Below are 57,671 nucleotides of genomic sequence, written 5' to 3'. Positions count from 1 at the left end.
GATATTGCGCGGAAAAATATTCACACAGCAGGCCAAAAACCATCTCTTCGTCGGTCATTACCAGCCTGATAACCAGTGACTCACTGTTATAGAGCTGGCGGAAAAATGCGCCATAGCGCCGCTTGTCCAGCTGTTCAGGCTCGTCTTCCTGGAGAAAACGCAGGGTGTCCGCTGCGTGGTAAAAACGATGTTCTTCCGTGCTCCAGTGCGCCTGTTCATTCTCGATAACCTGGCGGATGCGATTTTGCAGACGTAAGCAGAAAGAGGGGCCGGAGAAAGCCGCCAGCGCCCACGGGCTGGACAGGCGGAGCTTAGCCCAGGCGGCAAACTCGCCGATGGTTTGCGGTTGAGAACTGATGCCCGCCAGACGCGGCGGCTGTTCCGGTTGCCGTGCTGGTCCCACCGGCGTCAGCAACAGATCTTCCTGTTGCTCGACGGTGATTCTGCGGGCAGGTGCGATACCCGCGGCGTGACTGCTGGCGGGATCGCCGATTCCGGCGGCAAGGATCAGACGCACCGGCCAGTGGTGCAGCATTGGCATCAGTTCCGCGGTGGCTGCCGTTGTTTGCGGACGCAGCATAATCAGCTGTTCGGCGCGGTGGGTGGTTTGCCAGTAGCGCAACGCCCCCTCACAAATCTGCCGCCATATTGTGGCGCGCTGCACGATCTCCGCGGTTTGTCATTGCTGCGCCGACAGAGTCAGCAACCGGTTTAACACTTTTTCATCCGCCGGCAGTGCTGTCGCCAGGTTCTGCAGCTGATCCAGCGCGGGCTGCCAGGCGAGGCGTGACGCGGCTGGCCAGCTGTCATTGCGCAGGCAAGGCCAGGGCTGCGCGAACAGCTCGGGAGTGATATGGAGTTGCTGCTGGTAGTAACTGAAGAAGTTATTCTGTGCAAAATAGTGTCGCTGCAGGAGAAACGCGGCATTGTCGTCAGGCGGCAGGTCAGACTGCTGTTTGATAAATTCAATGGCGCTTTTTGCCTGTTTCTGCAAAATGATCGCCTGGTTAATCTGGTTCTGCAACGCCGTGGAGAGATTGTCCAGGATCGGGTCTTTCTTCAGCAGCCTCAGCGCCTTTTGCAGCATGGCGCTTCTCAGGGTTAAAAATCTTTCCGCTGCCCGGCGCTCATCTTCACGATAAAGATCATATTCGCGCCAGCTGAGTGGATTCGACAGCAATGAGGAGAGGGTGATATCCGTATCCTGCAGCGATGTGTCCTGCTTTAGCTCGTTATCGAAATGTCTGCCAGACGAGCGTAAATAGATGAAGACATCCATTAATTCTGACATGTCCTGCTGCTGACTGACGCTGCGAAACGGTAACGACCCGATCGCCTTTGCTGCGGTGGTAAAGGCTGAGTAGCGGCTTTGCTGCAGCGCGGCGAGCTCACGCCTGAGGCGATCCCGCTCTTCTTCCTGCAACAATGGCCAGTAATCAGGTTCCAGTTGTGCAATAAAAGTTTCCAGCTGTGCGTGAAACTGCTGCGCACTGGCTGCGGTACTGTGCTGTGGCCAGCTTGCCGGGATCTGCGGGGATTTGCACAGCGTGCCCTGTGGATCAAGCACGCGGTAACTGATCCGCCGGTAATGATCCTCGCTAAAAATAAACACCATACTACCGTCACTGCCCTGTAAAACCGGAGATGCGAGCGTCATGGCAGCGCAGTTCTGCGCGCCATCGCCCCATTGCAGATAGGCCGTCGGCGAAAAATTGCCTGCACGGATTAAGCGGCTGGCGTTTTGAGCGGGCTGCAACTGCCAGCGTGACGACGCGGTCAGTGACCACGTGTGTTGCCAGTCAGTGTCAAACGGCTGTGTTTCCAGGCTAAAGCCGAGGTCGGGAGAGTCCCGGTCAGCGGACGGGGTGAAGGCGAGCCGCCAGCCGCCGTGGGAAAAAGCGGTGGCGTTTACCGGTAGTGCGGCGCTGCCGGCATCGGGGGAAAAATAGTATTGCAGTTCTGACCCACTGCCGCAGGTAAACAGCCTGGCAACGCCGGAAAACAGGGTAGGGATGGCGTCAGTCGGCAGCGGCGGCGCACTGCTGACGGCACTTTGCAACTGCCAGGCCAGTGGAACGGAGTCATCAAAAAACGTCAGCGCAGATATTTCACCATGGCGCAGCGCCTGCAGAGAATAGCTCAGCAGATCTGACGGGTTTAATGCCGACCAGATGGCAGCGCTGGCGCTGTCATCCGGCAATGGGTAGATGGCCTGGCGGTTTTCCGCCAGACTGACATAAAGCATGCGCTCTGCCCCTTGCTTCCAGCCCAGATAACAGACGCGGCTTACCGGGTCCCACCAGAACCCGGCGAAGCCGTCGGTGGGCAGAGCAGATAATGGTGTGGGGCTATAGCGTTGCCCACGCTCTTTTAATCCTGTGGTCAGGAAAGGCCAGCGGGTTTCGCAACCCATCACGCTGGTGACCGCCTGAATGAAGTCGGCGGCAGGTGGTAAGTCAGGCGCTCTGAGATGATGGGGTTGTTGCCACCTTGCCATATCAACATGGCTGGCAATGGTCACCAGCTGGTGGGTTTGTTGCTGAATAAAGCGGTAATCATGGCTGTCATCACGATCATAGAAAAACAGATGCTGGCTTAACCAGTGTTCCAGCTGCTGCTTCTGTTGAACAAAAGTCGATTCGTTCTCTGTCTGCATTAGCAAGGAACCGAGTTTGTCCATCTCCTGCTGCATCCACAGCGATATTGCGCTGGCCGGATCGGTAACCGACTGGTTGCCAGCCAGGGTGATCTGCAAGCGAGGCGCCAGAGTCACATTGTGCGGCGTCTGCGCATCGGCAAAACAGAGGCTGATAAGTTCATGCTCTGTTGGGGATCGTGACAGCTGGCGAAATATCAACGGAATATAGTGTGGATCGCCGAGCGGCAGCACGATGCCTTGCTGCTGCTGACTGTGGAAACCCAGCCCGGCGACCCTGACGCTTTGCTGGTTATTGCGCCACTCTGTATACCAGCTAACCTGCAGATCCGCTTTTTGCAGGGCGTCAGCCAGCTGTATGCTGTCATCAGCAGGGAGCTGCTGCAGCGCCAGCTGTAACAGGTGATGCTGCTGCTGCACGCTGGTTTTTATCATGGTGCTCAACTGCTGTTGCTGCTGAGCGGAAAAGCCGGAAAACGTCAACAGGTGCAGAAAACCGGCCAGCCATTGATTGTGTCGCAGGCAGTTTTGCAGACGTTGCTGCAGCTGTACCGCTGTTTGCACACTGGCGGCGATCAGGTGCAGGGCATCGGTTGCCTGCTGCTGGTTCGCAACAGGTTGCTGTCCGCTGATTAACGCCATCTGCTGGATGGCGGTATCGCGTAGCGAAAGCAGGCCGGCGTCATGCAGGGCTTCCCAGGTCAGGTGCAAAAAGTCAGCTTCGGCAGTGGCGCTTAACCGCAGCTGCCGGGCAATAATGGCGCCGATGCAGAGCAAGCGGGAGGAAAAATGTTGTAATGGCGCCGCCGCCAGCCGGGATTCGATATGGTGCAGCCCGCGGCTAAAGGAGAGCAGGTGTTGCAGGGTGGCGGTAATATAGTGGCGTAACGCCTGTTCGTCTGGTTTATCAATGTCCGGAAGTTGTGCGGCAAACAGGTGATAAATCACCTGGCTCTCACTGGCGACGAACCCCTTTGCCAGCAACAACGATAATCTGTTGTTTCCGCCGGCGAGTTTGCGCTGCAGATGATGAAAGATAAATTGATATAACCCCGGTGCGCGTGGTGTGGTGAGCTGAAAAATATCACTCAGCAACTGCAGTGGCGGATAATCATCCGCAACGTTCAGTGAGGGAAAATAACGGGACAATATCATCACCTGGTAATCTCGCAGCTTGCCCTGCCCGTCTATCAGGTGATTGATTAAAGCCACTGCATCACGCCGGGTCAGCGCCTTTAGCGCTAAAGCATCCTGGCGGTAAATATTTAAACGCAGATGGAAGGGTTGAGAGGCAAAATGCAGAAAGCTTTCCAGCGCCCACAACTGAGGTTTATCCAGTGGCAAAGCCACCGTTTCATTCAGCGCCTGATAATCCGGCTGAGCAAGCGGATAGGAGGAGTGAATACTGTCAGCCTGCCGCCGGGCGCGGACAGTATGGCTGTCAGGCATATATTCGTTGGTCAGAAAGGTAAACCAGCGCCCATTGTCGGTCAGCCAGACCTGGCAAAAGTAGAGCCGGGGATAGTGGCGGCAACTCTCGGTCAGCGCCCGGCTGACATCATTGATAAACAGCGGGTTAACCTCGCCATTATCGATAATCGCCAGTTTGTCGCCTGCTGCCGTTTGTCGTTGCCGCCAGTATTGCGCCAGGTTTTTGCCCGCATCACACAGCGCAGGCTGGAAATTTTCATAATGCATTTCCTCAAGCAGCCAGGGTTGCATGGCATCCAGCCAGGCGCTTTGCGCAGCGGCTCCCTCCCACTGCTCGGGGGAATAATGAGCCAGCACTTTTGCGCTGTATTCAAGGCGCGCGAAGGATTGATACAACGCAGAGAGATCGCGGGCTATTTGCAGCCAGTTGTGGGTGAAATCGTCAGCTGAAGGGAGAGTGGCGGTCGGGTGGTCGAGCCGGTATTGTTCCCGGCGCGCCAGGAAAATATCCATATTGTGGCTGAACAGAATGATCGCAGGCGGATGTCTGCTAACCACTTGTTGACAGTACTGGGCGAATTGCCCGACGGCTGCGGCATGAAATTTCATCTGCACTGAAGAGTGACTGGAGCCGTAGAGGGTAAACCTTTCGAGGTTAAAATTGAGTTCCCGCTGCCAGCGGGTCAGCGCCGTCTGTCTGGCGGCTTGCGAGGTGCCCATTGCCTGCGCCAGTGCGGCAACATCTTCCCTCAGCAGGAAAAATTGCATCATAAACAGATAATTGAGTTCGATGGCCTGGATAGTGCCTTGCAAAGTATTGCTGATAATATTGCTGGCTTGTTTGATTAACTGCTGTTGTGCCTCCTGCAGGGCTACCGCCGGTTTAATATAAGGCCTTTCCAGTACATCACGATAATAACGCCACAGGGCATCTTCAGTTATTTTAACGTCATTTTTATCTGTCTTATAATGGTCCTCCATGGTTAACACCATATTGCTATAATGGATAACCGGAATAGTCAGTGCGATAAAACAAAACATCGCCATCTGATTATAATTTTCCGGAAAAATCCAGTGATGTTCCCTGGCAGTGGCAATCACAGACTGCGGGTCACGCGTGTGTAAGGCGGTGAACAGCAGCTGTTGATAAGTGGGTTTGTCGTGATAAAACAGATTGAAAATATTGAGTGTTATATTTTCCTCTGAGTTTTTCCCCGGTGTACAGCTCTGATTGATCACGACCGGATCCGGCAGAGTATAGAGTTCATGCTCAAACAGTTTATCGCCCAGTGGGTTTTGCCACGGGAAACCGAATCTGGCCTTTCTTTTATGCGATAACAGTCCTTTTGCCCCGGTTTTCAGGGTGCCGATAACCCAGGGGAAAATGGAAGCCAGATACCCTTTTTTAGATCCCACCGCCAGATAAGGAAAGGCGATTAATGACGGAATAGCCGCGACATCTTTGAGCAACAGTTTAATATCGCTTCGTAAGGTAATAATTTCATCATCAATTTTATTTATCTCATCTCTGATGGCGTTTATCTTGATTATCAGTGATTCTGAATAGCTTTTGACGTCGGTTCTTTTCAGCGCGCTGTCGACTTTTTTGGCCAGTCGCTGTATCTGTTGCTCTTTTAATAGCCTTGATACATGCTTTTTCTTGATTGATTGCAATAGTGCCGAGATTTTTTGGGAAAAACCCCGCATCCCATAAATATCGCCGAAACAAATCAGAGCCTGTAGTGTCGGGATAATAATGGAGGGCGGAGCATTGTCTTCACCAGAGAAAATATAATCGCGCGCCAGTTCATAGCAATTATAGAGGGGGAGTGACTGGATAAATTTTTCCATTGAATTTTTGGCATTGCTTTTTTCCGTGTCGGTAAGGTTTTGTGCTGATAACTTCATAAAATTCAGTAACTGATTCCGGTCTTCGCTAATTTCTTTTTTAAGCATTTTTAGCGAGGCGTCATGTTTATCACCAAGCTGCCTTTCCTTAAAAATGACGATATTCTTTTTCTCAGGCTGGAATGTGACGCAAATTTCGTTTTTGTATTTTTGGTAACGCTCAGAAAAGAACTCGCCGCTCCTCGACATATGGCTGTGTATTGTTGTATTGGGTTCTTTGATTTCACCGCAAAGGTCGGTAAAGGGTTGCAGATCGGTAAAAATGAAATTTTCATCCAGCACACTTTTTTCCAGAGCAGGAATATCTTCGGTTTTATTTATCGGTAAACGCCATATCGGCAACTGACGAAAATGAGAGCGGATATATTCAATTTGCAGCAAATAAAAGCGCTTTTCTTGTGATTTTCTATTCCAGGCGATGAAGAATTTACCCACTTTGTAGTGGGGGCGACGATTGTAGAGGACCTTTTCTCTGACTGCCGGACGCAGACGGAAAAATTTCGGATAGAAAAAATATTGAAAATAACTCAATCTTTTGACTTCAAAGTCTATCGCAATAAAACAGGTGTCATGATGATGAAGAAAGTCAAAGTCATCTTCCGGCAAGTTCATAAAAGCTTTTTCGACAATATCATTGTACAAAGCCAGGTGTTTTTCGCACATGTCCTGATAAGACTTTTCAAATTCATCATATAATTCGGCACGGGTAGCATGATCTTTTAACGAAAATAATTTTCGGCTACCGCTAATATTATAATTTCGCAATGCGTCAGGTGTTTTTTGCGGCAGAAGCTGATGTAGCAGGGTAAAACCATCGTCCAGATTGCGGATAAGATCACGAAAGCTTGTGCAGCCAATTAAAGTTCGCGTCTGATTATCCATATGTCCTTCTGTTCTGACCAGCAGTGACAGGATATTAAAATCCTGTGCCGCATCGATATCAATGCCGGGATAGAATTTCTTGATAATATCATCCATGGTAATAATCGGTAGTCTGGCAAGTTCTCTGTCTTGCTTGTGATATGCTACCGCATTGCGGTTTATTGCATCATATTCTTCTTTCAGTTCTTCGACCACCTCAGCTGCTGAGGAATTGAGATTGTCATAAATACGCAAGCCGGAAATAAAGAATCCATCAATAAATCCTTCCCTTAAGGCAGTGGTAATACTGGCGCTGCCGAAATCACGGTTTTCCAGCAGTTTTTTGCCAATGTAATTCCACAGATAATAGCCATTTTTAGAAATCAACGGTTCATGGCTTCTGCCGTTTTCTTCCATAAAGAGTAAATTAGGTACTATCTGGGATAAAATAAATTCGGTGATCTTATTCATGCCAAATCGGCTATGAATACCCCTGGCTAAATATTCTTTAGCGCACTCTTTACGTAAGTCGTTAAGAATGTTTTTTATCACGTCATTCTTTTTCTCTACGACAAATTTATACCAGGTGGAAATATAACCGGCATGTATTTTTATAATGATATTGTCGATCTCTTCCGGGCTGTTTTTATTTTCATCGCTCAACAGGTAAGATAAGATAATGACCAGCTGATCATTCATATCATGATAATCGATGCTTCTGAAGGTGGTAATATTCAAGCTGTCCAGCAACTGATTGGCACGTACTAAATCAAGATTGCTTTTCTCATCGAAGAGCCAGCTAAGTAATTCCACTGCCAGAGTCGCTCCGGTGTTGTCGGAAGAGAGAAAGCGTCTGATGGCGTTAATCATATTGAAACAAATATTACTGCTTTTATCTGGCTTGTCTGCTGTGTGCGCCTGACGAAGATAGCGCACACCCGCTACGGTCGCCAGGGTGATGCCCGTCGCGGCGAGAGATAATGCCGTGCGCCCTCTCCACCATGAAGGAGAAGCCGCTGCGCCAGCGATGACGGCACCGGAGACCAGCAACGGTAACGATACCGCGCCGTCTTCCGACGCTGAGAGGACGTTTTCCGTTATTGTCTCCTTAACGGCGGCGGTCAGTGGGCGGATATCTCTTCCCCCCAGCGGGCACACTGACAGCTGCTGATTGATAATTTGCTGCTCAGTCTGCTGATAAGCCTGATAAAAATGCGCGCTGTTATAATCTTTCTGCCGCAAAACCGCTTTTGGCAGGCAGCGCAGCACTGCGCGATTTAATGCCTTTGCCGCCAGATCCTCCTGATAAGCTTTGCCGTGAGTGCGCTGGTACCAGCTTTTAGTCTGCTGCTGCTGGTGTTCAATGTTGTACAGCCGCTGATAATCCTGGCTTTTTGCGGAGAGCGCCCACAATCCCTGAATTATCCTGGCGCCATGTATCAGGATATTTGCCTGCGGAAGCCTCTCCGTTGAGCCGCTGCTCAGCCGCAGCATGGCGTACAGGCCGACGATTAATGTGATGCCGGTGGTAACCAGCGTAGTACAAGCGCTCTCTGCACAGAGCTGGGTTACCGGCGCGAGCACCTGTTCGTGCAGGTTCAGCAGCCAGCCAGGTTGCGTGATATCTGCCGCTGCGCAAAGCGCCAGCCCGCTGCTGAGCAGAATCAAACAGCTTTCAGTCAGGCTTTCGCTAAGTGAGAGGTGATGTCGCTGTAGCCAGATCAGCAGCAATCCCGGCAAACCGGAGAGTATCGCCGCCGTTGAAGTCGCGCCTGCGACGGTGTGGATCAGCTGATTAAGCAGTTCCATACCGCCGAGATAGCCCGTCAGCGAGAGCAACTCTTTTCCCGGGTGGCTGCAAATCAGCACGGCGGCCAGCAGTTTACTGAGATCGGCGGGCATCATATGCAGCAGGCTGGTGGCAACGGCTGTGCGGCTGAGCCGGTTCAGCTGGAGGTGGATCGCGTCTTTGACCAGCGCGCTCAGAGTGCTGAAGGATGGCCAGCCGGATGAGGATTGCAGCCAGGGCTGAGTATCAAGGGCATCAAAAAAGAGTTCCCCTTCGCTGCACAGGGGATGACGGCTGTAACGGTTGTCGCCGGGGGCGATATATTGCACATTCTGAATATTGCTGACCGGCAGCGGGCATACAGCAGTTAAGACGGTCCTGTCAGGGCATAGCGCGGCAGCGGCGCCGGTCACAGTAATGTTGTTATCCATAACAACTCAATTCCTTGCAAGGATGATATCCGTAAGCAATTAAGTGTAGTGGTGATGGGATGCTGTGCGAGGGTGGGGAGGGAGATTTTGATTATAAAAAAGCGGCATTTTTGCCGCTTTTCATCATAATTGCTCTTTACTGAGAATTAATAAACGTCGCGCAGATAGCGCTTCTCTTTCTTCAGTTTATCCACATACTCGGCTGCGCCTTCTTCTGACAGACCGCCAAACTGAGTAATGACCTGATACAGCGCTTTATCCACATCTTTCGCCATGCGTGAAGCATCGCCACAAACGTAGAAGTAAGCGCCTTCCTGCAGCCAGGCATACAGTTCAGCGCCTTGCTCCAGCATACGGTTCTGCACATAGATTTTTTCCGCCTGATCGCGCGAGAACGCCAGATCCAGGCGCGTCAGCAGGCCGCTCTGCTGCCACTCGGCCAGTTCATCCTGATAGACGTAATCATGTTCCTGATGCTGATCGCCAAAGAACAGCCAGTTCTTGCCTTTGGCATCACAGGCCTGACGCTCCTGCAGGAAGGCGCGGAATGGCGCGATACCGGTTCCCGGGCCAACCATAATCAGTGGCGCGTCGCCATTCGCTGGTACGCGGAAGGCTTTGTTCGGCGAAATAAAGATCGCTGGCTTTTCGCCCCGTCCAACACGTTCGGCCAGATAAGTGGAGCAGACGCCATTACGCGCGCGGCCGGTGCTGTGATAGCGCACGGATGCAATCGTCAGATGCACCTGGTTTGGATGTGCTTTCTGGCTGGAAGAGATGGAATACGCGCGATGCTGCAATGGGCGCAGCAGCGCTACGAACTCAGTGACGCTCAGCGTGCGCGTCAGATCCAGCTGCAGCAGATCGAGGGTGTCTTTGCCCCACAACCAGATACCCATAGTGTCTTTATCGTCATGCTGCAGGATATGACGCAGTTCCTGGTTAGTGGTGTTCTGACCGACCCAATCGATCAACTTACGTGATGGCTCAGAGATCTCAAACTGATAAGTCAGCAGGTCGCCCAGCGTGCGGTCGAAGCCCGGCACCGGCGTGTCATAGTCAGATTTCAGCTGGGTCAGCAGTAATTTAACCAGCGTCGGATCATTCACCGGGAACACGCCCAGTGCATCACCTACTTCATACTTAAGGCCGCTGTCGGTGAGATCAAATTCAAAGTGGCGAATATCTTTAGCGGAGTCGGCACCTGACAGACGCTTATTGGTCACCAGCGCGGCGGCATACGGGTTCTGCTTGTTGCTCCCCGGGATCACCGGCGCTTCTGGCAGGTTATCCAGCGCGGCACCGGTGCTGCCGGCACTGGCGGCAAACAGCGGCATTGAGCCGGCAATCCAGCTATCGGATGGCTCTTCGTAGTCGATATCACAATCAATACGATCGGTAACGCGTTTGGCGCCCAGCTGCTCAAGACGCATATCAAAGAATTTACCTGCCTGGCAGAAACCATCGTAACCGGTATCGCCAATCGCCAGCACCGCGAAGTGCATCTGTTCCAGACGCGGCGCCGTGCTGGCGGAGATTGCCTGCCAGAACAGCTGCGCGTTATCCGGCATTTCGCCTTCGCCATAGGTGGAGGTGATAATCAGCACATGGCGCATGGTGGCGAACACGTCGATATCGACTTCACCCAGCCCCTGCACCACCGGGACCAGGCCTTTAGCGCGCGCCGCTTTGGCCGCGCTTTGCGCTAAGGCTTCAGCATTGCCGGTCTGGGAGCCAAACAGAATATGCAACTGAGTGGTCGCCGCCGCGCCACTTGCGACCTGCGGCTTGTCTTCCAGCACCAGCAGGCGCGAATGGAGGCCAGCAAGGAAACCCGCCAGCCAATATTTCTGTTCACCATTAAATGGCGCATCTTCAGGAATATAAGGAATTTTCATCGGTTTTATCTGCTCAATCCCGTTTTATCGTGTTCTGTAAAAATTCGAATTCAAATTAACCGGCAATCAGGCCAGCTTACCCACCGCGGCCGCCAGTTCTGGCAGTGCGGCACGGGCAAACAACTCCTCAAAGTCAGGCAGTCGTCCCAGAACCTGTCTGTTACGCGCATCCTGATAAATGATCCAGCCATAGGTGGCCAGACTGTCCATTGAACGAATGTTACGTTGCGTCAGTGCTGCCTTGTAATCTGACATGCGTTTCGCGGCAATCAGGCAAGAGAGCTCTTCATCACTATAATTTTCAATCGCCGCGCGGGCATGACGCTGCAACTTACTGATTAACGCAAAATCTTCGGTCATCAGCAGGTTACGCACCGCTTTCTCCATCGCCGCATCTTCTACCGCAGTGCCTTTCGGCAGACGCGACAGCGCCAGCTGTTGAGCAGAACTGAGCACGGTGTAGTTATTCAGCAACACAAACATTTCTGGCGTGTCGGTAGCGCCATAAGCTGGCACCGAGCCATTCGCGATAGTCTGCTTGTTGCGCCAGGCGTTTTTGAATTTCGTTACCTGATGGCCGGCCAGCGCAGTCGACAGCTCTTCCAGCAGATCCTTACGCGTTTTCGCCTTCAGAATTTCAGCGCCATCCTGATACAGCAGCAATGAGCGCGGCATCACGTAGACAAAGTGCTGGCACTCGGTTTCCCAGTGCTGCAGCAGCCAGGCGGCACGTTCAGAACCGGTGGCGTCCAGATGCCAGTTCAGCATCGTCAGCACCGCTTGTTTGTGTACGCGCGCCATCTCATCGTCTTCGGCAATCGAGCCAAACAACACCGAGTCACCGGCAGCGTGGGCGGCTAATGCGCCATACGGGTCGTACTGGTAAGCGAAACCGCCGCTCATACCGTTACCAAAACCTTTACCGAAAGTGCCGAGGTTAAGGATTGCGCCATTAGTCATATATTCGCAGCAGAAATCACCGACCCCTTCAACCACCGCCGTGGCGCCGGAGTTACGTACCGCAAAGCGGTCGCCCGCCTGACCCTGCACAAACAGACGTCCGCCGGTGGCGCCAAACAGGGCAAAGTTACCAATCAGTACGTTGCCATCAGCATCCTGCGAACCGCCACCCGGCGATCTGACAACAATTTCGCCGCCGCACTGTCCTTTACCGACGCCGTCATTACAGGTGCCGCTGTGATCCAGTCGCATACCGTCATTGCAGAATACGCCATAGGACTGGCCAGCCGAGCCGACGGTAGCAATATTCACCGTCGCCGGTGCCAGATAGCGACGGCCGCGATCGTCGAGCAGGGCGGCCGGGATCGCGCTCAGCTGCGCAGCATCCAGCTGGTGGTTCAGTGCGCGCTCGATATCGATCGATAACTGTCCACCGACGCTTTTGTTACGGTTGTTTAGCGTTATGCCATTACCCAGTTTAATGTCAGTGCAACCCTGGGCGAACAGTTCGCTGTTCAGCTGCGCTAACCAGCCGTTATCCAGTTCGAAATCTTTTTCCAGATAGACCGGACGGGCGATTTTTTGCTCCGGCACCACTGTCAGCATGGCGCGCAGATCCAGTTTGCCGACTTCGCGTGGGTGATCCATCAGGTGCAGCAGATCCGAACGGCCACGCGCTTCACGCAGCGAGCGCAGACCCAGACGCGCCAGCATTTCACGCACTTCGTGCGCCACGTTGATAAAGTACTGCGCCAGCTGACGCGGATCGCCATCAAAGGCTTCGGCATTGGTGGTCAGACCGGCCGGGCATTTGACGTTACAGTTTTTCGCCATCACACATTTCAGCATCATCAGTGCGGTAGTACCGAACTCAAAACTGTCGCCGCCCAGCAGTGCCGATTTCATTACGTCACTGCCAGTCTGCTGCGCGCCGGAACAGCGTAAGATCACTTTCTCACGCAGGCCGTTGGCGCACAGCGCCTGATGCACTTCAGCAATGCCGATTTCCGCCACGCGTCCGGTGTATTTGAGGCTGGTTACTGAAGCCGCACCGGTACCGCCGGTGTTACCGGCGACGTTAATCACATCCGCGCCTGCTTTCGCTACGCCGACCGCGATGGTGCCAATACCTTCAGAAGAGACCAGTTTAACGATCACCCGTACGCGCGCTGCTTTACAGTCATGGATCAGCTGCGCCAAATCTTCAATCGAATAGGTATCGTGATGCGGAGGCGGGGATACCAGCTCCACGCCCGGCGTACCGCCACGCGCTGCCGCGATCTCAACCGTCACTTTCGCTGACGGTAACTGACCGCCTTCGCCAGGTTTTGCGCCCTGACCAATTTTGATCTCCAGCTCTTCCAGCATCGGATCCGCCAGATAGGCAGCCCAGACACCGAAGCGGCCAGAGGCCAGCTGTTTGATGCGTGAAGCACGGATGGTGCCGTGACGTGAATAGTGTTCGCCACCTTCACCACAGTTACTCATGCCGCCAACCATATTGGTGCCATGCGCGACCGCTTCATGCGCCGGGGCGACCAGCGCGCCATGACTCATCGCACCGGAAGCAAAGGTGCGGGTGATTTCGCTGGCCGGTTGCACTTCGCTTAACGGCAGCGAAGGAGAGGTGGTAAACAGACGTGACAGATAGTCAGCCGCTTTGCAATTAGCAACCACCTGCAGCACGCCGTTGATGATTTCGCTGCTTTCGATTTCACTGTCGAAACGATTTTTCAGCGCGATATCCAGCGCGGCCAGGCGCTCGTTTTCTGATTTCAGGCCTTCAATTGCATCGGTCAGGCGCAGGGTAAACTGATTTCCGCCTTCGCTGCTTTCACATACCAGGCCGCGTACCGCAAAGCCATTGTTAATTAATGAGTAACGGCCCAGTTTGCGCGAGAACTCAGCGATGCTGTCGACATGGGTCAGATCCGCCGGGAAGGCGAGAATGTCACGCAGCGCGGCAGGACGTCGTTTACGTTCCTGGTGCATCAGGCTGGAGAACTGACGGTAATCCGGCGTAATGGTAAAGGCGTCGATTACCTCGTTCGGGATACGCTCAAAGCTGCTGTCTTTAAATGACGTCGCTTTGATATTGAAAGCATTGTCCAGCTTTGCCAGCGTCAGCAGGCGGATAAACTGATCCTCTTCGCGCGGCTTGTCGGCAAAGCGGATCGGCTGCTCCGTCATATCGATAAAGGTACGTACCGCAATGGTGCCGTAAGAGTGACCGGCGCCTTCCGCACGCTCTTTAAACAGACCGAGCAGCGGCACTTCAGATTCGCCCTGAATTTTCAGCGCGCTCTGATGCCAGTCCACCGCCATCTGGGCGATAGAAGCAAAGCCAGCGCCGCCAACCGGCGTTCTGATATTCGGGAAATATTTCTTCAGCACGGCATCTTCGGTATCAAGGAAGTTCGGCTCGAAGAATTCGCCACAGCTATAGCTCTCCACGGTACAGAGTCCAACTTTACCCATGGTTTTCATCAGCGCTTTTTCAGCCGCTTTGGCATAGCGTTTAAACGCTTTGTTGCCTTCCTCGCCTTCGCCATATTTCTCTTCGGCACGCATCTGCACACCGAGTGGATAGATAGCGGAGGCGCCAAAACCCAGCGCTGCGGCGATATGGTGCGAGGAGATGCTCTGACCACTCTCCACGACCAGCGACACATCCAGACGCAGGCCTTCCTGTACCAGACGCTGGTTGATGGCGGAGACCACCAGCAGCATTGGCATTGCTGCACGGCTTGAAGAGATATGGCGGTCGGTAAGTACCGCGATGCCACCCTGTTCACGGGCGAAATCGACCACTTGCTGCGCGAGGTCATCGATAGCGAGTTCCAGCGTACCGGCGTTATCCAGCCGGCTCTGCGCGTCAGTACCGAGCACCGGCTCATACAGCATTTCAAAACGGGCGTAAGGGGCGACGTCCTGCTCACGTAACTGCAGCATATCCAGATGGGTCAGGATCGGCGTCGGCACAATGATCTGCCGGCCTTTGCTGCGTCCCAGATGCGGTTTGGCGCCCAGCGCCACGCGTAGGGTCATGCCGTCAACTTCACGAATGGAGTCTAACGGTGGGTTCGTTACCTGGGCAAAGCGCTGGGAGAAGTAGTGCGCCATGCCGCCTTCATGATCGGATAAGCCGTTGATCGCATTGCCGTAACCCATGGCTGAAATTTTCTCAGCGCCGGTGTTCAGCATCGGATCCATCATAAATTTGAAGCTTTCCTGGTTGTAGTAGTAAGCCACAAACCGCTGATAGGTTTTCAGATCGCCGCTGTAACGCAGTGGCGAGCCTTGCTGCTCGGCGGCAATCACCGGCAGATCTTGCAGGGTGACGCGTGATTGCGCCAGCAGCGCCGGATAATCCTGCTCAGTCGCCAGTTTTTCCAGCGCTTCAATGGTGGTGAAGCTGCGCTTTGCGCTGTGATCGTAATAGAGCATGCCGCCAGCTTCGATACGGCCACGGCGTAATACGCTTTCCGGCGGGAAGGCGATCTGGCCGGCTTCCGACATCGCGCCAATATACTCCGCGGTTTCAACCGAGCGCAGCGGGCGCAGGCCAAGGCGGTCGAGACGCGCGCCAATAATTTCACCATTACCAAAAATCAGTGCCGCCGGGCCGTCATTTTTCTCTTCATATAAAGAGAAATATTCCAGCATGGCGCGCACGCCTGGCGATAACGAGTCATCGTTTTCCCATGCTGGCGGCATCATTGATACCACCGCGAGGATCAGATCCAGATCGTCTTCCATCAGACGGCTGTGGATACTCTGATCGAGACGTGAGCTGTCGGACTGGCCTTTAGGACGCACGATTTTTTTGCCGCGCGCCAGCGCCAGCGCCGCTTCGGCAATGCGGTTTTTACGGTCGGTATTCAGCTCACCGTTATGCGCCATCAGGCGGAACGGCTGCGCCATGGTGGTGTGCGGATCGGTGTTAGTCGAAAAGCGGGTGTGGAAAAACAGGCCGCGCACCTGATGATCCGGATCGGTCAGATCCTGGAAATAAGGAATCACTTCATTTGAGTTAAGGCGCGCTTTCAGTACCTGCGTACGCGAAGAGAGCGAGAGCGGATAAAGTCCGCCAAATTCGCTTTCGGTAAAGGCGCGGGCCTCAATATCCAGCAGCGCGCGGTAAATGCGCTTTTCAAACTCGCTTTGATTAGCCACATCCTGCGGGGCAGTAAACACCCACTGAACAATAGGTAGCTGGAATTGCGCGGCCGCCGGACGCAGAACGCTGGCGTCCAGTGGTAGGTCACGCTTTAAAATAGTGGTAAAGCCATATGAGGCGAGGATATCGGCCACCAGGCGCTCGGCGTTGGCGCGCAGTTCGCTATCTTTTGGCACAAAGAAGTTACCGACGCCAAAGCGTCCGAACTCCAGCGGCTGGCCAGTAATTTTACGGAAGAAGTGCAAAGAGAGATCGACGTTAACCCCGGCTCCGTCACCTACGCCTTCGGCCGACATGCCCCCGCGATGAGGTACGGTGCACAGGGCGCTGTGCGCCATCTGCAGTATCTCATGGGTCTGCTCGCCGTCCTTACGTGTGAGGAAACCCACGCCACAGCTATCACTTTCATCTGCTGGATCATACAAGCCATAGGGATATGGGTTTGAATTGGACATCGAGGGCCTCCTTAAATTACTGCTGTGACATTACCACGTTGTTTCAGGCACAGAGCGCAGCCAGACTGACTCCCGGCTCTGTATCATTTTATCACCGCTACTCAGCGGGCATCGTTTATCCGGGCATTTCAGCGGCAGGCATTATTCAATGTCAGCCAGCGGCCTGCTCTTTATTTTCCGGGTCTCATTAGAAGAGATAACTTGCATCATGCGGGAGTCTTCTTGCTGCATAGATATGCCGAGACACTGGTCCCTCAGGAAAGCTTCCAGCGGATTTCCAACTTATCGGGAAAGCGTACAGAGGTCAAATGTGGTTCTTACTTATGCTTTTCCGGGCTTTATTGCCGTTATATGACTGTAATTTATAGGGTTGTTGCTCGATTTTATCCCGATCGAGTGTAATGTTGCTCAGGGAGAAATGTGAACTGACTCACTATAGTGCAGTGAGCAAATACCTGCACCATGCTGGTGCTGACATCAATTATAGCATTATATGCTGATAACGGCCGTGAAACCGCAGGATGAGACTGTTTTTAAACTGAATGGATATTTGAATCAAATAGCGCCTCATCATTAGTAAAATTAATCGTGCTGCACATGATTAAAATATCGCTAAAGATGAATGATTATTCGTATTGATATGGGGAGGCCGTATGACGCAACAAGGTCATCGCATTGAAAAATAGTCATAACGCAGAAGTGCCCATTTACCGAGGCGGCTCAACAGATTATGCGGTTGCCAAAATTAGTCAATAGCTTTTCTGGGGTAAATGCATCAAAGCCGCGAATGACGGGGCTTTCGCACCAATTTGGTGCGCGTTCGCCAGCGGATAAGCTGATCCAGCGCCGCCGCGTTAGCAGTAAAAGTACGATATGATGATGCGTATCGACCAGGAAGGAAGCTGTTTATGAAGCAAATTCGGTTATTAGCGCAGTATTACGTTGATTTGATGGTCAAACTGGGACTGGTACGCTTTTCATTGCTGCTGGCCTCCGCGCTGGTGGTGCTGGCGATGGTGGTGCAGATGGCGGTGACCATGCTGCTGCGCGGTCACGTTGAAAGCATCGATATGGTGCGCTCAGTGTTCTTCGGCCTGCTGATTACCCCATGGGCGGTCTATTTCCTTTCGGTGGTGGTTGAGCAGCTGGAGGAGTCGCGACAGCGGCTGGCGCGGCTGGTGGATAAGCTGGAGGAGATGCGCCATCGCGACCTCGCGCTGAATCAGCAGATGCAGGACAATATCACCCAGCTTAACCAGGAGATCGCCGACCGTATTAAAGCGGAGGAGGCGCGTCTGCAGGTGATGGATAAGCTGAAGGAGGAGATGGCGCGGCGTGAACAGGCGCAAATCGAACTCGAGCAACAATCCTCATTTTTGCGCTCATTCCTTGATGCTTCGCCCGACCTGGTGTTCTACCGCAATATCGATCAACAGTTCTCCGGCTGTAATCGCGCGATGGAGCTGCTGACTGGCAAAAGTGAAAAGCAGCTTATCGGCCTGACACCGAAAGATGTCTATGACGATGAGGCAGCCACTAAGGTGCTGGAAACCGACGAAAAAGTGTTCCGCCATAATGTGTCGCTGACCTATGAGCAGTGGCTGGAGTATCCCGATGGCCGCAAAGCCTGCTTTGAAATTCGCAAGGTGCCTTATTACGACCGCGTGGGTAAACGCAGCGGGCTGATGGGCTTTGGACGCGATATAACCGAACGTAAGCGCTATCAGGACGCGTTAGAGAACGCCAGCAGGGAGAAGACCACTTTTATCTCTACGATCAGCCACGAGCTGCGTACGCCGCTAAATGGCATTGTCGGACTCAGCCGTATCCTGCTGGATACCGATCTGAACCAGGAACAGCTGAAATACCTGAAAACTATCCATGTCTCCGCGATTACCCTCGGTAATATTTTTAATGATGTGATTGAGATGGACAAAATTGAGCGGCGCAAAGTGCAGCTCGATAACCAGCCGCTCGATTTCACCGGTTTTATCGCCGACCTGGAAAACCTCTCCGGCCTGCTGGCCCAGCCGAAAGGGCTGAAGTTTGTGATGATGCCGGAACTGCCGCTGCCGCAACAAATCATTGCCGATGGCACGCGTTTGCGCCAAATCTTGTGGAATCTGATTGGCAATGCGGTGAAATTTACCCAGCAGGGCGAGATTGTGGTGCGGGTTAACTATCTGCCGCAGCGCGAACGTCTGCGCTTTGAGGTGCAGGATTCCGGGATGGGCATCCCGCAGGACGAACAGGACAAAATCTTCGCCATGTATTATCAGGTGAAAGATCAGCATGGCGGCAAACCGGCGACCGGTACCGGGATTGGCCTTGCGGTATCACGTCGGCTGGCGCAAAGCATGGGCGGCGATATTACCGTCGATAGCGCGCCAGGGCAGGGATCCTGCTTTATCGTCGAGATTACTGCGCCGCAGCTGGCGGAAGAGGTGGCCGATGAGCAGCCGGAAGAGGAACTGCCGCTACCGGCGCTGCATGTGCTGCTGGTCGAAGATATCGAACTGAATGTGGTGGTGGCGCGCTCGGTACTGGAGAAGCTCGGCAACAGCGTGGAAGTGGCGATGACCGGTAGTGAAGCGCTGGAGATGTTCGATCCTGAAGAGTTTGATCTGGTGCTGCTGGACATTCAGCTGCCGGACATGAGCGGGCTGGATGTCGCGCGTGCGATTCATCAACGTTTTGCCGGTCACCATTTGCCGCCGCTGGTGGCATTGACCGCCAATGTACTGAAAGATAAACGTGAATACCTTGACGCCGGTATGGATGATGTACTGAGTAAGCCGCTGGCCGTGCCGGCCCTGACGGCGATGATCAAGAAGTACTGGGACTATCAGGACGACACTCAGCCAGAGGAGAACATGGCGGTGGATAAGAAAAAACTGGCGTTACTCGATGTGCCGATGCTGCAGCAATATATTGAGCTGGTCGGGCCGTCGTTAATTCATCAGAGTCTGGCGATGTTTGAGCAGATGATGCCGGGTTATCTGGCGGTGCTCGATTCCAATATGATGGCGCGCGATCAGAAAGGGATTGCCGAAGAGGGGCATAAAATCAAAGGCGCCGCCGGTTCGGTGGGCTTACAACACCTGCAACAACTGGCGAAACAGATTCAGAGCCCGGAATTACCCGCATGGTGGGACAACGTGCAGGAATGGATTGATGAGCTGAAACAGGAGTGGCGGCATGATGTGGCGGTACTACGCGAATGGGTTCAGGACGCCGGAAAAAAATGACCCCGACCGAAGCCGGGGTGCGCGAATACACTGCGCCAACACCAGGGAAATTTTGACCCGCGCGATTATCATTCGAGTAACTCGTTTAGCTCGGCGCGCAGGCTCGGTATTGGAAAACGCTTAGAAACACCTTAGCAAATCCTGGAAAACAAGTAACCTGATTCATTAAAATGTGTGATGTGGAGCAGCGTTTCCATCCAGAAAACATTAATTTGCTGACACAGTCAAGTAAGGAATTAATCGATGAAGTGTATTGGTGTAATTTTGAGCGGTTGTGGGGTTTTTGATGGCAGTGAGATTTACGAAACCGTCTTGACGTTACTGGCTATAGAACGTGCGGGTGCGAAGGCAATTTGCTTTGCGCCGGATAAATCGCAACTTCATGTAATTAATCATATTACTGGCGAGGAAATGGCTGAAAATCGCAATGTTTTAGTGGAATCAGCGCGTATCGTCAGAGGGGAAATTTTGTCACTAGATCAAGCTGACTCCGTTCAGCTCGATGCACTCATCGTACCAGGAGGCTTTGGGGCGGCCAAAAACCTCAGCAGCTTCGCGAGTGAGGGCGAAAAGTGTAATATTGACGAAAATTTGCAAAAGCTTACATATGAAATTTATAAGCAACGCAAACCAATTGGTTTCATCTGCATTTCACCTGCATTAATCCCCAGACTGCTTGACGCGCCGGTACGGGTTACCGTTGGAACCGATTCCAATTGTGCGGAAGTGATTGAAGCGATGGGGGGAATTCACGTTTCCTGTCCGGTTGATGACATCGTCGTCGATGAAGAACACAGGGTAGTTACCACTCCGGCGTTTATGCTGGCGAATTCGATTGATGAGGCAGCCAGTGGAATCGATAAGCTGGTAAAACGCGTGGTGGATATGATTGCATGAAAAAGAGTCAAGCAAAGCTGTTCCAGCGGCTGAAGTTCTGGTTTTTTCGGGTGGTAGTGGGTGTGGCTGGCCTGTGGATTGCAGGTATTGCAATCTTTGCGGTTCTGCCGGTGCCTTTCTCGGCGGTAATGGTGGAACGTCAGCTCAGCGCATGGTTACAGGGCGATTTTGCTTATGTCGCCCACTCTGATTGGGTGGCAATGGATGATATTTCCCCATGGATGCCACTGGCGGTTATGGCGGCAGAAGATCAGAAGTTTCCCACCCACTGGGGTTTTGATATGGATGCGATTGCTTCGGCGATGGATCACAACGAACGATCTGGGCGGATTCGTGGCGCTTCCACGCTGTCACAGCAGACAGCGAAGAATATGTTTCTCTGGGATGGTCGCAGCTGGGTGCGTAAGGGCCTGGAGGCCGGACTGACGCTGGGCATTGAGGTCGTCTGGACCAAGCGCCGCATTCTGACGGTCTATCTGAACGTAGCGGAGTTTGGTGACGGGGTGTTTGGTGTCGAAGAGGCCGCGCAGCGTTATTTCCATAAGCCTGCCAGGAAGCTGACGCAATCCGAGGCGGCATTGCTGGCCGCGGTGCTGCCAAGTCCGCTGCGCTTTAAAGCGGGCGCGCCTTCAGGCTATGTACGCCAGCGTCAGCAATGGATTATTCGTCAGATGAATCAGCTGGGTGGTGAAGGGTTTTTACGCGAGCATAAACTGAACTGATTCAGGCTCGGGCGGCGAGAACGCCGTCATTACGTTTCGTACAAATCATTGACACGGGCGGCGAGAACGCCGCCCCTACATAAGATCGAAGCCTGTTGTAGGGGCGGCGTTTTCGGCGCCCGCCGGTTAATCTTCGTCAAACCCGGCATTAAACAGCTCAATCACCGCCAGTAAGGCTTTCTGTTCATCGGGGCCACTGGCTTCGATTTCAATATGCCCGCCCTTAGCGGAATCCAGCATCAGCAGTGCAATTACACTGCTGGCTTCCGCCTCGGTGCCGGCCTCATTACGCAACAGTACCTCGGCGTCAAAACTCTGCACCAGTTCAAATAACTTCATCGCCGGACGCGCATGCATGCCCAGCCGGTTCTGAATTTCCACGGTTTGCTTAACGGTCATGATTTGCGTTTTTCCAGCGTGCGATGACGTGACTGAACGTTTTTACCGCGTGAACGGAAGTAATCTGCCAGCTGCTCAGCAATATACACCGAACGGTGTTTACCACCGGTACAGCCAATCGCCACTGTCAGATAGCTGCGATTGTTGGTTTCCAGCATCGGCAACCAGAGTTCAAGATAGCTGCGGGTTTGATAGATAAAGTTGTGCACTTCAGTATGACGATCGAGGAACGCGGCAACCGGACGATCCAGACCGGTCATCGGGCGCAGTTTCGGATCCCAGTGTGGGTTCGGCAAAAAGCGTACGTCGAAAACATAGTCCGCATCGATCGGGATGCCGTGTTTATAGCCGAAAGATTCAAACACCATGGTCAGTTCGCGCTCGCGTTTACCAAGCAGGCGCGTACGTAACATCTCGGCCAGTTCATGCACTGACATTTCTGAGGTATCAATAATCAGATCGGCGCGAGAACGTAACGGCTCCAGCAGATCGCTCTCTTCATCAATGGCGCTCTCCAGCGATAAATTCTTACTGGAAAGCGGATGAAGGCGGCGTGTATCGCTGTAACGCCGAATCAGGGTGTTACGATCGGCATCGAGAAACAGCAGCTGTGGCGAAAAGCTGTCAGGAAGACTGGTTAGCGCCTTCTCAAACACTTCCGGCGATTCCGGCATATTACGTACATCGATGCTGACCGCCGCAGACATGTTGCGATCGGCCAGTGAGTTCGCTAATTCAGGCAGTAATACCACTGGCAGGTTATCGACACAGTAAAAACCCATGTCCTCCAGTGCGCGTAGTGCAACCGATTTCCCTGAACCAGAACGACCGCTGACGATCATCAGCACCATTAAATATTCTCCCGATTAATATGACCGAAAAGCCGTGCACAAGGATTAGTGGTTCTCTTCCGGGCTCTCAGTAATGATCTCATACAGTTCTTCATCGCTCTGCGCACTGCGCAGGCGGCGACAAATGGTTTTATCCGCCAGACGTTTTGCCACCAGAGAAAGAGTGTGCAAATGCGTTTTACACTGATCGGCCGGCACCAGCAGGGCGAACAGCAGATCCACCGGCTGGTTATCAATCGCATCAAAAGCAATCGGCTGATCAAGGCGGATAAACACGCCAACGGCGCGCAGGGTATCCTCTTCCAGTTTACCGTGCGGGATGGCGATACCATTACCGATACCGGTACTGCCCATACGTTCGCGGGTCAGAATCGCTTCGAAGATAGTCTGGTGCGGAAGGTTAAGCTGTTTCGCCGCTAACTCGCTGATAATTTCCAGCGCCCGCTTTTTGCTCTGGCAGTGTACACCGCTGCGGGTGCAGTCAACGCTAAGTACAGAGCTTAATTCCAGTGTCAGATCATTGTTCATCATAGTTTCACTTACGTGTTCACTTATGCTGGCTTATTGCTTTACTTTACTCGCCATCAGCGGGCAAAAGCAGCAAATTATTATCGACAACCCATTAAACGACACGGGGCGAATAAATTCGCCCCGGCACTTTATTCAGTTGCCGAAAGAGCAAAGGTGAATTTAGTGTTGTTTTAACTTGTCTTTATGTTTGGTCAACTGTCGGGCCAGCTTATCAATTAGCCCGTCAATTGCCGCGTACATATCTACCGCTTCCGAGGTTGCGTGCAGCTCTCCCCCATTCACATGCAGCGTAGCATCAGCCACCTGGGTGACCTTCTCCACTTTGAGAACAATATAAACCTGATTTATTCGGTCAAAATATTGTTCCAGCTTGGCAAATTTTGTATTGACGAAATCACGCAATGGTTCAGTAATTTCAACATGTTGCCCAGTGATATTTAGCTGCATAGTGTCTTCCTTCTCAGTTCAGATCAAACTAATTGCTTGCGCTGGTTTGATGGCGGGATGGATAAAGACTCTCGGTACTTTGCGACAGTGCGTCGTGCCACCATGATGCCCTGTTCAGAAAGCATAGTGGTTAACTTACTATCGCTCAGCGGTTTGGCGGGATTTTCCGCCGAGATAAGTTTTTTCACCAGCGCACGGATCGCGGTGGAAGAGGCTTCGCCTCCGCCCTCGGTATTCACATGGCTGGAGAAAAAATACTTCAGTTCAAAAATGCCACGCGGACTGTGCAGGTACTTCTGGGTGGTCACGCGGGAAATGGTTGATTCATGCATATCGACGGCGGAGGCGATATCAGCCAGCACCATCGGACGCATATATTCTTCGCCCTGCTCGAAAAAAGCCTGCTGCTGCTCGACAATACAGCGCGTGACCTTAAGTAAGGTGTCGTTGCGACTTTCGAGGCTTTTTATCAGCCATTTGGCTTCTTGCAGGTTGCTGCGGATAAACTGGCTGTCGCTGTCGTTACGCGTGCCACCGCCCAGCGAGGCGTAGTGTTGGTTTATTTTTAATCGTGGCACGCTGTCAGCATTCAGCTCGACGGCCCAGCGGTTGCTGGTCTTACGCACCAGCACGTCCGGGATAACATATTCGGGCTCGCTGGTGTTGATCGACTGACCAGGACGCGGATCCAGTGACTGGATCAACATCATAGCGCCTTTCAGCACCTCTTCTTTCAGCCGGGTGACGCGCATCAGGCTGCGGAAATCATGATTAGCCAGCAGATCAAGGTGTTCGCTGACGATCAGGCGGGCCTCTTTCAGCAGCGTGGTTTCAGGCGGATATTGCGACAGCTGAACCAGCAGACAGTCACGCAGATCGCGCGCGCCAACGCCGATCGGATCGAAGCGCTGAATACGTTTCAGCACCGCTTCGACTTCATCGATCGCCAGATCTTCGGCGCCAATGCTGTCACGGATCTCTTCAAGCGAGGCAGTGAGGTAGCCGATATCATCAATCGCATCGACAATAGAGGTGGCAATGGCGCGGTCAGTATCAGTAAACGGCGTCAGTTCCACCTGCCACATCAGATAATCCTGCAGGGTTTGCGTGGTTTCGCCCTGATAAACCGGCAGTTCTTCGTCATGATAGTCCGTACCGGTACCGGAAGGGGTGCCTGCGGTATAGATTTCATCCCAGGTTGCATCAAGCGGCAGCTCTTCCGGCATATCCTTCTGTTCAAGTGCTTCACGGGTATCAAGGGCTTCACTCTCCTGATATTCGCGCGCATCAATCTCTTCATGGATATCGGTTTGCTCAAGCAGTGGGTTGCTTTCCAGCGCCAGCTGTATTTCCTGCTGGAGTTCAAGCGTAGAAAGTTGCAGCAAACGAATGGCCTGCTGCAATTGCGGCGTCATCGCGAGCTGTTGGCTAAGCCTGAGTTGCAAACCTTGCTTCATATTCAGGATACAAATTCCTAAGAAAACATGCGTGAAACAAACACCATATCAGAGTCTGAACTCTTCGCCCAAATAGACGCGCTTAACTTGTTCATCAGCCAGCACTTCTTCAGGGGTGCCATGGGCAATCAGATGCCCCTGACTGACAATATAAGCCCGCTCACAAACTGCCAGCGTTTCACGGACGTTGTGGTCGGTGATTAACACGCCCAGCCCGCTGTCACGCAAATGCTCAATAATTTTCTTAATATCAATCACCGAAATTGGGTCGACCCCGGCGAACGGCTCATCCAGCAGGATAAATTTCGGATTGGCCGCCAGCGCACGGGCGATTTCCACACGGCGGCGTTCACCACCGGAGAGGGACTGGCCCATGCTGTCGCGCAGGTGCTCGATATGAAACTCTTCCATCAGCTCTTTCGCGCGGTCTTCGCGCTGTTCGCTGGTTAAGTCGTCACGGATCTGCAGCACCGCCATCAGGTTATCGTGGACGCTGAGGCGACGGAAAATGGAGGCTTCCTGCGGTAAATAGCCGATACCACGGCGCGCACGGGCATGCAGCGGCAGAATGCTGATATCTTCATCGTCAATCACAATACGGCCGGCATCACGCGGCACAATGCCCACCACCATATAAAAAGTGGTGGTTTTGCCGGCGCCGTTGGGACCCAGCAGACCGACGATTTCGCCAGACTTAACTTCCAGACTGACATCTTCCACCACGCGACGGCCTTTATAGGCCTTCGCCAGGTTTTCAGCGATTAATGTTGCCATAGCGAATTAGTTACTCTTGTTTTGACCGTCAGACGGCGTGCCTTTGTCCTGCAGCTGCGAAGGCACCAGAACGGTAGTTACGCGCTTGCCACTACTGCCATAAGCCTGCATTTTCTGCTCTTTCACCAGATAGGTGATGCGATCGCCTTTCACGTTGCTGTCGAGCTGCTCAAGATAGGCATTGCCGGTCAGCTCCACCCGATCTTTTGCCAGCTCGTAATGCATTTTCTGTGCATGACCTTTGACCGGCTTACCGTTGTCCTGCATCTGATAGAAGGTCGCTGGTGCGCCCCAGGCATCAACAATGGTTTTATTGCTGTCGCCGCCCGGCCGCGTAACCACCACTTTGTCCGCAGTCAGTTTAATCGTGCCCTGGGTGACGATCACGTTGCCGGTAAAGGTGGCGACATTGCCCTGCATATCCAGAGCCTGATTTTCCGAGTCGATATTGACCGGTTTTTCCGAATCGCCGGTCAGGGCGAAGGCGGGAAGGCTGGTGGCGAACAGCGCGCCGATAAGCAGTAACTTAAGGCTTTGATTGTTGTGCATTTTGAATTTCATAAGAGGTTTTGACCTTTTCAAGCAACTCGGCAGTTTTCGTCCGTAAATTTCCACGCATCTTCATACCGGTAGAGTTAAAGCTACTGCCATAAAGGGTGACCTGGTCTTCTGAGGTGACATCCTGCGTCACCAGGTTCACCTGAGCATTATCGGTTTTAATGCGCTCAAGTTGAGAGTCCTGGGTAAGACTGTTCACTTCGACATGGCCATAAAGAAACAGTTTGCGGTCTTTAGTCAGTTTGGCTTTATCCGAACGCACCGACCATGTGGGCACTTTATTATCGTCATAGGTGGTCATGATCGGATTATCAAACCAGCTAACTTCATCCTCGGCAAAGTATGTCACTTTATCGGAAACCAGTTTATAGTTCAGGCCGCCCAGCGGGTTGTACACCACGGTGCTGGAGTTGGCGCTGGTATAGGTTGGCTCCTGATTATTCGTGGTCACCTGCGGCTGGTCGTCATTGCCTGTCAGGGTCCAGCCCACCAGAATAATGGCAATCAGCGCCAGTAACAGCGTAATCCAACGCCTGGTTCTACTCATACAGATTGCCCTTTGGCATCATCAAACTTATCCTGCGCGATCAGAATCAGATCGCAAATTTCGCGTACCGCACCGCGACCGCCAGCGATGCGGGTAACATAATGCGCTCGCGGCAGCAGGATCGGATGTGCATCCGCCACCGCCACGCTGAGTCCCACTTTAGCCATTACGGGCCAGTCAATTAAGTCATCACCGATATAGGCGACCTGCTCCGGACTTAACGACAGTTTATCCAGAAGTTCGCCGAAGGCCAAAAGCTTATCCGACTGTCCCTGGTAAAGATGCGTAATGCCTAAAGTCTTACAGCGATCTTCCATCAGTCTGGCATTGCGGCCGGTTATAATAGCTACTTCTACCGACGAGGTCAGCAAACAGCGGATACCGTAGCCATCACGCACGTTAAAAGCTTTCAGCTCTTCACCATTATTGCCCATATAAATCACGCCGTCGGACATTACCCCGTCCACATCACATATTAACAGGCGGATCTGTCTGGCACGCGCCATCACCTCATGGCTTACTGCACCGTAGCAGGTGTCGACCACTGCCTCTGTCTGGCTCATTATCACTGGTTCCTTTTCAGACCACGCCTGCGCGCAGCATGTCATGCATATGTACCACACCCAGCAACTGGTCGCCATCGGCAACCATCACTGCAGTAATGTGTTTGGTTTGCATCAGATTTAATGCATCGACCGCCAGCATATTCGGGCGAACGCGAATGCCGCCGGGGGTCATCACGCTGGCAATTGAAGCGTTCTGAAAATCGATGCCCATATCAAATACCCGACGTAAGTCACCATCGGTAAAGATCCCTTCAATTTTCATCAGGTCATCGACGATTACCGTCATGCCGAGATTTTTACGCGTGATCTCCAGCAGGGCATCACGCAGGGAGGCGTCTTTGCTGACATGGGGGATTTCAGCGCCGCTGTGCATAATATCCGCGACGCGCAGCAATAACTTACGCCCCAACGCGCCGCCAGGATGCGACAGCGCAAAATCTTCTGCAGTAAAACCGCGCGCTTTCAGCAGCGCGACTGCCAGCGCATCGCCCATTACCAGCGCCGCCGTGGTACTGGAGGTCGGCGCCAGTCCCAGCGGACAGGCTTCCTGTGGCACTTTAACGCATAAATGGATATCCGCCGCACGGCCCATCGCGCTTTCCGGGCGGCTGGTCAGGCAAATCAGCGGCACCTGTTGACGTTTCAGTACCGGGATCAGCGCAAGGATTTCGTTAGACTCGCCGGAGTTGGACAGCGCAATCACGATATCATTGGCGGTTACCATGCCGAGGTCACCGTGGCTGGCTTCGCCGGGATGAACAAAAAACGCCGGGGTGCCGGTGCTGGCAAAGGTCGCGGCCATCTTTTTACCGATATGGCCTGATTTGCCCATGCCCATCACGATAACTTTGCCCTGACACCAGAACATCATTTCACAGGCACGGCTAAAGTCGTCGTTAATGTATTGATCAAGCTGTTCCAGCCCCAGCCGTTCGATGCGCAGAACGTCCTTTCCTGCCTGCTGGAAGTCAAATCCGGGTTCAAGGTTGAGATGAGACATTATTTTCAGTCCTTTCAATCAGATTTAGCTGTTCGGTAGCAGATACAGCGTGGCTACCCAGCCAATGAAACCACAAAGTAACAGCATGCCGGCAGCACGTCCGATACGTCGGCTACGCTGCAGACAAATAATTGTAAACAGGGCGCTGACGCCCAGCATCACCCAGTAGTCACGGGCGAAGGCGCTGGCATCAATGGTGCCCGGGTGGATCAGCGCCGGAATGCCCAGCACGATAGCAATATTATAAATGTTTGAACCAATCAGATTTCCGATGGCGATATCATCTTCGCCTTTCAGGGCGCCCGCAATCACTGTCGCCAGTTCCGGCAGGCTGGTGCCCACTGAAATAATGGTTAAACCAATCACCAGTTCGCTGACGCCAAGATAGTCGGCAATCACGGTGGCGTTGTCGATGACCATGCGCGTCGACATCGGCAGCATAATCAAGGCTACCGCCAGCCAGAGGAATGCCACAGTGTTACCGGCGTCATCGCGCGGTAGCTCGGCCAGCTGTTCACGGGTCAGAGTATCGTTATTGTCTCGTTCCGCACGGCGCGCAATTTTAATTATAAACGTCAGATAAATCGCGGCGATGGCGATCAGCGCAAGGCCATCTAAGCGGCTCAGAGTGTCATCAAACAGCATAAAGCCGCAGAGCAGGGTGACCAGCAGCATCAGCGGCAGTTCGCGTCGCACCAGGTTCGAATGCACCGTCAGCGGATGCAGCAGCGCCGCGCCGCCAAGGATCAGCAGGATATTGGTAATATTGGAACCCATCGCCGTGCCGACCGCGATATCCATCTGACCATGGCTGGCGGCAGAGAAAGAGACGATCATTTCCGGTAGTGAAGTGCCGATTCCGACCACTGTCATACCAATAATTAGCGGTGGAATTCCCAACGATCGACATAAAATTGCCGCACTAAACACCAAACGATCTGCACCATATACCAGTAAAACTAAACCGATAACGAATAGTGCTGTAGCTAAAAGCATGAAGAGTCCTTTGATCGGGTATAATCGTCGGCTTGCCTGATTCGACGTTGGGCGTAAAAAACAAAGAATGGCAGTGATTTTGACGGCCTGTGAGCAAAAAGTAAAACTTATGGCAGTTATTGCGACACTTTAGCGGTAAGTTTCTGTAAAAGTGGTCGCTGCCGCCTGCACCAGGCTACCATTGGCGGTAAATTAACAGGCCTGAACACTTGGGAAGGGTTAACGATGAGCCAGACGGCAACGAATTTGGTTGATGTGCGCGGCGTCAGTTTCTCGCGCGGTGACCGGCCGATATTCGACAACATCTCGCTAACAGTGCCAAAAGGGAAAGTGACCGCGATTATGGGTCCTTCGGGCATTGGTAAAACCACACTCTTGCGCCTGATCGGCGGTCAGTTACCACCGGATTCCGGTGAAATCTGGTTTAATGGCGAGAATATTCCAACACTTTCGCGTTCACGTCTGTATGAAACGCGTAAAAAAATGAGCATGCTGTTTCAGTCCGGCGCACTGTTTACCGATTTAACGGTCTATGAAAATGTCGCCTGGCCGTTGCGTGAACATACACGCCTGCCGGCACCGCTGCTGCACAGCACGGTGATGATGAAGCTGGAGGCGGTAGGATTGCGTGGCGCCGCCAGGTTGAAACCCTCTGAGCTCTCTGGTGGTATGGCGCGCCGCGCTGCGCTGGCGCGTGCGATTGCCCTTGAACCTGAACTGATCATGTTCGATGAACCCTTTGTCGGTCAGGATCCGATCACCATGGGTGTGCTGGTGAAACTGATTGATGAACTCAACCACTCACTGGGTGTGACCTGTATTGTGGTTTCACATGATGTGCCAGAGGTATTGAGCATTGCCGATTACGCCTATATTGTTGCGGGGCAAAAGATTATCGCGCACGGCACGCCTGGCGATCTGAACAAAAATGAGGATGCGAGGGTGCGTCAGTTTATTGATGGCATTGCTGATGGACCGGTGCCTTTCCGTTTTCCCGCAGGGGATTACCTTACCGATTTAATCGGTTCAGGGAGCTAACCAACTGATGTTAAGACCTGTACTGGCATCGTTCGGGCGAAAGGGCATTAATACTTTTGCGTCCTTTGGTCGTGCCGGACTGATGCTTTTTCATGCCCTCGCGGGCAAACCTGAGTTTCGTAAACACGCGCCGCTGCTGGTAAAACAGCTGTATAGCGTCGGTGTGCTTTCGTTGTTGATTATTGTGGTATCCGGGCTGTTTATCGGCATGGTGCTGGGATTGCAGGGCTATCTGGTGCTGACTACCTATAGCGCGGAAAGCAGCCTCGGGATGCTGGTGGCGCTATCGCTGTTGCGCGAGCTGGGGCCGGTGGTTACCGCGCTGCTGTTTGCCGGTCGTGCCGGTTCGGCGCTGACGGCTGAAATCGGCCTGATGAAAGCCACTGAACAGCTCTCCAGTATGGAGATGATGGCGGTCGATCCGCTGCGGCGGGTGGTTTCACCGCGCTTCTGGGCGGGCTTTATCAGTATGCCGCTGCTGGCGCTGATCTTTACCGCCGTCGGCATCTGGGGGGGTTCGCTGGTGGGCGTGAACTGGAAAGGTATCGACAGCGGCTTCTTCTGGTCGGCAATGCAGAATGCGGTCGATTTCCGCACCGATATCATCAACTGCGTGATTAAGAGCGCCGTATTTGCCTTTACGGTGATGTGGATCGCGCTGTTTAACGGTTACGACGCGATTCCGACTTCGGAAGGGATTAGTCGGGCGACAACGCGCACGGTAGTGCATTCGTCACTGGCGGTGCTCGGTATAGACTTTGTGCTGACGGCACTGATGTTTGGGAACTGATTCAATGCAAAGCAAGAAAAGTGAAATTTGGGTAGGCGTGTTTATGCTGCTGGCGCTGGGCGCCATTGTATTTCTCTGCCTGCGCGTTGCCGATGTGCAATCGCTGGGAACTCAGCCAACCTGGAAACTGTATGCCACCTTTGACAATATCGGCGGGCTGAAGAAAAGCTCACCGGTGAAAATTGGCGGTGTGGTGATTGGACGGGTGTCGGATATCAGTCTTGATCCGAAAACCTATTCGCCACGTGTCACCATGGATATTGAAGATCAGTATAATGCGATCCCGGATACCAGTTCGCTGGCAATCCGCACCTCGGGCCTGTTGGGCGAGCAGTTTTTAGCCCTGAACGTCGGTTTTGAGGATGAGGAAATGGGCACCGCGATGCTGAAAGATGGCGATACGCTGCAGGATACGAAATCCGCCATGGTGCTTGAGGATTTGATCGGACAGTTCCTGTATAAGAGCGGTGACAACGCTGATAAAGATAAGCAACAGCAGCAAGCGCCGGCGGCGGGTTCCGCGCCAGCTTCTGCAGCACAACCATAAGAGGTAATAACGCATGTTTAAACGTTTATTAATGGTCGCAATGCTGGCCATCGTGCCGCTGGCGGCTACTGCAGCCGACCAAAGCAACCCTTACAAACTGATGAACGAAGCGGCGAATAAAACCTTTACCCGCCTGAAAAACGAACAGCCCAAAATTAAGCAGAATCCTGACTATCTGCGTGAAGTGGTGCGCGAAGAGTTACTGCCGTATGTGCAGATAAAATATGCCGGCGCGCTGGTGTTAGGCCGTTACTACAAAGATGCGACCCCAGCCCAGCGTGATGCTTATTTCAAAGCCTTTGGCGCTTATCTTGAGCAGGCTTATGGTCAGGCGCTGGCGATGTATAATGGCCAGACTTATCAGATTGCCCCGGAGCAACCACTGGGCGATAACACCATTGTGGCGATCCGCGTCAGCATTATTGATCCTAACGGTCGTCCGCCGGTACGCCTTGATTTCCAGTGGCGTAAAAACACCCGCACCGGTGACTGGCAGGCGTATGACATGATCGCCGAAGGCATCAGTATGATCACCACTAAGCAGAATGAGTGGAGCGATACCCTGCGTCAGAAAGGGATCGATGGTCTGACCGAACAGCTGCAGTCTTATGCGGGTCAGCGTATTACTCTGGATCAGCAGAAATAATGACAGAACAACTGAGCTGGCGGGTTGAAGCCTCAACCCTGAGTCTGCAAGGCGAACTGGATCGTGAGACGCTGCTGGCGTTATGGCAGCAGCGCGATACAGTGATGAAACAGATCGATACAATCGATGTATCAGCACTGGATCGGGTCGACTCAGCCGGACTGGCGCTGCTGGTCCACCTGCGTCAGATGCTGCAACAGCAGGGGAAAACGCCGCTGTTTACCGGGGTTACCGATAAATTACTGTCGCTAATTAACCTGTATAATTTACAGCAAATCATTGTTTCCCCGGCTGACTCGTAGCGTTCAGCCAGCAGTAAAGAAAGCCTCTGAGACCTCAGGGGCTTTTTGCTTGTTTAAGATAAATGCCGTTTCCACTACTATGTCACACTGTTTATTATCAACCGAATTAGAGCCTCATGGAAAATAGTGAAATTCAGTCCGTGCTGATGAGCGCGTTACCGTTAGAAGAAGTTCATGTCACGGGTGATGGCAGCCATTTTCAGGTGGTCGCCGTTGGCGAGATGTTTGCGGAACTGAGCCGTGTGAAAAAGCAGCAGGCCGTGTATGCGCCGCTGATGGAATATATTGCGGACAACCGCATTCATGCGGTTTCTATCAAAACCTATACGCCTGCAGAGTGGGCGCGCGACCGTAAGCTAAACGGTTTTTAAGCTGTATCAGCGTGGCTTTCATATGAAGCCGGCGGACAGCCGTTTATGTTTCTGACAACAGAGAGCAGTTGCAATGGATAAATTTCGTGTACAGGGTCCGACCCGGCTGAGTGGTGAAGTGACAATCTCCGGCGCCAAAAATGCTGCACTGCCGATCCTGTTCGCCGCTCTGCTGGCGGAAGAGCCGGTAGAGATTCAGAATGTCCCGAAACTAAAGGACATTGATACCACCATGATGCTGCTTAGCCAGCTGGGTGTTAAAGCGGAGCGTAACGGCTCGGTACATCTTGATGCCAGCGACGTCAATATTTTCTGCGCCCCTTATGACCTGGTGAAAACCATGCGCGCATCCATCTGGGCGTTAGGCCCGCTGGTGGCGCGTTTTGGTCAGGGTCAGGTTTCTCTGCCGGGTGGTTGCGCGATTGGCGCGCGTCCGGTTGACCTGCATATTACCGGCCTGGAGCAGCTTGGCGCGGAAATCAAACTGGAAGAAGGTTATGTTAAAGCTTCCGTTGATGGCCGCCTGAAAGGCGCACATATCGTCATGGACAAAGTCAGCGTTGGCGCCACTGTGACTATAATGAGCGCCGCGACCCTGGCAACCGGTACTACCGTGATTGAGAATGCTGCGCGCGAGCCGGAAATTGTCGATACTGCCAACTTCCTCAATACGCTTGGTGCAAAAATCAGCGGTGCAGGCAGCGATCGTATTACCATCGAAGGCGTTGAGCGTTTAGGTGGTGGTGTTTATCGTGTGCTGCCAGATCGTATCGAAACCGGTACTTTCCTTGTGGCTGCAGCGATCTCCCGCGGTAAGGTGCTGTGTCATAATACGCAGCCAGATACGCTGGATGCAGTGCTGGCTAAGCTGCGTGAAGCCGGTGCAGAGATTGAAACCGGTGCTGACTGGATTAGCTTGGATATGCATGGCAAGCGTCCGAAAGCGGTAACGCTGCGTACTTCGCCACATCCTGGTTTCCCGACTGATATGCAGGCGCAATTTACTCTGCTGAATTTGGTGGCAGAAGGGACCGGTGTGATCACCGAAACCATCTTTGAAAACCGCTTTATGCATGTGCCTGAACTGATTCGTATGGGCGCTCATGCGGAAATCGAGAGCAATACGGTGATTTGCCACGGCACTGAGACGCTGTCTGGTGCGCAGGTAATGGCAACGGATCTGCGTGCTTCAGCAAGCCTGGTACTGGCGGGTTGTATCGCGGAAGGCACCACTATCGTCGATCGTATCTACCATATCGACCGTGGCTATGAGCATATTGAAGATAAGCTGATGGCGATGGGCGCAAATATTCAACGTATTAGCGGCGAATAATCGTTAACCCTGTTGCCCAAAACAATGGGCAACAGGGTTTTATGATACCGGTGTCAGGCCGTTGCTGTGTCGCAGTATTTTAGCTCGTCAGTGGTCAGGCCGGTCACCTTCATCACCAGCGCAGGGGCCAGCCCTTCAAACAGCATGGTGCGGGCGATTTTCAGCTTCTCTTGCTGCATTGGCTGACGCCTTTCCTCATGTCCTTCGTCCCATCCTTTCTGATGCATCATGCCTGCAAAAGTCATCGTTATCTCCTTAGCAGTTCTGTCGGCAGATGAGTTTGCAGAAAGTCCCTGCGGTTGGCTCATCAGTAATAAGATTTTTAAACACAGCGTCATGGGGTGTGGTTGTCATATCCATTTGATCAAATCCTGTCGTCCGGGTTGGCATCCCCGCACACGAATATCTTCAGTCAGGCCACTAATCCACCTATGCGCAGCTAGCGCCCGGGAAAATCGTGGCACAAGTTACAGAACAGTTTGGGGAATGTTGTAAAAGTGCCCGCATAAGAGCTGTCGCGAAAACGCTATATATCCATGCTATTACTGACGCGTATCAGCTTTTTGCGGTTGATAAGTTCCTGCGTTTTACGGTCATAGTAACGGCTGGGCCAGATCGCTGCCGGATGTATTTCAATGGCGTCTGCAATCAGCCATTCCCCTTTTGGCCAGGGACGGGTAAGCGCATTGGCTAAGGTTGAAGAGCTTAACCCCGCCTGACGGGAAACTGCGGCAAGCGAAGTCCCACGTTTGCGTAATGCTGCGATAATGTCTGCCGAGTGCCAGTCCTGGTTTCTTATATGCATAAGCAATCCTTCATTGAATAAGTCCATTTATTTAAATCAGTGATAAGCCTGATTGACGTTACTGGGCGTTTTATAGCAATTACTGGACATAAAATTCCAGTAATTATTGAGGCGAAAGAAGGGATTGTGTTTTGGCGCGCAGAAGTTATGAAAATCGTTGCAACAACATCGGTGGAACGGGGTGGGGAACACCCTGGCGCTCCCCGAATAACTCAGAACTCGCGCTGTACCGACATATGAGCCAGTGCTTCCAGCGCACTACGCGACGGCGATTCCGGCAGCGCTTTTAAAGCCGTAATGGCTTTATCTGCTTCCTGCTCGGCACGGCTGCGCGTCCACTCCAGCGAACCACACTGGCGCATGGTTTCCAGAACCGGTTCCAGTAAATGACGGCCATTACCCTCTTCGATGGCTTTGCGAATCATCGCCGCCTGTTCAGGGTTGCCGTGCTGCATCGCATGGAGCAGCGGCAGCGTTGGCTTGCCTTCACTCAGATCGTCACCGACATTTTTACCCAGTGTCTGACCATCTGCACTGTAATCCAGCAGATCGTCAATCAGCTGAAACGCCGTGCCGATATAACGTCCATAATCCTGCAACGCTTTTTCCTGCGCTTCGCTGGCATCGGCGAGGATCGCAGAAGATTGCGCCGCAGCTTCGAATAAACGCGCAGTTTTGCTGTAAATCACCCGCATATAACTCTCTTCAGTAATATCGGGATCGTTACAGTTCATCAGTTGCAGAACTTCGCCTTCTGCAATCACGTTAACCGCTTCTGACATCAGCGCCAGCACGCGTAATGAGCCAAGGCTGGTCATCATCTGGAAGGCGCGTGTGTAGATGAAGTCGCCTACCAGTACACTGGCGGCATTGCCAAATGCGGCATTGGCGGTGGCTTTACCACGGCGCATATCGGATTCATCCACCACATCGTCGTGCAACAGGGTTGCAGTGTGGATAAATTCAATCAACGCAGCCACGGTGACGTGCTGCTTACCCGTATAGTTGATGGCGCGTGCGGCGAGCACAGCAATCATCGGGCGAATACGTTTCCCCCCTCCGCTGATGATGTAATATCCCAACTGATTGATGAGAGAAACATCTGAATTCAGTTGTTCGAGGATTGTCTCGTTGACGGCCGCCATATCCTGCGCGGTTAATTCATTTATCTGTTCTATGTTCATCAGTCTGTTCAGCTATCGCTCTGTTCACTGCCTATCGCTCTGTTCAATGCTATACCCGTCATACTTCGGGTCGCAGGTGTGTTGGCTGCACCCGCCCACCCCAGTCACATAGCTATCTATGCTCCTGGGGATGGGCGGGCTGGCCGCCTTCCTGCGGCCCGAATTATTTAGGGTCATGATAAGCGCCTTATTCGTGCTCGCGGCAAGTAATGTATTACAGATTGTACTTGAAAAACGAGACGGAGAAACGCCCGGAATCACCCTGCGTTTTTTTTCTGCAATCCTTTGCATTGGACTCTTGTCAATCGCACGGAATTTGCGTAGAATTCGCGCCCTATTGTGAATATTTATAGCGCCGCCTGAAAATTAAAAGAAGGCAAGCGCGGAAAGCGGAGTTTTATATGTACGCGGTTTTCCAAAGTGGTGGTAAACAACACCGAGTAAGCGAAGGTCAGACCGTTCGCCTGGAAAAGCTGGACATCGCAACCGGCGAAACTATTGAGTTCGACCAGGTTCTGATGATTGCAAACGGCGAAGACGTTCAGATCGGCGCACCATTAGTATCTGGTGGCCTGATCAAAGCAGAAATCGTTGCTCACGGTCGTGGCGAGAAAATTAAGATCGTTAAGTTTCGTCGTCGTAAACACCACCGTAAGCAGCAAGGCCATCGTCAGTGGTTCACTGATGTGAAAATCACTGGCATCAGCGCCTAAGAGGAGATCTGACAAATGGCACATAAAAAGGCTGGCGGCTCCACTCGTAACGGTCGCGATTCCAATGCAAAACGCCTCGGCGTTAAGCGTTTCGGTGGCGAATCAGTTCTGGCTGGTAGCATCATCGTTCGTCAACGTGGCACCAAATTCCACGCTGGCAGCAATGTAGGTTGCGGTCGTGACCACACCCTGTTTGCAACTGCAAACGGCAAGGTCAAATTCGAAGTTAAAGGCCCGAACAACCGTAAGTATATCAGCATCGTTGCTGAGTAAGGTTTTCGCGTCATAAGCCGTTCTGCATAAGACGGCTTTAACTGACGAAGATAAGCCCCGCATTTGTTGCGGGGCTTTTTACATTCTGGTCTTTACTGACCTGACGGCAGGAAGGCCGGCTATGAAACAGCAGGCAGGAACAGGTATCCTGTTGGCACTGGTTACCGCTATGTGCTGGGGCTCACTGCCCATCGCGATGAAGCAGCTGCTGGTGGTGATGGATCCCTTTACCATCGTGTTTTACCGCTTTTTATTGGCAGCGGCAGGGCTGGGGATAATTCTGGCGCTGAAGCGTCGGTTACCGCCAGTGCGCATTTGTGTACGGCCACGCTGGGCTTTACTGCTGGTGATTGCTACCGGTGGTTTGCTGGGTAACTTTGTCCTGTTCAGCTCATCTTTGCAGTATCTGAGTCCGACGGCTTCGCAAGTGATTGCGCAGCTGGCGCCAGCTGGAATGATGATTGCCAGCGTCTTTATCCTGAAGGAAAAGATGCGTGTTACGCAGATTATTGGTGCTGCTACCTTAATTTGTGGCCTGGTGATGTTCTTTAATACCAGTCTGAGCGAAATCTTTACGCGCCTGTCGGATTATACGCTGGGTGTGATATTTGGCGTCGGCGCCGCAGCCGTGTGGATCATCTATGGGGTGACGCAAAAAGTACTGCTGCGCCGTCTTGCCTCACAGCAAATTCTGTTTTTGCTGTACATTTTATGTACTATATCCTTATTGCCATTGGCGCAGCTGACTAAATTGCTGCAGCTCGATGGCTGGCAAATGGTTTGCCTGTTGTTTTGCGGCCTGAATACCCTGGTCGGCTATGGCGCGTTAGCGGAAGCTTATGCGCGCTGGCAGGCAGCGCAGGTCAGCGCCTTAGTAACGTTGACCCCCTTGTTTACGCTGCTGTTTTCAGAATTATTATCGCTGGCCTGGCCCGACTTTTTCGCGGAGCCGATACTCAACCTGTTGGGTTATATCGGCGCGATAGTTGTGGTGGCTGGCGCCATGTTTTCCGCAATTGGTCATCGCTTGTGGCCTCAGCGGAACAAACCCGTCCCGGTGCCACCGCTCCGGTCAACGGGCGAATGAGTTACGGAGAAGTAAAATGAAGTTTGTAGATGAAGCGACAATTCTGGTATCTGCCGGTGACGGCGGTAATGGCTGTGTAAGCTTCCGTCGTGAAAAATATATCCCTAATGGCGGTCCCGATGGTGGCGACGGCGGGGATGGCGGTGACGTCTATATGGTCGCCGATGAAAACCTGAATACCTTAATCGATTACCGCTTTGAGAAAGCTTTCCGCGCTGAACGTGGCCAGAATGGTCAGAGCCGTGACTGCACCGGCAAACGTGGTAAAGATATCGTTATCAAGGTGCCGGTTGGTACCCGTATTATCGATCAGGGCACCGGTGAAACCATTGGTGATATGACACGCCATGAGCAGAAAACCATGGTGGCGAAAGGCGGCTGGCACGGACTGGGCAACACCCGCTTTAAATCTTCCATCAACCGTACACCGCGTCAGAAGACCATGGGTACAGCAGGTGAGAAGCGCGATCTGCAGTTAGAGCTGATGCTGCTGGCGGACGTGGGCATGCTTGGCCTGCCTAACGCCGGTAAATCGACCTTTATCCGCGCGGTCTCCGCGGCTAAGCCAAAAGTGGCGGACTATCCGTTTACCACTCTGGTGCCAAGCCTGGGTGTGGTGCGTATGGACAGCGAAAAAAGCTTTGTTATTGCTGATATCCCTGGCCTGATTGAAGGCGCCGCGGAAGGTGCTGGTCTGGGGATTCGCTTCCTGAAGCACCTTGAGCGCTGTCGTGTTCTGTTACACCTTATCGATCTCGCGCCGATCGATGAATCCGATCCGATCGAAAATGCCCGTATCATTGTCGGCGAGCTGGAAAAATATAGCGAAAAACTGTTCCAGAAACCGCGCTGGTTGGTGTTCAATAAAGTCGATCTGCTGGATGACGAAGAAGCCGCAGCACGCGCCAAAGCGATTGCTGAAGCGCTGGGCTGGGATGATAAGTACTACCTGATCTCTGCGGCGAACCGCGCAGGTGTTAACGCACTGTGCTGGGATGTGATGTCATTTATCGTCGCAAACCCGAAAGAAGCGCCGGAAGAAGAGAAGAAACCCGAGAAAGTCGAATTTATGTGGGACGACTATCATCGTGAGCAACTGGCAGAAGCTGAAATTCCGGTTGAAGACGATGAAGAGTGGGATGACGACTGGGACGAAGATGACGACGAAGGCGTCGAAATCATCTATCAGCGTTGATAGCGAAGGGGCACTTTATGTGCCCCTGTTTATTTGTACTCCTGCCATATAACCCCCGGTAATCCCCGCCATAGCCACTTTTATCAAACTGTATTGTTTAGCAATGCAATTAATAATCGTATTGATAATTATTTGTATTTGCAATACGGTGTTTCCGCTCAACCTTAAGCGGTAACAATGAGTGTCAGGGTGGCTCCCAATGCGCGCTGTTAATGTGCCCCATTAGTAATGCTGAAATCCCTTTTCAGCAGGGGAGCCGCCGTTCCTTCAGCGACATAACACGTCAGTATTGTTGGCGAGGTCACATCGCGATTACGCCGTGATGTGGATTTTCCAGGATAATAAAATGAAGAAACTTTCGCGTTTATCTTTAGTAATTTTAATTGTACCAGGCATGGTCACAGCATTTTCCTCTGGGGTGCGAGCAGCAGATAGCAGCAGCGCCTCGACAGACAGCATTGATGCCAGTGAAGGCACCATGCTGGTTACCGCCGCGGAGCAAACGCTGCAGGCGCCAGGCGTATCGACGATAACCGCCGATGAAATCAAAAAAAGACCGCCGGCGCGTGATGTCTCTGAAATTATTCGTACCATGCCGGGCGTTAATCTGACCGGTAATTCCACCAGTGGTCAGCGCGGCAACAATCGCCAGATCGATATTCGCGGCATGGGGCCGGAAAATACCCTGATGCTGATCGATGGGCGGCCGGTGACCAGCCGTAACTCAGTACGCCTGGGCTGGCGCGGTGAGCGCGACACCCGCGGTGACAGTAACTGGGTGCCGCCGGAAATGATCGACCATATTGAAGTGATCCGTGGCCCGGCTGCGGCGCGTTATGGTAACGGCGCCGCCGGTGGCGTGGTGAATATCATCACCAAAAAAGACAGCAGTCAGTGGCATGGCTCCTGGGACAGCTATTTTAACGTGCCACAGCACAGTGACGAAGGCGCGACAAAGCGCACCAACTTCAGCCTGACCGGGCCGCTGGGCGATGATGTCAGTTTTCGTCTGTATGGCGGGTTAAGTAAAACTCAGGCAGATGCGCAGTTTATTAACGAAGGCCATCAGTCGCTGCGTACCGGTACCTATGCTGATACGGTGCCTGCGGGGCGTGAAGGTTCGGTCAATAAAGATATTAACGGTTTGCTGCGCTGGGCCTTTGCCCCGATGCAGGCGCTGGAGTTTGAGGCGGGTTACAGCCGTCAGGGCAACCTGTATGCCGGTGATACGCAAAATACCAATACCAGCACGCTGGTGCAGAGTAAATACGGCGATGAAACTAACCGTATGTATCGCCAGAATTTTGCCATCACCTGGACTGGCGCCTGGGATAATGGCGTCAGCACAAAAAACTTCGCTCAGTATGAAAAAACCCGTAACTCGCGCATGAATGAAGGGCTGGCGGGCGGAACTGAAGGTATCTTCTCTGACGACGGCTTCTCCGATATCCAGCTGGACGACGTACTGCTGCACAGTGAGGTGAGCATTCCTTTTGCATGGCTGGTGAATCAGACCGCCACCATCGGCACCGAATGGAATCAGCAGCGCATGAAGGATAACTTGTCCAATACCCAGGCGCTGTCGGGCGGTGATATCGACGGTATCAGCAGCAGCAACCGTAGCCCGTACTCTTCTGCGGAGATTTTCTCGCTGTTTGCGGAAGATAATATGGAGCTGACCGACAGCACCATGTTAGTGCCGGGATTGCGTTTTGATCATCACAGTATTGTCGGCAATAACTGGAGCCCGTCGCTGAATCTGACGCAAGGACTGTCCGATGACTTTACGCTGAAAATGGGTATCGCCCGCGCTTATAAAGCGCCGAGCCTGTATCAGACCAACCCGAACTATGTCCTTTACAGCCGTGGACAGGGCTGTGCTGACAGCTCCGGCGCCTGCTATCTGGTGGGTAATGAGGATCTTAAAGCCGAGACCAGCATCAATAAAGAGATCGGCATTGAGTATAAGCATGAAGGTTATCAGGCGGGCGTAACCTGGTTCCGCAACGATTACCGCAACAAGATTGAATCGGGCTACGAGCCTTCCGGCACCTCAACCAGCGGCAGCACCGACGTCTACAAATGGGAAAATGTGCCCAAAGCGGTAGTCGAAGGACTGGAAGGAACGGTCAATATTCCGGTTAGCGACAGCATTAGCTGGAACAACAATCTGACGTATATGTTGCAGAGTAAGAATAAGGAGACCGGCGATCGTTTGTCGATCATTCCAGAATATACGCTGAACTCCACGCTGGCATGGCAGGCGATGCAGGATCTGTCGCTGCAAACCACCCTGACCTGGTATGGCCGCCAGACGCCGAAGAAGTACAATTATAAAGGGGAAGCGGTCAGCGGCTCAGAGCTGAATGAAGTCAGCCCTTACTCGGTTATCGGCCTGAGCGGTACTTATGATGTCAATAAGTACGCCAGCGTGACGCTGGGTATCGACAACCTGTTTGATAAGCGCCACTACCGCCAGGGTAATGCGCAAACTACCGGTAACGATAATACCAGTTCTTATATGTATGGCGCCGGCGCCAATACTTATAACGAGTCGGGCCGGACCTTTTATATGAGTCTGAATACGCACTTCTGACAGTAAACGGGGAAAGGCGCACTTTCCCCGTAACTCAGCTTATTTTCCTGCAGTAACCCACTGATAAAACTTCACTACCAGTTGAGCGAAATACGCCAGCGGGCGCTCAGCCGACTTTTGTACTGCGGCAAGCGCTTGAATGCGTTTATCATGTTTCAGTACACATTTCTCCAGTTGGGCTAATCCAGTGGATCTGCGGTCACCAAAATGTTGATACCATGACTGGCGCAGTAATAATTGTTGTTCGGTATTTTCCGCCAGTTCGCCGCCCACCGACATGGGATGCAGATGTTGCAGGTGGCCATTGAAAGCCACAAGATCAGCGGTCAACGGGTCAGTATGATTGGTGATATCAAGTGCAATTGGCTGGCTACTGGCATGCTGCGATAACTGATTATAACAATCCCCACACTTTGCCCGCTCTTGCTGGGTGTAGTGGATCATCTGCTGGCTGGTGCTGCTGATGAGCATCAATGAATCACCTGCCTGTCTGCTGGCGGGAATATTGTCATCCGTACACTGCTGTTTAAACAGGATTCTGAGGGATTCCAGGATTTCAAGGTCCCGCCAGTGTTGCTCAGAGTCTGAGCCAGCTAACAGCTGAGGCGCCAGCTCTGTGAAGCGACCGATATGTTCCTCGCATTGTTCGCGCTCCGCCAGCTTAGCGTTGAGAGCTTCGACGCATGCTGCTGCCCGGCGGGTCAGACTGTAATATTCTGCCCTGGCAAATTTGGACAAAAGTCTTGCCTGGGAATTGGTCACATTGCTTAGTGGGTAAGACCATGCCGTATGGTTACCGCCGTTACTGGCGGAAGTAACGTTAGAGTAGGACAGGTTATTACCAGATGAAGTTATTTCCATTTATCTTCCTCTCGTAAATATCTTCTATGATGATGGTGAGAATGACAATCCTTGCGGCTGACAGGCGGAGATGTTCTCTCCGGCGACGAACATTCGTCCGGCGTTGTCTGCTCAGCATCGATGGTGGTCGGCGTAGTGCCGTTGGCTCTGTGCACTTGCGCGCGTATTAACTCAACAACCGAGGGGGGTGGGAACATATCATTGATCACCGCCCGTCCTAAATATTGCCAGTTGGCATTGCTTGTTGAGTCGGTTGGAAAATACCAGTAATTCTCGGTTCTTAAAAGAAAGAATTCCCGGGTGTTATTGTAAGGGTTGTCATACATATAGACATCGCCAATATTACCCCGCCGGGTGTTGCCATCCCACAAACAGGGGATTTGCAACAAGCTACCGTTTAGCGTGGTAGCGAAAAGACGATATCGTGGCTGTGAAAGATCAAAAGATAATCCACCAGGAGGAACGCCCCCTTCATATTGCCAGTGAATATATACTGCTTTCCAGTCACTGTTTTCCATCCGGGGTAAAGGGAAAAATCCATAGTCTGCATTTCTTTTTCTCTGAAAATAATACCAAACATTATCATAGTAAGTATGATAAAAATCTCCCTCGCGACTCCATTCGTCGTAATAGCCCCATACCTTGACGCCATAGTGAAAATTAACGCTGACATCACGAAAATAATTTCCATGAATACAGTTATCCACTAACCTTTGCCGCAATGACCAGTCAGTATTAATAATGTTAAAACGTTGAATATAGCTATTTTTATCGGTTGAATAGAACCATTCGCGTATCTTTGGTGAGAAATCATCCGGAACATGGAATGGCAGCACATATTTGGCACACTGTATCGCGCGCAACTCCCAGTCAGGTTTCTGCTCACGTCCGGGCAGCTCATCCATCCATCTTTTCAGTGCAGCTGTAGAGATAAGATTACTGCCGTGCCACAGCCGGTTCACATCGTTCCAGAACATCGTGTCCCGATGGCGATCGCCCCAGGCAATCACCACCCGACGCGGTGTCGCCCAGATATCACGTATGCGCCGATTGGCCATGCCTGAAGGGATAATCCGTCCTTCACCCAGCGTCTTCTTAATCAACAACGCCAGTTCAGCGTATATAGTGTCAGTGAAATGTGAAAGGTTATGGAAATTGAGGATAATAATTTCCAGCGGATTGCTGAAAATAAAGGCATTGATGGCATCCAGAATATCGGTTTTTATCGTGCGTCCGGAGGTGATATCGCCATGGTGAATAATAAAACGCCGCGGATCGCCTGTCGGGTAACCTGAATAAAATCGTGCGCGAATATCCAGCACCCGGATACCCCAGTAAAGTTGCCGGTAAGGGGCGATATCCTGACAGGTGGTATTCGACGAGGTGTATGGCGCTTGCTTATCTGAGCCTGAGTTATGGCTACCGGGCAGTAACAGATCCTGGATGCGTAAGTGAGAGTGCCCACTATATCTCTCCATCCAGTTGTGGCGAACGTTATTTGGCGAGCAGACACCGGTTTCAATATTACCACCGGGGCAACCTGAACGCTGAGTGACATCTTCTTCCAGTTCATCATCCTCAGACTCTTCATCACCATTTGGCCAGTCGTCGGCATTACACGGCATACCGGCATTTTCATCTTCTGTTAATGTGTAAGCCGCATATTCCCGATCGATTTGCAGCCTCTCGCGCTTCGCATAATTATCGTCAAACTCAAGCAAATGACCTTCTTCATCCAGATCGCTATAGAGTACATGACATTGATTAGCGTAATGTTTCAGTTCGGAAAGGGTGTATCTTTTTGTCGACATTTTATCACCTCGCTTTAACGCATTGAGGAAATTTATTGCGATAATGTCATCCGCTCATATTTTAACTCACTCAGCTTTCGTGAATTAATTCTGTTACGACAAAGGAAAGTAAAATTAACTGACGACAGGCGATTAACAGAATAATCAGGTTATAACTGGCTCTGTTTTACGAAGGGAAACTATTTTGGTGGTTTCAGCTTTACAATTTTATTGAGACCAACAGCAGAAGGTCTGGGAATATTCTGAAAGGCCCGGTTTGGGCTGGTGGGGAAATGTTTTATTACTTTCTGTATCGCGAGGAAATATTGATTAATAAAATTAGAAGATATTGGCTAGCCAGCAACGGGCAGAGAGCCCACTGCGATCTTCACGATTTTTCAGTTCGAGTTTACCCCGGTGCAGCTGCACAATTCGCATCACGATATTTAACCCTAAACCACTGCCGCCGTAGCGCTGATCCATACGGCGAAATGCTTTGGTCAAATCCTGCGCCGCATTTTCCTCAATTCCCGGGCCTTCATCACGAACCTCCAGAACCACACCTTGCTGCAGTGCCGCCAGCTCAACGCTGATATGGCTGCCAGCCGGGCTGTAACGCGAGGCATTCTCCAGCAGATTACGTAGCATTAAACGTAGCAATACCGCATCCCCCTGTACCGTCAGTGGCGTGGTCTGTGGCCAATGCAGGGTCTGATCGCGCTGTGCCATCAGTTCATTCATCTCTTGCTGTAAAGGATCAATAATATCCTGACTGATATTTAGCGTTTGGTAGTGACCACTGGCTAACGCCTGCCCGGCGCGTGACAGCATCAGCAGCTGCTCAATCACATGCATCAGCTGATCGATGCGCGCCACCAACATCGCCCCCTGTTTCACGCCATCCTGTTGCAGTAGTTCCAGGTGCAACCGCAATCCGGCCAGCGGTGTGCGCAGCTCATGGGCGGCATCGGCGGTAAACAGCCGCTCCTGTTGCAGCGTATGGTCGAGACGGCCCAGTAACTGGTTCAGCGAGCCGGTCACCGCGACGATTTCATCCATATCGGAATAAAGCGGCAGGGGGGAGAGATTATCCGCAGAGCGTTCGGCAAGACTGTGCTGCAGCGATTTCAGCGGCCGGATAATCCAGCTGATGGCCCAGAACGAGAGCAGCAGCGTAAAACAGACCATCACCAGTGAAGGCAGTAGCAGCGAGGCGATGGCTTCACGAATCTCATTTTCAACATGCTGGTTGCGGGCTTTGGCGGAGAGGGTTTCATTCACCAGAAAACTTATCTGCTCACGACTTTCATGCCACAGCCAGATGGCGCTCATCAGCTGGCAGGTCAGCAGTATCAGCGCCAGCATAATCAGTAAACGCCGACGCATACTGTTCATGCACGTTCTTCCAGCCGGTAGCCGACGCCGCGTACGGTTCTGATACGGTCTTTACCCAGCTTACGGCGCAGATTATGGATATGCACCTCCAGAGTGTTAGAACCGGTGTCATCCTGCCAGCTATAGAGATCCTGTTGCAGGGTTTCGCGATGGACAGTTTCGCCGATGCGCATTAACAGACGGGTGAGCAATGCGAACTCTTTCGGTGTAATTTCAACCGGCTGCTGTTCAATAAACACCTGTTGCGAGGAGAGATTTAACGCCAGGTCGCCATGTAGCAGCTGGTTGTCGCTGCGCCCCTGATAGCGGCGGATCAACGCCCGCGCCCGCGCTTTTAGCTCAGCCAGCGCAAACGGCTTAATCAGATAGTCATCGGCGCCAGCATCCAGCCCGCTAACACGATCTTCCAGCGCATCACGCGCTGTCAGGATCAGCACCGGCAGATCAACCGCCTCACGGCGCCACTGACGCAGCAGGTCGGCGCCATCGCGGTCCGGCAGACCGAGGTCGAGCACAATCAGACTGTACTGAGCGCTGTGCAGCAATGCGTTGCCCTGCGCGGCGCTGGATGCGCAATCCACGGCGTAGCCTTCGCCACTCATGGCCAGGGCAATACCTTCCTGTAACAGCAAATCATCTTCAATAATCAGTACTTTCATCAGCACTCAGTTATTTTGATAAACATCTTTATAGAGACGGCTCTCAAAGCGCACCAGTGGAATACGACGCTGGCGCTGATCCTGCGGCGGAACCGCATAGCCAGAGAGGAACTGGACAAAGGCCACCCGCTGACCACTGGCGGTGGTCAGGAACCCTGCCAGATTATAGACGCCCTGCAACGAACCGGTTTTTGCCGAGAGCTTGCCATCAACCCCCGCCTCATGCAGACCACCGCGATAACGCAATGTGCCATCGTAGCCTGACAGCGGCAGCATCGAGATAATATTCAGCTGCTGATCGTTTTGCGCAATATATTGCAGGACCTGCATCATGGTGGCCGGAGAGATTAAATCGTGGCGCGACAGGCCAGAACCATCCACCTGGATGCTATTACCGAGATCGATATTGGCTTTTTGCCGCAGGATCTGGCGCACCGCATCGGATCCCGCGCGCCAGGTGCCCGGCACGTTAAAGCGTTCGTGACCGATAGTACGGAACACCGTATCGGCAATCATATTGTCGGACTTTTTCAGCATGATTTTCAGCAGATCGCGCAGTGGTGCGGATTGCGTCTGCGCCAGTACGGTGCCGGCGTCATTTTGTCGTCTTTCGCGCACCAGATGGCCGCTGTAATCAATGCCGGCATCCTGTAACTCATCTTTCAGAATCGCCCCGGCGTAACTGGCGCCATCCTGCACCGCGAAAGCCAGCGGCAGCGGATCGGAACGCTGTGTCATACAGCCGGTAAGGGTAAAGCGGTTGAGTTCACCCGGCACCACATCCAGTTCGCAGTATTGAGCGTCTGCTGAGCCTTTTGCCAGGGTGCGCACATCACTGAACATATTTACCGGATAATATGAGGCAACGCGGATAAAGGCGTTATCACCCGGGTTTGGCGCACTGTAAAGTGAAACCGAGAAGCAGTTGCGGTCAACAATTGCCGCGCCTGGCGGGGCGCTGAAGCACTGGGTCATATCGTTCCACGGCCAGCCCGGCGCTTTATCGTGACTGGCGAATACCGAAGTATCGATTACCAGATTGCCCTGAATATGCTGTACACCCTGTTTCTTTAACACCGCGACCATATTGCGCAGATCCTGGCGTGTCAGCGTCGGATCGCCGCCAAAGCGCGCAATCAGATCGCCACGCAGGGTGCCATCCGCCAGTGAGCCTTTGCTCTCAAGGGTGGTATGGAAACGGTAGTCCGGCCCCAGTTGCAGCAGTGCCGCCAGCGCAGTGACCACTTTCATGGTACTTGCCGGTAGCGCCATCTGTTGGCCGTGATAGTCAATAATCGGCGTGGTTGCGCCTATTTTCTGTACCAATAGCGCCAGATTTGCGCCATCTGGCAAATATTGGCTGTACTCTTCTACGGGCGCAGCGTTTGCTTGCAGCATAAACGCGAAGGTAAATCCGGTAACAAGTCGTGAAAATCGCATAATCTCGCGGTACTGACAGTAAACGAGCCGTCATACTACGGTGCATTGAGGTGCAAAGTAAACGATGACCCATAAGGAACTCTGGGTTAAAATACGTATCAAAATGCAAAACCGATCCTGACCCTGGGGATATTCTCCGGGTCAGGTTTCTTTTGTTTGCAATTCAGCAGTAAGCGCCGCAGAACGCGGTATCTGCAGTCACCCCGTCAGGATGACGACACTTTGAACAGGACAGATTACGAGGTATTGAGATGAACCAGATTCCGATGACGTTAAGGGGCGCAGAAAAATTGCGCGAAGAGCTCGAAGAGCTGAAAACCGTTAAACGCCCCAGAATTATTGCCTCAATTGCTGATGCGCGTGAGCATGGTGATTTAAAAGAGAACGCTGAATACCATGCTGCGCGTGAAGAGCAGGGGTTCTGTGAAGGCCGCATTCAGGAAATTGAAGCTAAACTTTCTAATGCCCAGGTGATCGACGTCACTAAAATGAACGCCAATGGTCGCGTCATCTTTGGTTCCACGGTTAGCGTATTAAACGTGGAGAGTGATGAAGAGTTTACGTATCGTATTGTTGGCGATGATGAGGCGGACTTTAAGCAGAACCTGATCTCTGTTAATTCACCGATGGCACGCGGTCTGATCGGCAAAGAAGTTGACGATGTGGTGGTGATTAAGACCCCAGGCGGCGACGTAGAGTATGAAATTCTGAAAATTGCGTACATCTGACGGCCGGCTTGACTGACCACCATTGATTGTAAAGAAAGGAAAAAGGCCGCAGTGCGGCCTTTTATCTGATGCAGGAGCATGGCACTTTTGCCATCTAATGAGCCTTGAGCACCCTGAAGTGCGTCGTTCAGGCCATTAACGCGGAATGGAAATTTTGCGTTCCTTTGATGGACGATACAGCACCAGCGTTTTGCCGATTACCTGCACGTTACTTGCACCCGTCTCGCGTACAATAGCCTCTACCACGAGGGTTTTGGTTTCACGGTCTTCCGTCGCGATTTTCACCTTGATTAACTCATGGTGTGCGAGTGCTTGTTCGATCTCGGCCAGCACACCTTCAGTCAGGCCATTGTTACCCAGCATGACGACGGGCTTTAACGGATGGGCCAGACCTTTCAGGTGCTGTTTTTGTTTGGTACTCAGATTCATCGTATTTTTTACTTACATTGGGATTGAAAACGGTACATTCTACCGCCATCTCGAGTGTATCACCAAACGGCAGAACCGTTTTGGGCGGTTTATTTATCGCTTATGATGAAGAATAGTTGGAAATTGTATGACTGGTAAAAAGCGTTCGGCCAGTTCCAGCCGCTGGCTACAGGAACACTTTAGCGATAAATATGTGCTTCAGGCACAGAAAAAAGGGTTGCGCTCGCGCGCCTGGTTTAAACTTGATGAGATACAGCAGGGCGACAAGCTGTTTAAGCCGGGCATGACCGTCGTCGATCTTGGCGCGGCACCGGGTGGCTGGTCACAATATGTGGTCACGCAGATTGGTAACAAGGGTCGCATTATCGCCTGTGATATTCTACCGATGGATCCTATTGTCGGTGTCGATTTCCTTCAGGGCGATTTTCGTGAAGAATTAGTGCTTAAGGCGCTGCTGGAACGCGTTGGTGAAGAGAAAGTTCAGGTTGTGATGTCGGATATGGCACCCAACATGAGCGGTACACCTGCCGTTGATATTCCCCGGTCGATGTATTTAGTTGAACTGGCGCTGGAGATGTGTCGTGATGTTCTGGCACCTGGCGGCAGTTTTTTAGTGAAAGTATTTCAGGGAGATGGCTTTGATGAATACCTCCGGGAGATTCGCTCCCTGTTTACGAAAGTAAAAATTCGTAAGCCGGACGCTTCGCGGGCTCGATCGCGTGAAGTGTACATTGTAGCGACAGGGCGCAAACTATAGCCAAAATACCTGGAATCGCAGCAAGGCGACAAGAGAGTGAGTCCCGATGAGCTTACGTCAGTAAGTGATTCGGGCGAGCGAGCGTCGTCAACACCGCTGCGATTCCAAGTAGGCAGGATATATAGTACCCTACGCTGTCTGTTAACACTGTTGTAATATGAGGTTAATCCCTTGAGTGACATGGCGAAAAACCTAATTCTCTGGTTGGTCATCGCAGTCGTGCTGATGTCTGTATTCCAGAGCTTTGGGCCCAGCGAGTCGAGTGGCCGTAGGGTTGATTACTCAACCTTCCTGTCAGAAGTGAACCAGGATCAGGTCCGCGAGGCACGTATTAACGGGCGTGAAATCAACGTAACCAAAAAAGACAGTAATCGATACACGACCTACATCCCTGTCAACGATCCCAAGTTGCTCGATAACCTGTTGACCAAAAATGTAAAAGTTGTCGGTGAACCACCAGAAGAGCAGAGCCTGCTGGCTTCAATCTTTATTTCATGGTTCCCGATGCTGTTGTTGATCGGTGTCTGGATCTTCTTTATGCGTCAGATGCAAGGCGGCGGCGGTAAGGGCGCGATGTCCTTCGGCAAGAGTAAGGCCCGCATGCTGACTGAAGATCAGATCAAAACCACCTTTGCCGACGTCGCAGGTTGTGACGAAGCGAAAGAGGAAGTCGGCGAGCTGGTGGAATACCTGCGCGAGCCGAGCCGCTTCCAGAAACTGGGCGGTAAAATTCCGAAAGGCGTACTGATGGTGGGGCCACCGGGTACCGGTAAAACCCTGCTGGCGAAAGCGATTGCAGGCGAAGCAAAAGTGCCGTTCTTTACCATTTCCGGTTCTGACTTCGTTGAAATGTTCGTTGGTGTGGGTGCATCCCGCGTCCGTGATATGTTCGAACAAGCGAAGAAAGCTGCGCCTTGTATCATCTTTATCGATGAGATTGACGCCGTAGGCCGTCAGCGTGGCGCCGGTTTAGGCGGTGGTCACGATGAGCGTGAGCAGACCCTGAACCAGATGCTGGTTGAGATGGATGGCTTCGAAGGTAATGAAGGCATTATCGTAATCGCCGCGACTAACCGTCCTGATGTACTGGACCCTGCATTACTGCGTCCGGGCCGTTTCGACCGTCAGGTTGTGGTTGGTCTGCCAGATGTGCGTGGCCGTGAACAGATTCTGAAAGTGCATATGCGTCGCGTGCCATTAGCGACAGATATTGATGCGTCAGTGATTGCCCGTGGTACGCCAGGCTTCTCCGGTGCGGATTTGGCCAACCTTGTCAACGAAGCAGCGCTGTTTGCTGCTCGTGGTAATAAACGTGTTGTGTCGATGGTTGAGTTCGAAAAAGCGAAAGACAAAATTATGATGGGTGCGGAACGTCGCTCCATGGTAATGACGGAAGCGCAGAAAGAGTCAACGGCTTACCACGAAGCAGGCCACGCGATTATCGGTCGTCTGGTGCCAGAGCACGATCCGGTGCATAAAGTGACGATTATTCCGCGCGGACGTGCGCTGGGTGTGACCTTCTTCCTGCCTGAAGGCGACGCTATCAGCGCCAGCCGGCAGAAACTGGAAAGTCAGCTCTCCACGCTGTACGGCGGCCGTCTGGCTGAAGAGATTATCTACGGTGTGGAACATGTTTCTACCGGTGCTTCTAACGACATTAAAGTCGCTACGAACATCGCGCGTAACATGGTGACACAGTGGGGCTTCTCGGAAAAACTGGGTCCATTGCTGTATGCCGAAGAAGAGGGTGAAGTATTCCTCGGTCGTTCGGTGGCAAAGGCCAAGCATATGTCTGATGAGACTGCGCGCATTATCGACCAGGAAGTTAAATTGCTGGTTGAGCAGAACTACCAGCGTGCACGCCGCCTGTTAAATGAGAATATGGACATCCTTCACGCGATGAAAGACGCGCTGATGAAGTATGAAACCATTGATGCGCCGCAGATTGATGATTTGATGGCACGCCGTGAAGTTCGCCCGCCAGCTGGCTGGGATGATGCACCAGGCAACAGCAATAATTCAGATAACAACGGTACGCCAAAAGCGCCGCGTCCGGTCGATGAACCACGTACGCCCAACCCAGGCAACACCATGTCTGAGCAGTTAGGCGACAAATAATTCATATTTGTTGAATCGACTGAACCCCCTGTAAAACCCCGGCGCTGTCCGGGGTTTTTTATGCATGAACCCGGGCGGCGATATCGTCGCCCCTACGTAAACCCTCTGTAGGGGAGCCGTTATCGGCTCCCTGTTGCCAAAGGAAAATCAAAATGAAGCTGCACGCCAGAAACTCGGTTTTGGATCTCTCTTATCCACAAGTCATGGGCATTTTGAATGTCACACCCGACTCTTTTTCCGATGGCGGCAAACATAATTCACTGATTCAGGCGCTGACCCATGCGAATGAGATGATCAACGCCGGTGCGACCATTATTGATATCGGCGGTGAGTCAACCCGTCCAGGTGCGGCGGAAGTCAGCGTTGAAGACGAGCTGGAGCGGGTGATTCCGGTGGTAGAAGCTATCGCTCAGCGTTTTGAAGTATGGATCTCGGTGGATACCTCAAAGCCGGAAGTGATCCGCGAATCGGCGCGAGTGGGTGCTCACATTATTAATGACATTCGCTCATTGCAGGAGCCGGGTGCGCTGGAAGCAGCAGCGGAAACGGGCCTGCCGGTCTGTCTGATGCATATGCAGGGCAACCCACAGTCAATGCAGCAGGCGCCGCACTATGACAATCTGCTGGCGGAAGTCGATGCGTATTTTGTGCAGCAGATCGCACGTTGCACCGCGGCAGGAATTAAAAAAGAGCAGTTGCTGCTCGACCCGGGCTTTGGTTTCGGTAAGAATCTGTCTCACAATTATCAACTGCTGGCACATCTGGCCGATTTTCATCATTTCGGTTTGCCGCTGTTAGTCGGTATGTCGCGTAAGTCGATGGTAGGACAGCTGTTGAATGTCGGACCTTCGCAGCGTTTAACCGGCAGTATTGCCTGCGCGGTGATTGCCGCGATGCAGGGTGCGCAAATTGTGCGCGTACATGATGTTAAAGAAACCGTCGAGGCGATGCGAGTTGTCGAAGCGACACGATCAGCGAAGGAATAGTAACGCTATGAGTAATCGTAAGTATTTTGGTACCGATGGCATTCGCGGCAAAGTGGGTGAAACGCCGATTACCCCTGATTTTGTGCTGAAACTTGGCTGGGCGGCTGGCAAGGTGCTGGCGAGCCACGGCTCAAAGAAAATTATCATCGGTAAAGATACGCGCATTTCGGGTTATATGCTGGAGTCGGCACTGGAAGCTGGCCTTGCGGCGGCGGGACTTTCCGCGGCCTTTACCGGCCCGATGCCTACGCCAGCGGTAGCTTATCTGACGCGCACCTTCCGCGCTGAAGCGGGGATTGTTATTTCCGCCTCCCATAACCCTTTCGATGACAACGGCATTAAATTCTTTTCGATTGATGGCACTAAACTGCCTGACGATGTGGAAGAAGCGATTGAAGCCGAGATGGAAAAACCCATCACCTGCGTCGATTCAGCCGAACTGGGCCGCGCCAGCCGCATTGTTGATGCCGCAGGTCGTTATATAGAGTTCTGTAAAGGGTCTTTTCCCAGCGAACTTAGCCTGAACGGGCTGAAAATTGTGGTGGACTGCGCCAATGGCGCCACTTACCACATCGCGCCAAATGTGCTGCGTGAACTGGGCGCAACGGTAATTGCCATTGGCTGCACGCCGGACGGGATGAATATCAATAAAGAGTGCGGCGCCACCGATGTGCGGATGCTGCAGGCGCGTGTGCTGGCGGAGAAGGCCGATATCGGCCTGGCTTACGATGGCGACGGCGATCGCATTATGATGGTTGACCATCTGGGCAATAAAGTCGATGGCGACCAGATTCTGTATATCATTGCCCGTGAAGGATTGCGTCAGGGCCAGCTGCGCGGTGGTGTAGTGGGCACGCTGATGAGCAATATGGGTCTGGAGCTGGCGCTGAAGCAGCTGGGTATTCCATTTGTCCGCGCCAAAGTGGGCGACCGCTATGTGCTGGAGAAGCTGCAGGAGAAGGGCTGGCGCATCGGCGCGGAAAACTCTGGCCATGTGATTCTGCTGGACAAAACCACCACCGGCGACGGCATTGTGGCAGGTTTGCAAGTGCTTACCGCAATGGTGCGCAACCATATGACCCTGCACGATCTGTGCAGCGGTATGAAGCTGCTGCCACAGATTCTGGTGAATGTGCGTTTCAGTGGTGAAAATGATCCGCTGGAAGATGCGACAGTAAAAGAGATCACTGCTGGTGTAGAGAAAGAGTTACATGGCCGCGGTCGGGTGCTATTACGTAAATCCGGCACTGAGCCGTTGATTCGCGTCATGGTGGAAGGCGAAGATGAAGCGCAGGTGACCGCGCTGGCCCATCGTATCGCCGATGCGGTAAAGGCAGTTTAATCAATCTCTTGTAGGGGCGGCGTTCTCGCCGCCCGTGTTGATGATTAGCACGGCATCAGCGGGAGCCGATAACGGCTCCCCTACAGCGTTTCAGACCACCCTGCGTAGGGGCGGCGTTCTCGCCGCCCGTGCTGAAGATTTGCACGATAGCGGCTTTGCTGGAGCAGATTTTGCTCTTCATAATGCGTATTTGCGGTTTTTTTCCGCAATCAGTGACCGGCATTGAAATTGCACTTGCGTGTACAGGGCCCTTTGGTTAGTATTCACACCCGCTTCAGGTGGGTAATGACGACAACATCCATTTGACTGGTGTGAAGCTTTTGATGTGCGTTAATCGCGCAAGGAACAGGTTGATTATGTACGAAGCTCTTCTGGTAATTTTCCTTATTGTGTCTATCGGCCTTGTAGGTCTGATCATGCTGCAACAAGGTAAAGGCGCTGATATGGGAGCCTCCTTCGGTGCAGGCGCTTCCGGTACACTGTTTGGTTCAGGCGGTTCAGGCAACTTTATGACCCGTATGACTGCAGTGCTGGCAACCCTGTTCTTCATTATCAGCCTGGTTCTGGGTAACCTGAACAGCAACAAAACCACCAAAGGCAGTACGTGGGAAAATTTGACCGCGCCAGCACAGACTGAACAGCCTGCGCCAGCGAAACCGGCAAGTGATATCCCGCAGTAATGCAGTAATAAAGTCGTTACAGTTTTATTTCGCTGCGACAGAAAAAAAAGTCGCCGACATTCAAGTCGTAAAAAAATCGTAAAAATAGTGCCGAGGTGGTGGAATTGGTAGACACGCTACCTTGAGGTGGTAGTGCCCGATTGGGCTTACGGGTTCAAGTCCCGTCCTCGGTACCAAATCTCAGTATTACTTGCATTTATTGCATGTTCGGCGTAATATTCGCCACGTTTTCGGACGCGGGGTGGAGCAGCCTGGTAGCTCGTCGGGCTCATAACCCGAAGGTCGTCGGTTCAAATCCGGCCCCCGCAACCACTTTCCCTTAGAGTTCTTTTTCAAATATACTGTATGCATCGTATGGCGCATTCTCAGTGAGTTTTGAAAAAAATTCTTTTGGATTGTGTGCCGAGCCGCAATTGCGGCGTACAGGGTCCAGTCGCATTAAGCCCCGAATTTTCGGGGTTTTTTGTTATCAGGCTATCGTAACACTGGGCTATTAGGCCCTTTTTTTATGTCTTGGGGGTGGCCTTGTCCACATTAGAGCAAAAATTAACAGAGCTGATTTCGGCACCGGTAGAAGCGCTTGGCTACGAACTGGTAGGCATTGAGTTTGTGCGAGCTCGCACTTCCACGTTGCGCATCTATATTGATAGTGAAAACGGTATCAATGTTGACGATTGTGCTGATGTAAGCCATCAGGTGAGCGCGGTAATGGATGTCGAAGATCCTATCACTGTCGCCTATAACCTTGAAGTTTCCTCCCCGGGCCTGGAACGCCCCCTGTTTACCGCAGCACACTACGCGCAATTCGTTGGCGAAACCGTTAATGTCGTATTGCGTATGGCCGTACAAAACCGCCGCAAATGGCAGGGCATCATTAAATCTGTTGAAGGTGAAATGATCACTGTTACCGTTGAGGGTAGCGATGAAGTGTTCGCACTGACTAATATTCAGAAAGCGAACCTGGTCCCCCACTTTTAAACGTCCGGATTGAGGCTAACCAGGATGAACAAAGAAATCTTAGCTGTTGTAGAGGCAGTTTCTAACGAAAAATCTCTCCCGCGTGAGAAGATTTTCGAAGCGCTGGAGAGCGCGCTGGCCACTGCGACCAAGAAAAAATACGAACAAGAGATCGATGTTCGCGTTAGCATCGATCGGAAAAGCGGCGATTTTGATACCTTCCGCCGTTGGGTGATTGTGGACGAAGTGACACAACCGACCCGTGAAATTACGCTGGATGCAGCGCGCTATGAAGATGAATCCTTCGATCTCGGCGGTTATGTTGAAGATCAGATTGAATCTGTCACCTTCGACCGCATCACTACCCAGACCGCGAAGCAAGTTATCGTACAGAAAGTACGTGAAGCTGAGCGCGCGATGGTGGTTGATCAGTTCCGTGAGCATGAAGGCGAAATCATCACTGGCGTGGTGAAGAAAGTAAACCGCGACAACATCACCTTAGACCTCGGTAGCAATGCGGAAGCGGTTATCGTGCGTGAAGATATGTTGCCACGTGAAAACTTCCGTCCGGGTGACCGAATTCGCGGCGTGCTGTACGCTGTGCGTCCGGAAGCACGTGGTGCACAGCTGTTTGTCAGCCGCGCCAAGCCGGAAATGCTGATTGAACTGTTCCGCATTGAAGTGCCGGAAATCGGCGAAGAAGTGATTGAAATCAAAGCGGCCGCACGTGATCCAGGCTCTCGCGCCAAGATTGCGGTGAAAACTAACGACAAGCGTATCGACCCGGTTGGTGCTTGTGTTGGTATGCGCGGAGCGCGTGTTCAGGCGGTATCCAGCGAATTAGGCGGTGAGCGTATTGATATTGTGCTGTGGGACGATAACCCGGCGCAGTTCGTCATCAATGCGATGGCCCCTGCTGATGTCGCGTCTATCGTGGTGGATGAAGATAATCACACCATGGATATCGCTGTTGAAGCCGGAAACCTGGCTCAGGCGATCGGCCGTAACGGCCAAAACGTGCGTCTGGCATCTCAGCTGAGTGGCTGGGATCTGAACGTGATGACGGTCGACGACCTGCAAGCCAAGC

Annotated in this window: 47 protein-coding genes and 2 tRNA genes (2 of these 49 running past the window's edge); 25 read left to right on the top strand and 24 right to left on the bottom strand. The window is 52.5% G+C overall.

What is annotated here, in order from left to right; all coding sequences use genetic code 11:
* From N5923_RS04555 to N5923_RS04540, 4 genes are all read right to left on the bottom strand, one after another.
* Positions 1–664: the 5' portion of a hypothetical protein gene (locus N5923_RS04555; RefSeq protein ID WP_267145222.1), read on the bottom strand. The gene continues 110 nt to the left of window position 1, outside the view; the window shows 664 of its 774 coding nt (coding positions 1–664); the start codon lies at positions 662–664; its stop codon lies off the left edge, out of view.
* A 15-nt stretch (positions 665–679) separates the two neighbouring features.
* Positions 680–9,076 carry a hypothetical protein gene (locus N5923_RS04550; RefSeq protein ID WP_267145221.1) on the bottom strand — a complete coding sequence of 2,799 codons (8,397 nt, stop codon included), beginning with the start codon at positions 9,074–9,076 and terminating at the stop codon, positions 680–682.
* Positions 9,077–9,222: 146 nt separating this feature from the next.
* Positions 9,223–10,974 carry a sulfite reductase subunit alpha gene (locus N5923_RS04545; RefSeq protein ID WP_267142785.1) on the bottom strand — a complete coding sequence of 584 codons (1,752 nt, stop codon included), beginning with the start codon at positions 10,972–10,974 and terminating at the stop codon, positions 9,223–9,225.
* A 66-nt stretch (positions 10,975–11,040) separates the two neighbouring features.
* A complete protein-coding gene (locus N5923_RS04540) occupies positions 11,041–16,569 on the bottom strand; it encodes a glutamate synthase-related protein (protein WP_267142784.1) in 5,529 nt (1,842 codons plus the stop codon).
* A gap of 908 nt (positions 16,570–17,477) precedes the next feature.
* Between N5923_RS04540 and arcB the strand changes: the two genes are divergently transcribed.
* The 3 genes from arcB (at position 17,478) to mtgA (ending at position 21,436) form a co-directional block, all read left to right on the top strand.
* A complete protein-coding gene (gene arcB / locus N5923_RS04535) occupies positions 17,478–19,817 on the top strand; it encodes an aerobic respiration two-component sensor histidine kinase ArcB (RefSeq protein WP_267142783.1) in 2,340 nt (779 codons plus the stop codon).
* A gap of 243 nt (positions 19,818–20,060) precedes the next feature.
* On the top strand, positions 20,061–20,714 hold the full coding sequence (gene elbB / locus N5923_RS04530) for an isoprenoid biosynthesis glyoxalase ElbB (protein WP_267142782.1): 654 nt from the start codon (positions 20,061–20,063) through the stop codon (positions 20,712–20,714).
* Entirely contained in the window at positions 20,711–21,436 is a 726-nt protein-coding gene (gene mtgA / locus N5923_RS04525; RefSeq protein ID WP_267142781.1) for a monofunctional biosynthetic peptidoglycan transglycosylase, read from the top strand. Before elbB ends, mtgA begins: the two co-directional genes overlap by 4 nt.
* A gap of 126 nt (positions 21,437–21,562) precedes the next feature.
* Here mtgA and npr read toward each other — a convergent pair whose 3' ends face one another.
* From npr to N5923_RS04470, 11 genes are all read right to left on the bottom strand, one after another.
* Positions 21,563–21,835, bottom strand: a complete 273-nt coding sequence (npr, locus tag N5923_RS04520) for a PTS phosphocarrier protein NPr (protein ID WP_267142780.1) — start codon at positions 21,833–21,835, stop codon at positions 21,563–21,565.
* Positions 21,832–22,686 (bottom strand): RNase adapter RapZ, encoded by an 855-nt coding sequence (gene rapZ / locus N5923_RS04515; protein WP_017801467.1) that lies wholly within the window; start codon positions 22,684–22,686, stop codon positions 21,832–21,834. The genes npr and rapZ overlap by 4 nt, the downstream gene beginning before the upstream one ends.
* Before the next feature lie 45 nt (positions 22,687–22,731).
* Positions 22,732–23,214, bottom strand: coding sequence for a PTS IIA-like nitrogen regulatory protein PtsN (ptsN, locus tag N5923_RS04510; protein ID WP_267142807.1), 483 nt, complete (start codon positions 23,212–23,214; stop codon positions 22,732–22,734).
* A 162-nt stretch (positions 23,215–23,376) separates the two neighbouring features.
* Positions 23,377–23,664, bottom strand: a complete 288-nt coding sequence (gene hpf, locus N5923_RS04505) for a ribosome hibernation promoting factor (protein WP_267142779.1) — start codon at positions 23,662–23,664, stop codon at positions 23,377–23,379.
* Positions 23,665–23,687: 23 nt separating this feature from the next.
* Positions 23,688–25,121: an RNA polymerase factor sigma-54 gene (gene rpoN / locus N5923_RS04500; protein WP_267142778.1), complete on the bottom strand. Its 1,434-nt coding sequence runs from the start codon at positions 25,119–25,121 to the stop codon at positions 23,688–23,690.
* Positions 25,122–25,169: 48 nt separating this feature from the next.
* Positions 25,170–25,895 (bottom strand): LPS export ABC transporter ATP-binding protein, encoded by a 726-nt coding sequence (gene lptB, locus N5923_RS04495; protein WP_267142777.1) that lies wholly within the window; start codon positions 25,893–25,895, stop codon positions 25,170–25,172.
* Between the two features lie 6 nt (positions 25,896–25,901).
* Positions 25,902–26,456 (bottom strand): lipopolysaccharide ABC transporter substrate-binding protein LptA, encoded by a 555-nt coding sequence (lptA, locus tag N5923_RS04490; RefSeq protein ID WP_267142776.1) that lies wholly within the window; start codon positions 26,454–26,456, stop codon positions 25,902–25,904.
* Positions 26,422–27,000, bottom strand: coding sequence for an LPS export ABC transporter periplasmic protein LptC (gene lptC / locus N5923_RS04485; RefSeq protein WP_267142775.1), 579 nt, complete (start codon positions 26,998–27,000; stop codon positions 26,422–26,424). Before lptC ends, lptA begins: the two co-directional genes overlap by 35 nt.
* Positions 26,997–27,563 (bottom strand): 3-deoxy-manno-octulosonate-8-phosphatase KdsC, encoded by a 567-nt coding sequence (gene kdsC / locus N5923_RS04480; RefSeq protein ID WP_267142774.1) that lies wholly within the window; start codon positions 27,561–27,563, stop codon positions 26,997–26,999. The genes lptC and kdsC overlap by 4 nt, the downstream gene beginning before the upstream one ends.
* Positions 27,564–27,579: 16 nt before the next feature.
* Positions 27,580–28,566, bottom strand: coding sequence for an arabinose-5-phosphate isomerase KdsD (gene kdsD, locus N5923_RS04475; protein ID WP_267142773.1), 987 nt, complete (start codon positions 28,564–28,566; stop codon positions 27,580–27,582).
* A gap of 24 nt (positions 28,567–28,590) precedes the next feature.
* Positions 28,591–29,562 (bottom strand): calcium/sodium antiporter, encoded by a 972-nt coding sequence (locus N5923_RS04470; protein ID WP_267142772.1) that lies wholly within the window; start codon positions 29,560–29,562, stop codon positions 28,591–28,593.
* 225 nt (positions 29,563–29,787) lie between these two features.
* Between N5923_RS04470 and mlaF the strand changes: the two genes are divergently transcribed.
* From mlaF to murA, 7 genes are all read left to right on the top strand, one after another.
* Positions 29,788–30,600, top strand: a complete 813-nt coding sequence (gene mlaF, locus N5923_RS04465; protein WP_267142771.1) for a phospholipid ABC transporter ATP-binding protein MlaF — start codon at positions 29,788–29,790, stop codon at positions 30,598–30,600.
* Positions 30,601–30,607: 7 nt separating this feature from the next.
* A complete protein-coding gene (gene mlaE, locus N5923_RS04460; protein ID WP_267142770.1) occupies positions 30,608–31,390 on the top strand; it encodes a lipid asymmetry maintenance ABC transporter permease subunit MlaE in 783 nt (260 codons plus the stop codon).
* A gap of 4 nt (positions 31,391–31,394) precedes the next feature.
* Positions 31,395–31,937, top strand: coding sequence for an outer membrane lipid asymmetry maintenance protein MlaD (gene mlaD / locus N5923_RS04455; RefSeq protein WP_267142769.1), 543 nt, complete (start codon positions 31,395–31,397; stop codon positions 31,935–31,937).
* 13 nt (positions 31,938–31,950) lie between these two features.
* Positions 31,951–32,583 carry a phospholipid-binding protein MlaC gene (gene mlaC, locus N5923_RS04450; RefSeq protein ID WP_267142768.1) on the top strand — a complete coding sequence of 211 codons (633 nt, stop codon included), beginning with the start codon at positions 31,951–31,953 and terminating at the stop codon, positions 32,581–32,583.
* A complete protein-coding gene (gene mlaB, locus N5923_RS04445) occupies positions 32,583–32,885 on the top strand; it encodes a lipid asymmetry maintenance protein MlaB (RefSeq protein WP_267142767.1) in 303 nt (100 codons plus the stop codon). The genes mlaC and mlaB overlap by 1 nt, the downstream gene beginning before the upstream one ends.
* 116 nt (positions 32,886–33,001) lie before the next feature.
* Positions 33,002–33,256: a BolA family iron metabolism protein IbaG gene (gene ibaG / locus N5923_RS04440; RefSeq protein WP_017801452.1), complete on the top strand. Its 255-nt coding sequence runs from the start codon at positions 33,002–33,004 to the stop codon at positions 33,254–33,256.
* Positions 33,257–33,329: 73 nt separating this feature from the next.
* Positions 33,330–34,589, top strand: a complete 1,260-nt coding sequence (murA, locus tag N5923_RS04435; RefSeq protein ID WP_267142766.1) for a UDP-N-acetylglucosamine 1-carboxyvinyltransferase — start codon at positions 33,330–33,332, stop codon at positions 34,587–34,589.
* Positions 34,590–34,642: 53 nt separating this feature from the next.
* Here the strand turns inward: murA and N5923_RS04430 are convergent, their stop codons facing one another.
* From N5923_RS04430 to ispB, 3 genes are all read right to left on the bottom strand, one after another.
* Positions 34,643–34,834: a hypothetical protein gene (locus N5923_RS04430; protein ID WP_267142765.1), complete on the bottom strand. Its 192-nt coding sequence runs from the start codon at positions 34,832–34,834 to the stop codon at positions 34,643–34,645.
* 281 nt (positions 34,835–35,115) lie between these two features.
* Positions 35,116–35,394 carry a helix-turn-helix domain-containing protein gene (locus N5923_RS04425; protein WP_323372721.1) on the bottom strand — a complete coding sequence of 93 codons (279 nt, stop codon included), beginning with the start codon at positions 35,392–35,394 and terminating at the stop codon, positions 35,116–35,118.
* A gap of 212 nt (positions 35,395–35,606) precedes the next feature.
* The gene (gene ispB, locus N5923_RS04420) at positions 35,607–36,578 is read right to left on the bottom strand and encodes an octaprenyl diphosphate synthase (protein WP_267142764.1); all 972 of its coding nucleotides are present in this window, start codon (positions 36,576–36,578) and stop codon (positions 35,607–35,609) included.
* Positions 36,579–36,979: 401 nt separating this feature from the next.
* Here ispB and rplU point away from each other — a divergent pair, with 401 nt between their 5' ends.
* From rplU to N5923_RS04395, 5 genes are all read left to right on the top strand, one after another.
* Positions 36,980–37,291, top strand: a complete 312-nt coding sequence (gene rplU / locus N5923_RS04415; protein ID WP_017801447.1) for a 50S ribosomal protein L21 — start codon at positions 36,980–36,982, stop codon at positions 37,289–37,291.
* A gap of 15 nt (positions 37,292–37,306) precedes the next feature.
* Positions 37,307–37,564 (top strand): 50S ribosomal protein L27, encoded by a 258-nt coding sequence (rpmA, locus tag N5923_RS04410; protein WP_017801446.1) that lies wholly within the window; start codon positions 37,307–37,309, stop codon positions 37,562–37,564.
* 121 nt (positions 37,565–37,685) lie between these two features.
* Positions 37,686–38,651 (top strand): DMT family transporter, encoded by a 966-nt coding sequence (locus N5923_RS04405; RefSeq protein WP_267142763.1) that lies wholly within the window; start codon positions 37,686–37,688, stop codon positions 38,649–38,651.
* Between the two features lie 16 nt (positions 38,652–38,667).
* Positions 38,668–39,846: an Obg family GTPase CgtA gene (gene cgtA / locus N5923_RS04400; RefSeq protein ID WP_267142762.1), complete on the top strand. Its 1,179-nt coding sequence runs from the start codon at positions 38,668–38,670 to the stop codon at positions 39,844–39,846.
* A 346-nt stretch (positions 39,847–40,192) separates the two neighbouring features.
* On the top strand, positions 40,193–42,442 hold the full coding sequence (locus N5923_RS04395; RefSeq protein WP_323372720.1) for a TonB-dependent siderophore receptor: 2,250 nt from the start codon (positions 40,193–40,195) through the stop codon (positions 42,440–42,442).
* Between the two features lie 39 nt (positions 42,443–42,481).
* Here N5923_RS04395 and N5923_RS04390 read toward each other — a convergent pair whose 3' ends face one another.
* The 5 genes from N5923_RS04390 to dacB form a co-directional block, all read right to left on the bottom strand.
* Positions 42,482–43,303 carry a hypothetical protein gene (locus tag N5923_RS04390; protein ID WP_267142761.1) on the bottom strand — a complete coding sequence of 274 codons (822 nt, stop codon included), beginning with the start codon at positions 43,301–43,303 and terminating at the stop codon, positions 42,482–42,484.
* On the bottom strand, positions 43,294–45,114 hold the full coding sequence (locus tag N5923_RS04385; protein ID WP_267142760.1) for a PI-PLC domain-containing protein: 1,821 nt from the start codon (positions 45,112–45,114) through the stop codon (positions 43,294–43,296). Before N5923_RS04385 ends, N5923_RS04390 begins: the two co-directional genes overlap by 10 nt.
* Before the next feature lie 318 nt (positions 45,115–45,432).
* Positions 45,433–46,488, bottom strand: coding sequence for a two-component system sensor histidine kinase PmrB (pmrB, locus tag N5923_RS04380; RefSeq protein WP_267142759.1), 1,056 nt, complete (start codon positions 46,486–46,488; stop codon positions 45,433–45,435).
* Entirely contained in the window at positions 46,485–47,147 is a 663-nt protein-coding gene (gene pmrA / locus N5923_RS04375; RefSeq protein ID WP_267142758.1) for a two-component system response regulator PmrA, read from the bottom strand. The genes pmrB and pmrA overlap by 4 nt, the downstream gene beginning before the upstream one ends.
* A 6-nt stretch (positions 47,148–47,153) precedes the next feature.
* Positions 47,154–48,587, bottom strand: a complete 1,434-nt coding sequence (gene dacB / locus N5923_RS04370; RefSeq protein ID WP_267142757.1) for a serine-type D-Ala-D-Ala carboxypeptidase — start codon at positions 48,585–48,587, stop codon at positions 47,154–47,156.
* A 251-nt stretch (positions 48,588–48,838) separates the two neighbouring features.
* Here dacB and greA point away from each other — a divergent pair, with 251 nt between their 5' ends.
* Positions 48,839–49,315, top strand: a complete 477-nt coding sequence (gene greA / locus N5923_RS04365; protein WP_267142756.1) for a transcription elongation factor GreA — start codon at positions 48,839–48,841, stop codon at positions 49,313–49,315.
* A gap of 135 nt (positions 49,316–49,450) precedes the next feature.
* Here the strand turns inward: greA and yhbY are convergent, their stop codons facing one another.
* Positions 49,451–49,744 carry a ribosome assembly RNA-binding protein YhbY gene (gene yhbY, locus N5923_RS04360; protein ID WP_017801435.1) on the bottom strand — a complete coding sequence of 98 codons (294 nt, stop codon included), beginning with the start codon at positions 49,742–49,744 and terminating at the stop codon, positions 49,451–49,453.
* A gap of 127 nt (positions 49,745–49,871) precedes the next feature.
* Between yhbY and rlmE the strand changes: the two genes are divergently transcribed.
* The 9 genes from rlmE to nusA all read left to right on the top strand — a co-directional run.
* Positions 49,872–50,501: a 23S rRNA (uridine(2552)-2'-O)-methyltransferase RlmE gene (rlmE, locus tag N5923_RS04355; protein WP_267142755.1), complete on the top strand. Its 630-nt coding sequence runs from the start codon at positions 49,872–49,874 to the stop codon at positions 50,499–50,501.
* 180 nt (positions 50,502–50,681) lie between these two features.
* Positions 50,682–52,619 carry an ATP-dependent zinc metalloprotease FtsH gene (ftsH, locus tag N5923_RS04350; RefSeq protein WP_267142754.1) on the top strand — a complete coding sequence of 646 codons (1,938 nt, stop codon included), beginning with the start codon at positions 50,682–50,684 and terminating at the stop codon, positions 52,617–52,619.
* A 152-nt stretch (positions 52,620–52,771) separates the two neighbouring features.
* Positions 52,772–53,605, top strand: a complete 834-nt coding sequence (gene folP / locus N5923_RS04345; protein WP_267142753.1) for a dihydropteroate synthase — start codon at positions 52,772–52,774, stop codon at positions 53,603–53,605.
* A 7-nt stretch (positions 53,606–53,612) separates the two neighbouring features.
* A complete protein-coding gene (glmM, locus tag N5923_RS04340; RefSeq protein WP_267142752.1) occupies positions 53,613–54,947 on the top strand; it encodes a phosphoglucosamine mutase in 1,335 nt (444 codons plus the stop codon).
* A 356-nt stretch (positions 54,948–55,303) separates the two neighbouring features.
* Positions 55,304–55,627 (top strand): preprotein translocase subunit SecG, encoded by a 324-nt coding sequence (gene secG, locus N5923_RS04335; RefSeq protein ID WP_267142751.1) that lies wholly within the window; start codon positions 55,304–55,306, stop codon positions 55,625–55,627.
* A gap of 89 nt (positions 55,628–55,716) precedes the next feature.
* Positions 55,717–55,803: transfer RNA gene (locus N5923_RS04330), tRNA-Leu, on the top strand.
* Between the two features lie 59 nt (positions 55,804–55,862).
* Positions 55,863–55,939 (top strand) — tRNA-Met (locus N5923_RS04325).
* 213 nt (positions 55,940–56,152) lie between these two features.
* Positions 56,153–56,605 (top strand): ribosome maturation factor RimP, encoded by a 453-nt coding sequence (gene rimP / locus N5923_RS04320; RefSeq protein ID WP_026111740.1) that lies wholly within the window; start codon positions 56,153–56,155, stop codon positions 56,603–56,605.
* Positions 56,606–56,629: 24 nt separating this feature from the next.
* Positions 56,630–57,671, top strand: partial view of a transcription termination factor NusA gene (nusA, locus tag N5923_RS04315; RefSeq protein WP_267142750.1) — the 5' portion only. It continues 446 nt past the right edge of the window; only the first 1,042 of its 1,488 coding nucleotides appear in the window; its start codon is at positions 56,630–56,632; its stop codon lies beyond the right edge, outside the window.

Origin of the sequence: Winslowiella arboricola, assembly GCF_025527015.1 — a bacterium.
GTDB lineage: Bacteria > Pseudomonadota > Gammaproteobacteria > Enterobacterales > Enterobacteriaceae > Erwinia > Erwinia arboricola.
This window is presented reverse-complemented; position numbering and strand designations above follow the sequence as displayed.

Excerpts from the sequence above, each read along its gene's own strand:
- rapZ (WP_017801467.1), bottom strand. The coding sequence starts at position 22,686 with ATGGTGCTGATGATCGTCAGCGGTCGTTCTGGTTCAGGGAAATCGGTT.
- N5923_RS04470 (WP_267142772.1), bottom strand. The coding sequence starts at position 29,562 with ATGCTTTTAGCTACAGCACTATTCGTTATCGGTTTAGTTTTACTGGTA.
- mtgA (WP_267142781.1), top strand. The coding sequence starts at position 20,711 with ATGAAAAAGAGTCAAGCAAAGCTGTTCCAGCGGCTGAAGTTCTGGTTT.
- murA (WP_267142766.1), top strand. The coding sequence starts at position 33,330 with ATGGATAAATTTCGTGTACAGGGTCCGACCCGGCTGAGTGGTGAAGTG.
- kdsD (WP_267142773.1), bottom strand. The coding sequence starts at position 28,566 with ATGTCTCATCTCAACCTTGAACCCGGATTTGACTTCCAGCAGGCAGGA.
- lptC (WP_267142775.1), bottom strand. The coding sequence starts at position 27,000 with ATGAGTAGAACCAGGCGTTGGATTACGCTGTTACTGGCGCTGATTGCC.
- rplU (WP_017801447.1), top strand. The coding sequence starts at position 36,980 with ATGTACGCGGTTTTCCAAAGTGGTGGTAAACAACACCGAGTAAGCGAA.
- pmrB (WP_267142759.1), bottom strand. The coding sequence starts at position 46,488 with ATGAACAGTATGCGTCGGCGTTTACTGATTATGCTGGCGCTGATACTG.
- ftsH (WP_267142754.1), top strand. The coding sequence starts at position 50,682 with ATGGCGAAAAACCTAATTCTCTGGTTGGTCATCGCAGTCGTGCTGATG.
- hpf (WP_267142779.1), bottom strand. The coding sequence starts at position 23,664 with ATGCAGCTAAATATCACTGGGCAACATGTTGAAATTACTGAACCATTG.
- glmM (WP_267142752.1), top strand. The coding sequence starts at position 53,613 with ATGAGTAATCGTAAGTATTTTGGTACCGATGGCATTCGCGGCAAAGTG.
- rlmE (WP_267142755.1), top strand. The coding sequence starts at position 49,872 with ATGACTGGTAAAAAGCGTTCGGCCAGTTCCAGCCGCTGGCTACAGGAA.
- N5923_RS04395 (WP_323372720.1), top strand. The coding sequence starts at position 40,193 with ATGAAGAAACTTTCGCGTTTATCTTTAGTAATTTTAATTGTACCAGGC.
- secG (WP_267142751.1), top strand. The coding sequence starts at position 55,304 with ATGTACGAAGCTCTTCTGGTAATTTTCCTTATTGTGTCTATCGGCCTT.
- N5923_RS04545 (WP_267142785.1), bottom strand. The coding sequence starts at position 10,974 with ATGAAAATTCCTTATATTCCTGAAGATGCGCCATTTAATGGTGAACAG.
- pmrA (WP_267142758.1), bottom strand. The coding sequence starts at position 47,147 with ATGAAAGTACTGATTATTGAAGATGATTTGCTGTTACAGGAAGGTATT.
- rpmA (WP_017801446.1), top strand. The coding sequence starts at position 37,307 with ATGGCACATAAAAAGGCTGGCGGCTCCACTCGTAACGGTCGCGATTCC.
- mlaF (WP_267142771.1), top strand. The coding sequence starts at position 29,788 with ATGAGCCAGACGGCAACGAATTTGGTTGATGTGCGCGGCGTCAGTTTC.
- dacB (WP_267142757.1), bottom strand. The coding sequence starts at position 48,587 with ATGCGATTTTCACGACTTGTTACCGGATTTACCTTCGCGTTTATGCTG.
- npr (WP_267142780.1), bottom strand. The coding sequence starts at position 21,835 with ATGACCGTTAAGCAAACCGTGGAAATTCAGAACCGGCTGGGCATGCAT.
- N5923_RS04425 (WP_323372721.1), bottom strand. The coding sequence starts at position 35,394 with ATGCATATAAGAAACCAGGACTGGCACTCGGCAGACATTATCGCAGCA.
- cgtA (WP_267142762.1), top strand. The coding sequence starts at position 38,668 with ATGAAGTTTGTAGATGAAGCGACAATTCTGGTATCTGCCGGTGACGGC.
- lptA (WP_267142776.1), bottom strand. The coding sequence starts at position 26,456 with ATGAAATTCAAAATGCACAACAATCAAAGCCTTAAGTTACTGCTTATC.
- N5923_RS04430 (WP_267142765.1), bottom strand. The coding sequence starts at position 34,834 with ATGACTTTTGCAGGCATGATGCATCAGAAAGGATGGGACGAAGGACAT.
- ptsN (WP_267142807.1), bottom strand. The coding sequence starts at position 23,214 with ATGAACAATGATCTGACACTGGAATTAAGCTCTGTACTTAGCGTTGAC.
- mlaB (WP_267142767.1), top strand. The coding sequence starts at position 32,583 with ATGACAGAACAACTGAGCTGGCGGGTTGAAGCCTCAACCCTGAGTCTG.
- greA (WP_267142756.1), top strand. The coding sequence starts at position 48,839 with ATGAACCAGATTCCGATGACGTTAAGGGGCGCAGAAAAATTGCGCGAA.
- ibaG (WP_017801452.1), top strand. The coding sequence starts at position 33,002 with ATGGAAAATAGTGAAATTCAGTCCGTGCTGATGAGCGCGTTACCGTTA.
- yhbY (WP_017801435.1), bottom strand. The coding sequence starts at position 49,744 with ATGAATCTGAGTACCAAACAAAAACAGCACCTGAAAGGTCTGGCCCAT.
- ispB (WP_267142764.1), bottom strand. The coding sequence starts at position 36,578 with ATGAACATAGAACAGATAAATGAATTAACCGCGCAGGATATGGCGGCC.
- mlaD (WP_267142769.1), top strand. The coding sequence starts at position 31,395 with ATGCAAAGCAAGAAAAGTGAAATTTGGGTAGGCGTGTTTATGCTGCTG.
- mlaE (WP_267142770.1), top strand. The coding sequence starts at position 30,608 with ATGTTAAGACCTGTACTGGCATCGTTCGGGCGAAAGGGCATTAATACT.
- N5923_RS04540 (WP_267142784.1), bottom strand. The coding sequence starts at position 16,569 with ATGTCCAATTCAAACCCATATCCCTATGGCTTGTATGATCCAGCAGAT.
- N5923_RS04405 (WP_267142763.1), top strand. The coding sequence starts at position 37,686 with ATGAAACAGCAGGCAGGAACAGGTATCCTGTTGGCACTGGTTACCGCT.
- N5923_RS04390 (WP_267142761.1), bottom strand. The coding sequence starts at position 43,303 with ATGGAAATAACTTCATCTGGTAATAACCTGTCCTACTCTAACGTTACT.
- rpoN (WP_267142778.1), bottom strand. The coding sequence starts at position 25,121 with ATGAAGCAAGGTTTGCAACTCAGGCTTAGCCAACAGCTCGCGATGACG.
- kdsC (WP_267142774.1), bottom strand. The coding sequence starts at position 27,563 with ATGAGCCAGACAGAGGCAGTGGTCGACACCTGCTACGGTGCAGTAAGC.
- arcB (WP_267142783.1), top strand. The coding sequence starts at position 17,478 with ATGAAGCAAATTCGGTTATTAGCGCAGTATTACGTTGATTTGATGGTC.
- lptB (WP_267142777.1), bottom strand. The coding sequence starts at position 25,895 with ATGGCAACATTAATCGCTGAAAACCTGGCGAAGGCCTATAAAGGCCGT.
- N5923_RS04550 (WP_267145221.1), bottom strand. The coding sequence starts at position 9,076 with ATGGATAACAACATTACTGTGACCGGCGCCGCTGCCGCGCTATGCCCT.
- folP (WP_267142753.1), top strand. The coding sequence starts at position 52,772 with ATGAAGCTGCACGCCAGAAACTCGGTTTTGGATCTCTCTTATCCACAA.
- elbB (WP_267142782.1), top strand. The coding sequence starts at position 20,061 with ATGAAGTGTATTGGTGTAATTTTGAGCGGTTGTGGGGTTTTTGATGGC.
- N5923_RS04385 (WP_267142760.1), bottom strand. The coding sequence starts at position 45,114 with ATGTCGACAAAAAGATACACCCTTTCCGAACTGAAACATTACGCTAAT.
- mlaC (WP_267142768.1), top strand. The coding sequence starts at position 31,951 with ATGTTTAAACGTTTATTAATGGTCGCAATGCTGGCCATCGTGCCGCTG.